This window comes from uncultured Nostoc sp. (genome assembly GCF_964247315.1).
Taxonomy (GTDB): domain Bacteria; phylum Cyanobacteriota; class Cyanobacteriia; order Cyanobacteriales; family Nostocaceae; genus Nostoc.
Genome location: NZ_CAXTTT010000054.1, coordinates 1 through 50613, shown reverse-complemented (window position 1 = coordinate 50613; position 50613 = coordinate 1). Strand labels below are relative to the sequence as shown.

Sequence of the window (50613 nt, the reverse complement as noted above, 5' to 3'; positions counted from 1 at the left end):
GTAATCAAGTTGTTGCTTTGCACAGAGAAGCCATTCATCCCCCAGATGGTATTCTCTCCGCTTGCCTTGTTGCGCCACAGTATATTGGGCAAGCTCTGGGTCACACTGGTATTGAGGGCAACGGTTGTAGCAGCGATCGCCGTTGTGCCACCATTGGTCATTGTGTTGACCATGACTCGTGTGCTGCCATTCGTAAACCCAGCATTATAGGAGTTATCAAGGGCGCGTACTGTTAAGCCAGAGGGAGTGCCCTTATAGCCAATTGCTGGGACAAAACGCACCAGTGTGCTAGCAGAGAGCGCCAGAGCGGTGCCATCATCGGCAACAGTACCGACGTTTGCCCAGGTAGTACCGTCAATTGAGTATTGCCATCGACCTTGTGTGTTGCTGTCGGCAGTGTTGCCAACAATCGCCAACCCACTCAGACTGGCACCTGTATCAATGTCACTAAATAGACTGCCAAATAAGCTAGTCAGGGTGCTACCGCTGGGGTTGGTGGCGTTTTGTGTTACGGCTGCCAGCATTGCATTGCCAGTCAAGCTGGGGGCATCGTTGACCGGGTTCACCGTGATGGTGAAGGTTTGGCTCGTTGAGGTGTTCTTGCCACCGTTATCAGTGCCGCCGTTGTCAGTTACGAGAATATCGAAGGTAGAGATACCAAAGGCGTTAGCGGCTGCTTGATAGGTGAGGATGCCATTGGCTGCAACAGTAGGAGCCATAGTAAACAAGCTAGCGTTGCTGAGGTTGCTGACGGTGTAGGTGGCAGTTTGTCCGGTTTCGGCAGTGTTACCGGGGTTAAAGGTAGCCCAGTTGTTCACGGTTTGTAGTCCACCATCCTCCAGAGTCGTCACCGGGTTGGTAGCGGTGAAACTGGGGGCATCGTTAACGGGGGTAATATTGATTGTGAGGTTAGCGTTGGCAGTTTTGGCGGGTTCGGGTGTGTTGCCGTTATCGTTAATGTTGATTCCCAGAGTGAGGCTGGTGTTGGAGTTCGGCGCCGTTAGATAGGTGAGTTTGTTGGCTACAATGAAGGTGTTGATATTAGCGATCGTGCCCATCAGGGTGAGGTTACTTGGTGTGCCGCCGACGGTGACTCCGCCGCTCTCCATAGCAGCCAGGGTTCCTGTTGGTACGCTGAAGGTGGCAGTGACGTTGCCATCACCGGCATCGACATCGGCAAAGCTGATGCCTGTGATGGCAGTGGCCATGTCTTCTACGACGGTGACGCTCATAGAGGGATCGATCGTCGGAGCCTGGTTGGATGGCTTAACGGTGACGGTGGCATTGCCAGTCAATTGCAGAGCTGGATCGCCTTCAAGCCCACCATATTCAACAACATAACCGGAAATGGAACCAGGGTTGTTCGATAGGTCATTCCACTTCCCGTCCGGCAGGAATTGACCATAATCTTCATTGTTTGAATCGTCTGGCTGTACAGAATTCCAGTTGTTATATCTTCCACCCACTGGAGAACCATTCTGGCTGAGTCCCTGCCAAAATTGCTGATCAGCTTCAGGACCCGTGACCCAGCGCCATTCGCCTTCTACCGCCGCGTCGCTGGCTCCCAACCAGCCCTGCCCTTGAAGCTTGCTAGAGACAAAGCTGCTTTCAGCCGCAGATGTAACAGTCACTAAATAGCCTTGGAGTCCAAAATAGTTGCGAGTTGCGGCGGCATCGCGAGCCGCTGTCCAGGAAATGGGGCTGCCAGCATTGACGAATTCGTAGAAGTGACCATTATCGGGGTTTGCCAGGTTTGCGCCCAATGCAAATTGGATGGCGCGATCGCCCACTGTGGGATTTTCACTGATATTGCTGTAGGTTACTTGTCGTAGTGCCCCCTGGTAAGTCGCAGCCGATGCGACACCCGTGAAGGTCAGAATGCCCGTAGTGGTGTTGTAACTCCAGGTCAAGCCGTTGATCGTGCCACTGGTGCCGTTTTGTCCTGCAATGCCAAGTCGATCGTTCGTATCAAAGTTAGTGCCAATCGAGACTCTAGCTCCGTCGAGACCTTCACTGTCAGAGTCAGTCACGGTCAAGTTAGGAGCAACCAAGCCAGCGGCAGCATTTGCTGTATAGCTGCTGGTGTCAGAAACAGTGAGAGTGTATCCCAGCGTTCCTTGATAGCTGTTTAGAACATCAGCACTGAAAATTGGGGAGCTTTCAATTGTTCCTGTTGCAACTTCCAAATTCCAGTCGCCGCCTAGAGAACTGTTACCTGTCAGGTTATTGGAGGCAGCAACATCGGCTCCAGTAACCTGACTGATATTTTGGACAAACGCCTGACCGAGTTGACCTTCAGCAACGTTACAGCCATAGAACAAAATATCTGCATCGTTGGTCAGCGCTTTGCTCCAGGTCTTTAACTGGGCTGCGTACTGAGGTAGATCAATCGAGTTAAGGGCGCTGCTGCCAAAATCCACTCCCCCAGCTTCCCCGTGAGAAACGATATGCAAACTGCCGATGTTTTGCCGCCCTAGCAGGGTATTAGTAATCTGGGTAACACCATCCTGCCCCGGGTCAAGTACATGGATCTCTGTGCCCGGAGTTACACCTGCCAGCAACTGCTGATAGTCTGTCACCGATTTATCGACAAACAAGAGAGATTGGTTGGATCGTCCCAGTCCCGTTAAAGAAGTTGTCAAACTGCCTTCGTCCAAGACAGGCGCAAGGCTGTTTTTAGACAGCACATCACTAAAAGACGTACCCAACTGGGGAAGCTCAAAAGACATTGTGTTTATCTCCAGGAAGAAAACAGAAGACAACATCATAACTACATCATACACAGATGATAACCGTGTAAAATTAAAATAATATTACCTCCATATAGCAGTGATTACGCTTAAAGTAATCATATTTAAATTTGTATTAATATATACGTATTATTTTAACTTTTATACTGAATATATGGAGTAATAATAATGATGTGTATTAAGATTATGCGTAGGCGTAGCCAGACTTAATACAGCAATAAAGTTCGGTTAAAGCAAAAACCAGATAAACTGAGGGTTATTACTCAAGTACACTAAGCTTGAATGCAACTACAAGAATTATCACTGATCTCACCTGTAGTTGAATCAGGTACGGTACTCAAAGCCTTAGAAACAGCTATCCCAAAAGAGGCAATTGAAGAAGCGATGCCTTCTCTACGAGACGCTACGCGAACGGCAAGCCGCTTCGCATCTATGCAGATACACACAGTAATAAAGAACGGAAACGAGCTTTACCGTCATATTTTCTCAAATAAAAGGAATAACAATGGGAATCTATCGTTTTTTGTTATCAATCTTTGTTGCCATAAGTCATGCAGGAGTGCTTATAAACGGCTTAAACCCCGGAGTGATAGCTGTAATATCATTCTTGATTATAAGTGGATATGTAATGACAGCCTTGATATATAAAAATTATTTTGAGCCAAAAAAAATTGCTTGGTTCTATCTTGATAGGATTTTTAGAATCTATCCGCAGTATTTATTTAACATCATAACAGTTTTAATTATTTATTATAATTTTGGATTAAACTCACATTATCTCAGTCAACCTTCACAAATTGGATTATTACAAAATCTTTTGATAATACCTATGGGATTTTATATGATTCCTTGGGTAGGAGAGAAATTTATGATTATTCCTCCAGCATGGTCGCTAGGTCTTGAAGGATGTTTTTATTTATTAATTCCATTTATATTAATATATAAGTTAGAAAAAATTTTTTTTTGGTTATCCTATATAATTTTCTTGATGGCTTATTTGGGAATTATTCACACAGATTATTTTGGTTATAGATTAATATTTGGAACAATATTTATCTTTATCTGCGGTAGCTTTTTATATAAAAATAATAATATTAATACAAATCAGCCAGTTAAGTTTACATTAATTTTTTCTTGCTTATTATTAGCAGCAACTTTTTTAAATTCCCGTTTGATATTAGCCTTTAATAGAGAAGTTTTAACAGGATTAATATTAGGAATTATATCTATACATCTGTTAATAAAAATTAAAAGAACATATTTAGATGATTTTTTTGGTAATCTCTCTTACGGATTATTTTTATCTCATTATTTAGTTATTTTTGAGTTTGAGCAATTAAAGATACACTGGAATTTTAAGTGGATACTGGTAATGCTATTAACTTCTATATTTCTTTCAGGAATAGGTTTTTTTTGTTTTGAGAAGCCAGTAATTGCTTTACGTAAAAAAATTAGAAAACAACACAATTAAAAAATGTTGATAGACGGAAAACTTCTTTTGATTATACCTATCTAGTAAAAGACAATTTTTTATTACTAATCAGGTTCACTCTCATCAGTTGATGCTGATTGGGATTGTACAGGATTATTAGAGTCAGTGGTAGTATCTTCTTGCTTGACAACACGCAAAATAGCTAGCTGAGTTGGCGCAGCTTCTTCTTGTGATGGTGAAGCATTCGTCTTCTGCGATTTACGTTTAGGCATAATAAATTCTTGGCAGCAATCCACTCTGGAACGTTGATTAAATCAGTAATTAACATTCAATAACTACACTTTCTCTATTAAATTAGCTCTCAGTAAGCTCAGTAGTATCTGATGCTGTGTTGGTTGATATATCTGAAGTAGATGATTGCTCATTAGCCTGTGATTTAATGCACTCCCCTGCTTGGTATATGATGAATTGCTGAGGTTGTTAATGCTTATTACCATACGTTTTCAGTAATTTAAAGAACTGATCTGTATGGAAAATATGCAAAATACAACTAGTCAGCAACAGTAAAAATACTGATTATCGAGCTAGTATGACAAGCAGGAATAAAAGAGTAAAATCCACCTTATCCCCCTTGCAGAAAAGCTTTACCAATAAGCATTAGCTTTACAAAAACAACTACAATTTACAGAAGCGATCGCCCAATATCCCCAATATGCTCCCGCTTGGTATCAGTTGGGGGTAATTATGGACAATCAAGGACAAACTAACCAAACTGTTCTGGCTTACAAACAGGCATTGACAATTAACCATAAATATGCTATTACACATAATATTTAGGTATTATCCAAGTAACTGAGAACAATTTAGAAAAAGCGATCGCTTGTTTTCAATCTGCAATTCTCAGCAATTCTAAAATCTCAAATCATCAAGTGCGACGTCTATGATGGGCTACGCCTATGCACTACTAACTATCCCATACCTTCCATAACTGGATGAAAGTAGAAGGCGAATCCCAACACTGTATAAGCAGCTAATAATAAAGTACCTTCCAGCCAATTAGACCTACCATCGGAACTAATACTGTTTGCAATCAACACTGACACAACTACAGCGACTAATTCAAAGGGTTTAAAATCCAAATCCATTGGTTGACCCAATACCCGCCCTGCTATTACCAACACGGGCGCGACAAATAAAGCAATCTGCATACTCGATCCCACAGCTACCGACAGGGAAAGATCCATCTTATCTTTCATCGCCACGGTGACTGCTGTGGCGTGTTCAGCCGCGTTACCGACGATGGGAACCAAAATTACGCCTGTAAACAGCGCCGTTAAACCTAGCTGAGATGTAGCCACTTCCAGAGAATCGACCAACATTTCTGACTCAATTGCCACTAGCAAGGTACATACTAGCAGCACGCCAACCCACAAAGCCATATTTGGTTTAGCATGAGATATTTCCTCAACTTCGGATTCTGCCTCCGCTACACCCACATCATAAAGATAAGAGTGAGTTTTCATTGAAAATAGCAGTGTTAAGGCATAAACCAAGATTAATACTACAGCAACAGCAATAGAAAGATTTTGCAGTGTTTGTTGGTTAATACCAACAGATGTGTAATTCATCGCCGTTGGCATCAAAATCGCAATCACCGCCAAATTCATCGAAGCAGCATTCACCCGCGCCACAATTGGCTGAAATGTCTGTTCTTTGTAGCGCAGTCCTCCCAAAAGCATGGAAAAACCCATTACCAGCAGTAAGTTGCTAATAATCGATCCCGTGATACTAGCTTTGACTATATCTATTAACCCAGCATTCAGCGCCACTAAGGCGATAATTAATTCTGTAGCATTGCCAAAGGTGGCGTTTAACAAGCCCCCCAATGATGGCCCGACTACGACAGCAATTTCTTCTGTGGCTGTACCCATCCAAGCTGCTAAGGGCAGAATTGCTAATCCAGCTGTAATGAAAACTATCAAATCTCCCCATTCCAGAAAGTGGGCTGCTACAGAAACCGGGATAAACAGTAGTAAAACGAAAAGAATAATGTTTTTGGTTGACATTTGTTGTTTTGGGTTGAGGGTATCATTCACAGCGAGCAATCCTAAATTTTAAATTTGGAGTGTTGAATTAACAATCACTTTCACTCAGCACTCCGACATAATACTCTCAACCGCTTGTACAGCAATTCAGAAATTTTACTGTTTTGAGTTCACTACTGTGTATGTGAAATTAGATTGCGATATAATGAGTTATTGTAATCTTTTGTTGCAAAACTATGAATTTGAGCCAAAATATTACATCAAAAATGGGGTTTAATATATTAAAAGACAATTAAATTTTGATTTGCGCCCAAGAAGAGAAAACCCCTAATCTGAGGCCCTATTCAATGGCTAATTACTTTGAGCCTTCAGGGAAAGGGCTGTCTTGCAAAGTTCCTTTAAGTCGGCAGAGCCGCCCAACGGACTTTGCACTGTGCGATAACGCAGATTTCCCACTACAATAAAACAGCTTTGTCAAAAATTTAGTTGGATTCCATAGTTGTTGTTTATACCGGATTTTGTGTGAAAACTATTGGAGAAAGGTTTACGCACAATAGTTTTGCTGCAACTGCAAGTTTTTTGTTTTGGATAAATATACATGACTTCTGCTGACCAAATACCAGCAAGCTCTGGCTCAACGTTAACATTACATTCAGATCCCAATAACACCAAACAAACTGATCCCCTGAGAAAGGCTAATGGTGTTTATGTGACGGTGCATGGTCATTTTTACCAGCCACCAAGGGAAAACCCTTATCTGGACGCAATTGAACGCCAACCGAGCGCTGCACCTTTCCATGATTGGAATGAGCGGATTCATTGGGAATGCTATCGTCCAAATGCCTTTGCCAGAGTCTTAAATGACCAAGGCGAAGTGGTGGGGATCGTCAATAATTACGAGTATTTCAGTTTTAATATTGGCCCAACGCTGATGTCGTGGCTAGAACGCTACGATGTGGAGGTTTATCAGCGGATTTTAGAGGCGGATGCCAAGAGTAGCCAACGTTTGCATGGTCACGGCAATGCGATCGCGCAAGTATACAATCACATCATCATGCCTCTGGCGAATGAGCGCGACAAATATACCCAAATTCGCTGGGGTAAACAAGACTTCCGCTCCCGCTTTGGACGCGATCCCGAAGGCATGTGGTTAGCAGAAACTGCTGTAGACTACGCCACCCTAGAAGCTCTTGTTGCTGAGGGTATTCGCTTCATTGTCCTTGCACCGTCTCAAGCGCTGCGTTGCCGTCCCCTCCCGACTCCAGATCGTCCCCATCCTGAATGGATCGAAGTCGGTGGTAGTCAGATTGATTCCACCCGTCCCTATCGTTGTTATTTGCAGCCCACACTAGATAGTTCATCTTCACCTTTAAGTGCGATCGCCACTAGCCCCAAGGATGGTAGTACAGAAGAATTACCCTACATTGATATCTTCTTTTACGATGGGCCGATATCGCGGGATATGGGTTTTAGTGATGTCGTTTATAATTCCAGTCACTTTGGCGGACGTATCGGTTCGGCGGTACGTGGGGATCATCGTCTGGCACAGTTAATCTCGGTGGCGACGGATGGGGAAACCTTTGGACACCACAAAAAGGGAACTGAGAAAACTTTAGCTTATGCGTTTACCAAAGAGTTTCCTCAACAGGGTTGGACGGTGACAAACTTCGCCCACTACCTAAGCTTAAATTCTCCCAGTTGGGAAGTGGAATTAAAGTCAGTCACAGCCTGGAGTTGCGCCCACGGTGTCGGTAGATGGGAGGATGACTGTGGTTGTGGTGGGGAAGGCTCAGTTTGGCATCAGAAATGGCGTCGTCCACTGCGGGATGCCCTAAATTGGCTGCGGGATCAGCTAACTGAAGTATATGCAGAACATGGGAGACAGTTATTTCGCGATCCCTGGCTAGCACGAGATGAATATATCCAAGTGATGCGCGATCGCTCTGCTAGCAATGTTAACCGTTTCCTCTCACGTCATCAAACCCACAAACTAACCGCAGCCGAACAAGTAGACGCCCTGCGCCTGTTAGAAATGCAGCGTCACGCTTTATTAATGTTTACTAGTTGCGGTTGGTTTTTTGAAGAAATTTCTCGTCCAGAAGGGACACAAATTCTGCGTTACGCCGCCCGTGCTTTGGAATTGGCAGGGGAAGTGGCCGGTGTGCAGTTGGAAAAGGGCTTCGTCAAACGTCTTGGTTTAGCCCCCAGTAATGTGGATGACTTCAAACACGGTGGGGAAATTTATCGGCAACTTGTGTTAACTGCCCAGCTGGGCTTTAAGCAAGTTGCAGCCCATTACGCTATTACTTCCCTGTTTACCAATCAGAAACCAGCAGAGACGCACAATTCCCTATCTAAAAAAGATGCTGCTGACAAACAGTCTCAGCGTTACCATAAGCGGGTTTATTGCTACACTGCTAATGAGCTAGATTACCAACTGCAACGTATGGGATCGCTAACTCTGGCTGTGGGAAATTTAAAGCTAGTATCAGAGATTACTTGGGAAAGTGAGCATTTGGTATTTGCGGTTCTGCATTTAGGAGGCTGGGATTTCCACTGTTGCATTCAACAATTTACTGGACGACGTGACTACAGCCAAATCAAAGAAAAGCTGTTTGGGGCACTCAAACAAGCTAGTGCGGCTCATACTATTTTGGCGATGACCCAGCTATTTGAAAAAGAAGCTTTCAGCTTGCAAAATCTATTTGCTGAAGAACGCCACCGGATTATGCGGTTGCTGAGTCAGGAAACACTGACACGTTTAGGACAGTTGTACACTCAAGCCTACCGTGATAATTATGGGGTGCTGATGGCGTTCCATCGTGATGAAATAGCAGTACCGCAAGAATTGCAGGTTGCAGCAGATATTGCTTTAGGGCATCGCTGTCTGATGACATTGCGATCGCTTGAGCAAGAGATTGCCGATCCTCAAAAGAGTTGGAGTCACATATTAGAATTGGAGGCGATCGCGACTGAAGCAAAACATCTGCGTTGTCGGCTGAATATTCCCGACGGTAAGCAGATGTTAGAACAGTTAATTGCGCGATCGCTTTGGCAATTGTTGCACGATGCCAATGGCAGCTTTAATGCAGATATCCAACTATTGGAGCGATTGATTGATGTCGGGGATCAACTGAATATTAATATTTCCCTACAGCGATCGCAGGAACTATATTTTAGTTGTCTGCAAAGTCAAATAGCGCCAGTGTGCATCACTAGCTTTGGTAATGAAGCAGATAATCAGTGTCTTCAGTTGCTCAAGCTGGGTAAAAAGTTAGCCGTTGATGTTAGCTCGATCTCAAATCAGTTGGGGTAGATGTAGGGACTTACAGCAGTACATTAGTATCAACTTAAGTCAAAACCTCGTTCCCAGTCTTTAGCTGGGAACGAGGTCAATTTTTGGATAAAAATTTCACACACAGAGAAGGGGATAATTATCACCTTTTCTTTTTACAGTAAATTTCAAGTTAGTGAAGTACACAACGATTCGTCTCAAGTCCAGGTAATGTAGCCTGTTTTATTTCAGAATTCTAACTCCTGAATTCTGAATTCTGCTCTAACTTACTTTACTTAAGGTGGGAGCGATCGCAATGATAGGGATAAAGCCACTCACACTTGAAGAGTCCGCGTGTATGTTTCTCAAAAAATGTTCCTGCATGGCGTCTAGGTAATATATCGATCCCAGCTTTAGTTTTAATCTCATATAACCAGGGAAAGGCTATTACTAAAATAGCTATAACTGTAAAGAGGTAGAGAATCGTAGTTTTAATGTTGGGAAATATTTGGGAATTGCTATTGTGATTTTGAGGCATAGAAATGAGGAGAAACTAATAGCTTATACCATCCTAACCTAAAGCTGAAAATATTGCCGGAAACGTGGATCGATATTATCTGTTTTCTGCTGATTGCAAGTAAAACAGAGAGTTTGAAGATTGCTGATATCATTTTGACCTCCACGAGTCAGGGGAATGATATGGTCGATGCTGAGGTTAGTTTCTACATTAGTTTTACCACAGCTTTGGCATTGGTATTGGTCGCGTTGAAAAACATATTTTTTAACTTCCGGTGGGATATGAATGCGGGGAGTTTTGCTCATTGTTTTCTAGTTACTAAGAAATCCTTCTAAACTGGGTACGTCTACCCAACTTGATTTTTGATGCGATTCATGAGATAAATCCATCAATAACTGAGAATAAATTCCTTCGCGTAGTGATGGTGTAATTTCCTGATTGCGGTCAATTCCTTGCACCCATTGGTCTACTACGCGGATAAATGCTGAAATGCGCCCATCAGCATAATTTTGGGGAAAAATTAACCGACTTGGTATTTCTATTTCTGTTAGAGGTTTACCTGGTTGGGAACCCCAAACACGAAAACCATGTATATAATCTTTTTGATTTTCACTGCCCACTATTAATGTACCGCGATCGCCATATACTTCTACCCAATGAGTTCTCGGTGCATGAACAACCGCACTGATAGAAAGTTGGCAAGGTGTACCATTCGCTAATTCCAGCGTTAATATACAGTTGTCATCTGAATTCACCGCTTTAGATTCCCCACTAACAGGGTCAACTCGTGTAGGAATAGCAGTAGTTAAATGGGCGTTTAATCTACGCACTGGCCCGAATAACCAGTGAATATAATCGAAGCTGTGAGAACCCAAAGATCCCAATGCACCACCTCCTTTATCTTTGTCAGAATACCAATTCCAAGGGCGTGAAGTATCAGCACGAGAAGAACCTAACCAATCAATTTTAATTAAGCGTAACTCACCCACATAATTTTCTGACAATAATTCTGCAAACAACTGCCATGCTGGTACAAAGCGAAATTCAAAATCTACAGTCGCAATCACGCTTTTTGCTTTAGCTAACTGATAAAGTTCTTTCGCCTCAACTGCATTTAAAGTTGTCGGTTTTTCTAATAATAAATGTTTTCCAGCTTGCAGTACAGTTTTTGCCATTTCATAGTGCAAAAATGGCGGTGTTGAAATGCTGACTGCTTGCACTTCTGGTAATGCCACAATATCTGCAAGGGAGTCGGAAGCGTGACGAATATTATGGGATTCTGCTATGGATTTGGCTTTATTTATATCTCGGTGATAAACAGCAACTACCTCAGTGTGAGGATGTGCTTGGAATCCTGGTATGTGGACTTTTTGACCAAATCCAGTGCCTGCGATCACAACTCCAATCATCTAATTTTTATCCCCATATTTATGCAATTTATTCTTTACATAATATTCTTTTTTAAATCATATCTAATATGTAGTTATATCAAACTTTTTAGCAAGAGGTTTTATTTGCCAGGTTATGTTTTCTCTTGGTAGTAGTGCAACTTCTAGACAAAGTTGTTATATAGCAGTTATAGCCGGATCTTCGTTATTGAGAAAGAGATGTAAATCTTCAGTAAGTAGTCGGAGTTTAAAACCAACAAAAATAGCTGCACCCACAATGAGGTTACGTAACTCAAAGGATCAAAGAGTTGTTTTGGTTCAGCTTGTGATAGAATCAGCAATTCTTCAATTTTACCTGCATAGGCATCGCCAGTTAATACCGTGTCTTCGCACAGATGCAGATGGGAGAGGTTTTTAGGCTTTTTGCTTCCCTCTTTTGGTAGAAAGTTTCGCAGATAGCACTGCTAAAGATGGCGTTGGCGTAGCTTTTTAAGGTAAAACCTTTGATAATTTCATCAACTTGGGCGATCGCATCTAAAAACAGTCTGAGTCTGAAAGTTTATATTAAATACTGGCGAAACTAGTAACTGTCTTATACCAATTTAATGTGAAGCTGCACTAAATGAGTAACTCTCTATTCTTGGCGTACTTGGCGGTTCGTTTAATATTCTGTGCATCTTCATAAAGAAATGGTATTATGGGATACCTAGTAGCAAGGTTTTTCTAAATATGCGATTAATCCAATAAGTCTGTTTGCGATCGCTTTCAGGAGAATATATGACTTAACGTATAAGTTATATCAGATGAATTTGCTTTAATTTGTACATCTATCCTACTTTTCCTACCTTTCCCACCTTTTAATTCGTATTTAAAATAATGAAATGCTAAAAAATGTTTTTTCAATAAAAAGATAAAATATAAGCCATAAGAGGGAAGAAAGCCTCGAAATAAATTAGTTAATTTTAAAAAGCAGTTATAAAAATAATCATATTAGATAATATTAACAATACTACATTAATGACATTACTTACATAATTGGATTCAGATATAATAAAAAAAGTTAATGTAATTCAAAGCTTAAAGTGACATCATTAATAATTAATTTATTAAATGCTTCTTGAAGTTAATAACTGGAGATTAAAAAACTAGTTTATGGCACGACGTTCGTTAAAAGCATCTATTGTAGGTATTGAGAAAGCAAAAAGAGCTTTTAAAATTAGAGAATGGACGCAAGAGTATTTAGCTAGTGAAGTAGGACTTGAGACTCGACAGCCAATCTGGAAATTTTTTACAGGTAAACCGATTGAGCGTCAGAACTTTATGGAGATATGCTTTCGACTTGGTTTAGATTGGCAAGACATAGCTGAACTACCCAATCAGAGGCTATTGACAGAAAACAACCAAGAATGGGAAAACTGCCAGGATGTGGAAAGCTTAGTGCAAATGTTGTGATCGCGTCTAAGTGATAAGATCAAATCTCAATATGCTACTACGCGGTTATTAGATATCGATCAACCAATTCAACTAGAAGAAATATATGTCGGCACCAATATTCTGAATAATATTACAAGTCGAAGATGGTTAGATATCCTCGATCTACAAACCTTCATTGCAGAAATTAAAAAAATGGTGGAATACTAACGGTCAAATTTGGGCTAATGAACTGAGATTGCTGATAATTCGGTCTCGCAACTTTGGTCATCAATGGCACTTTACCGAGCAGCAAAAAGAAATACTCAAGCAGTACTATACTGCTAGCCAGTTATTGGTAGATTGCCTTAATAGTCCTTGTAAAGCAACTCCTATCGTAGCAGAGAGTATTTTAGCAACGTTATTGTTACCTACTTCTAAAATATTGATGAGATATAGCAGATAGTGGGTTTATCAAGCTAAAACTACTCTTTTCCGAATAAGTATATGTAGTATTAACTTTGTTGCAAAATTTCGTCCAGTGGCTGAAATTGAACCCTGAATCTTATATATTCAGCTGCAAATTTTGGAGCTGACTCAGCAATTGACGTTGCTGAATTTGATTGACCGACTGCATACAAAAGTAGACTGAAACTATACGTTAATTCATACATTTCCGTAAACGCGATCGCAAACGCACTTCTAATATAGTATTAAGTATTACTAAATTGTTAATTGATAGCGATTGTGGTGGTACTAACGCCAAACTATGCTGCGAATGCATTAATGAGCTAAGTATATGTGTGTTTCTGTTTTTGAGCAAACTGACGTAGCGTTTCAGCAGCAAGGAAATAAATTTTCAGTGAATTGTCGGGGGTAATTTGCAAAACTTGACTTCAACACCTTTTGGCTTCTGTGCTGAACCACTTGTAAAAAGCGAGGTAGTCACAGTAAAAGGTAAGTTTTTCTTTATTAAAGATAAAAAGTTTTTTCTCAAAGGAGTGAGTTACCAGGGCGGCCGCATCATGTCAACAAAAGGATTGTATTTTCAATAAGCTCCCAAATAGTCGCATTAATTGTTGCTTATTGACACAGGTTGAAGCGATCACTTTGAGCTTGGGAAACTAAACCAAACGATAAATGCTGATTTTTTCGTTGGTTCTTAACCTTGGTTGTGATCAAGAGTAATTTAGATGCGTTTGCCCTGAGTGAGTTACGGCCCTTTCTCCATCGGTAGTCACGGTGAATCCTTTCCAGAAAAATCAGTTGTGGAGAAAGATTTCGCCATGATGGCAGAAATGGGAGTTAACTGCCTGCGTACCTATACTGTTCCACCTGATTGGTTATTGGATCTAGCTGCAATCTATGGTCTAAGGCTGCTAATTGGTATACCTTGGTCTCAGCATATTGCCTTCCTTAATTCTTCTGCTGTAAAAGCAGAAATCCGTAACTGCATTTTTCAAGGAGTTAAAGCTTGCCGGAATCATCCTGCTACCTTTGCCTATTTGGTAGGTAATGAGATTCCTCCAGATATTGTCCGATGGCATGGAGCAAAACCAGTTCGGGCTTTTATTAAAGAGTTAATGGTGGTAGCAAAAGACAGCGATCCTGAAGGTTTGGTGAGTTATGCCAATTACCCGTCTACAGAGTATTTAAATATTGATTTTACTGATTTCTCATGCTTTAACGTTTACCTGCATCGGGAAACAGATTTTCGTCGCTACCTCTCACGACTCCATAATCTAGCCGAGGATAAACCTTTAGTGCTGAGTGAGTTTGGCGTTGACTCAATGCGTGAAGGAACCCAAGCTCAAGCCGAAATTCTCTCTCAAAAGCTGTCATCTAGTTTTGAAATGGGAGCAGCCGGGACAATAATATTTTCTTGGACGGATGAATGGTTTACCGGTGGACATGCCATACAGGATTGGGCTTTTGGTCTAGTTGACGCCGAACGGCTCAAAAAGCCCGCCTTCTTGACAGTTCAGCAGTATTACACAGCGCCTTTACCGCCAGCGCTACCTGAGTATCCCAAAGTCTCAGTGATTGTATGCGCTTACAATGCTGAACGCACGATGGATAGTTGTCTAGCTTCTCTCAAAGAACTCAACTATCCCAACTATGAAGTCATTGTAGTTAATGATGGATCGAGCGATCGCACTCTCGAAATTACTCAGAGTTACGACTATGTACGCCTCATTAGCCAAGAAAATAAGGGATTAAGCGTCGCCCGCAACGTCGGGATCGCCGCCGCGACTGGCGAGATTGTGGCCTATACCGATTCTGATTGTATGGTAGATCCTGACTGGCTCACCTATCTGGTCGCCAAGTTTCTTTCCTCTGGTGTAGCTGCAGTAGGTGGGCCAAACTTATCTCCCCGGGAAGACTCTCTTGTTACCGCCTGCGTTGCTGTTTCTCCTGGCGTACCTACTCACATACTTTTGAGTGATGAGGTAGCCGAACATATTGCTGGCTGCAACATGGCTTTTCGTCGGGAGATTCTAGAAGAAATTAACGGCTTCAACCCGATATTTCGTACTGCTGGTGATGATGTCGATATCTGTTGGCGACTGCAAGATCGAGGTTACACCATTGGTTTTAGCCCAACGGCAATCGTATGGCATTTTCGCCGTAACACAGTAGCTGCCTATCTGAAGCAGCAGCAAGGCTATGGCAAGGCAGAAGCACTCGTTTATTTTAAGCATCCCTACCGCTTTAACCTTCTGGGGCAGCCCTCTTGGTTGGGGAGAATCTACGGAGATTTATCTACATTTCTTCGTATTGGTCAACCAATTATCTACTCTGGGGTGTTTGGTCGTGGTCTGTTTCAAACCTTGTACGAGCCTTCCTCCTCTGTGATTTCTTACCTCCCCCTGACACTGGAGTGGAATGTCGCAGCTTTAATCTTATTTATCTCTGCACTTTTGTCTGGCGATCGCCCGTGGTTGGGTGCAGCAATGTTCCTCATCTCTTTTAGCTGGTGTGTAGCTGGTGCTATACAAGCGCGAATTGACTCTCGTTTTGTCAAAAGAAGGGCGCGGTTGCTGGTGGCGCTGCTGATTTACCTGGGGCCACTTGTACGTAGTATATAGCGATACAAATGGCGCATCAAGGAACTTAATAAAGCGGAGCCGATAAAGTTTGATGAGCTGTAAAGAAAAATAAAAGCATCTAAAAAAATGACTCAAACACTAACTCAAGCAGATTTAATTCAATTTGATTCGCCAGCCAGCAAAGTAAATATTTCCTGGCGCGATCGCGCCTACGAGTTGTCCTATTGGACAGAAGCAGGAATAGAGAAAGAGAACCTGCTGCAAAAGGTAATGGATTTACTCCTGCCTTGCAAGTATTTCATTGCGATGGATCAAGGCTGGAGCGACTGGGATTTAGAGATTTACCAGGGGATTTGGTCAAAAGTTCAGCTCAAAGTATGTACTGAAAATCATGGAGGTAATAAAAGAGTTTTGAGGGTGCGGTGTGCCCTGAGAATGTCACAGTTAGCCACTATGGCTATGGTTGGCTATTGTCTGTTCACAATTGTGGCGATCGTTCTGGGAATGCCAGAAGTAGCAACAGTCACAATCGCAGTAGCTATGTTTAACATCAGTGTCATCTTATACCAAAACCTCCAGTTAGGACGTATTCTCTATCAAGTACTAGAGATTGTTGCCAAAAGAGTGTACTTGCTGCCAATACAACCCACCTGCAACAAGTCTGTCGCAGAAAGTGCAATATTACAGCCATGACGAACGTCTTCGTACTCCAGTAAGCAAATGACCAGACGAGAGGTAAATCTGTAAGTGAGGCAAGAGATCAAAGCAATAATGCATCGATACGGGCAGATGCTCCGATATCCGCTGCGCCAGTGGCGAACCTTAATCGCAATCCTCGGTCTCACGGCTGGCACTTCAGCCACCGCCACACTTCAACCTTGGCCAATGAAAATCCTGGTGGATTATGCTTTCGGTCAGGCAGTTATCCCCCCGCTGGTTCACTCATTCTTGGGGACTTTTCACTTGACGTTCACACCGCCGCTACTGGTTGTTGTCGCCGCTGTTTGTAGCCTTGGACTTTATGCTCTAAACGCTACCTTGGAAACTAGCCTCAGCTGGGCCTGGAGCGCTGCCGGACAAAGTATGGTCTACGAACTGGCCCAAAAACTGTTCTATCGTTTGCAACGCCTTTCACTGCTGTTCCATAACCAACGGACTGTGGGTGATTCCCTCAGCCGTCTGGCTGGAGATACCTATTGTGTTTACACCTTGAGCGGTGCTTTGCTGATTTCACCTGTGCAATACCTGCTGACGTTAGCAACTATTAGCATAGTCGCCTGGAATCTGAGTCCTTTACTAACGCTGCTTTCGCTTTTCGTAGCACCAATGATGGGTGGTTCAGCCCTTGTTTTTGGTTCTCGACTCAAGCGCCGGACAAAACTTAACCGCGAAGCTCAGTCGCGCCTAACCAGCTTTGTCCACCAAACGGTAACAGCAATCCCGATGATCCAGGCATTTGGTAGAGAGAGTTACAATACCCGGCAGTTTGAGCATTTAGCGGCAGACGCAGTTGTTTTATCACAACGCGAAACTCTGCTCAAGAGTGTTTATGGTGTGGCAAATGGTACTGTGACAACGATTGGTACTGCGATCGTTCTGTATGTGGGCGGGCAGGAGGTGTTATTGGGGGCTATGAGTATCGGCAGCCTGCTCGTCTTCCTCGCATACCTACAGTCTATACAAGGAGCATTTAAGGGTCTGTTTGGCATCTATGGGAGCCTAAAGTCTGTAGATGCCAATATAGATAGAGTGTTAGAGGTTTTGGATGCTAAAGATGGGGTGCAGGATGCCCCTGATGCCAGACCATTGCCAGTTCGTCCAGTAGGAGGACGCGGACACGTATGTTTAGAGAAAGTCAGCTTCGGTTACGAACCTAACTATCCCGTCCTCCAAGAAATTACCCTGGAAGCGCGACCGGGAGAAACGATCGCACTAGTAGGCGCGACAGGTGCTGGTAAGAGTACACTAGTTTCCCTGATTCCCCGCTTTTTTGACCCTTGGCAGGGACGAGTCCTCTTTGATGGGGTGGATGTCCGAGATGTACAACTGAAAAACCTGCGCGAGCAAATTGCCCTGGTGCTGCAAGAACCGTTTTTGCTGCCGCTCTCGGTGGCAGAGAACATTGCCTACGGGTGTCCAGAAGCAAGCCTAGAGAAGATTGTCGCAGCAGCCAAAGCGGCCAAGGCGGACGACTTCATCCAACAGTTACCCCAAGGGTATGACACCCCGATTGGCGAAAGAGGAGCGCTCCTGTCTGGGGGACAAAGACAGCGAATAGCGATCGCGCGCGCCCTGCTCAAGGATGCGCCAGTACTGATTCTCGATGAACCTACTTCTGCCCTGGATGCCCAGACTGAGACTTTACTGCTGGAAGCTTTAGATCGCCTGATCGAAGGACGGACTACGTTTATCATTGCCCATCGACTTTCCACAATTCAACGAGCAGATCGAATTGTGGTTCTGGAGCAAGGAAAGGTTGTGGAGATTGGAACGCACCAAGAGTTACTGGCTGTCGGTGGTTTCTATCATCGTTTGCACTCCTTGCAGTTTTCCAAACCGCCGCAGGAGGTCGTTTTATGAAACTGTGGTGGCTGCGACTGGCACGTTACGCCCTGGTTCGTTGGCACGGACTCACGTTTGTCATGCTGCTAATGCTGATTAATGTAGGGCTGAATGTACTCAAGCCCTGGCCTTTGAAGTTGATCGTTGATTGCGTCTTGAACAACCAATCGCTGCCAAATAGCGTTGTTTGGCTCAAAACCTTGCCTGGCAGTGAATCTAACATTCAGTTGCTCGGTTGGTTAGCAGGTGCCACAATCATTCTATTTTTATCCAGTGAGGGGGTTCGGCTGATACAGGAATATGTTGGAGCTGGTGTTGGCAACCAGATGGTTTATGACTTGGGAGCAGCACTGTTTGATCGCTTACAGCATCTTTCTTTGAGATTCCACAACCAACAGCGAGCTGGCGATCTGGTCAGACGAGTCATGACTGACAGCATCTGCATTCAGAATCTGGCGATGGGGGTTTTTCTGCCCGTGCTTACTTCCCTGGTGAATTTGGTAGCAATGTTCGCTGTCATGTGGCAGATTAATCACCTGCTTTCACTGCTCTCGCTGATGATTGCTCCTTTAATAATGTTACTAATTTGGGTCTTTAACCAGCCCATGACTGAACGAACCTATCAATATCAACAATTTGAAGGTGAGATCGTGGCGTTGAGTGAGCAGACCTTGACAGCGCTACCGATTATTCAAGCATTCGGACGTGAAGCACACGAAGATGAGCGCTTTCACTACCTGTGTCAAAAAGCCCTGCAAGCTTATGTACGCTCTATCCTTGCCCAAATGCAATTCAAAGTTGGGGTAGGAGGCGTAACCGCAGTCGGAACAGCAGCAATCATGGCTTATGGTGGCTTCCAGGTTTTGGATGGGTCACTCTCAATTGGTTCTTTGCTGGTCTTTCTCTCTTATCTCGCCTCCCTGTACGTGCCGATGGCGACTCTAGCTTATATATCATCCAGTTTTGCGGCAGCGGCTGCTAGTGCTCGTAGAGTGTTAGAAGTTTTAGATGCTAAAGATGGGGTGCAAGATGCCCCTGCTGCCAGACCATTGCCTGCTCATCCAGCAGGAGGACGCGGACACGTATGTTTAGAGAAAGTCACCTTTGGTTACGAACCTAACTATCCCGTTCTCCAAGAAATTACCTTAGAAGCGCGACCCGGAGAAACGATCGCACTAGTAGGTGCAACAGGTGCTGGCAAAACTACCCTAGTCTCGCTGATCCTGCGTTTTTTTGACCCCTGGCAGGGACGAGTTCTCTTTGATGGCGTGGATATCCAAAGTGTGCAACTGAAAAGCCTGCGCGAGCAGATTGCCCTAGTGCTGCAAGAGCCGTTTTTGCTGCCGATAACGATCGCAGAGAACATTGCCTATGGCTGCTATAATGCTAGCCGCGAAGCGATCATCAAAGCCGCCCAAGCTGCGAATGCTCACACCTTTATTCAACGATTACCTCAAGGTTATGACACGGTAATTGGTGAGCGCGGAGCCACACTTTCAGGAGGCGAAAAACAACGGTTAGCGATCGCCCGCGCCCTACTCAAAGATGCTCCAGTGCTAATTCTGGATGAACCCACCTCCGCCCTGGATGCTCAAACCGAGTTTCTGCTGCTGGAAGCATTAGAGCGACTGATGGCAGGACGGACTACGTTTATTATTGCCCATCGCCTTTCGACAATTCAACGAGCCAACCGAATCGTAGTTTTGGATCAGGGAAAAGTAGTAGAGATGGGAACTCACGAGGAGTTGCTAGCAGTTAGTGGTTATTACAACAGGCTATATAAATTACACTTCGGCTCAACACAACCAGCATCAGCCTAGAAATTTAAAGCATTTTAAAAGAGGTAATTACAGCAATTGTCAAAAATATCCGAGGATTAAAACACTGATATATTGATTAATTTTATGACGAAATTATACTCGTTTTTCACAATCTAACAGACCGTTTACCAACCCACCTTGATTCGCATTACAACATGCAGCGCTCCTCTGAATTTGTGAATGATTTACCTAGCCAGACAATAGCTCTTCCATCCAATGTCCAGGTGGGACTCAACAGTGTTATCAACCATGATGAGCGCTGTTTTGCTCGCTTCCAGAGCCGCATCAACCCCGCGTTGCTCGTTGGAGAAAACTGCACGTTGGATTATGTACACTTTGCGCTGGGCAAAACTGCTAGGGTTGAGATTGGAGACTATTGCTATTTTACTAGTGTCATCCTGCTTTGCGAACAGGAAATTTGCATCGGCAACTATGTGGTTTTGGGATGGAATACCACGATCGCTGACACTGACTTTCATCCGATCGCACCAGCAGAAAGAATTGCAGATGCGATCGCCTGCTCTCCTCTGGGAAAAGGACGGCTCCGCCCTCCTGTGATATGCCAGTCGGTGATCATTGAGGATGATGTTTGGGTTGGCCCTAATGTCACGATCCTCAAAGGAGTTCGCATCGGTGCCGGAGCTTGGATTGAGGCTGGGGCATTGGTGACACGGAATATACCACCACGTAGCAGGGTGATGGGCAATCCAGCCCAGGTGATTGGGGAGGTAGAAGCCTAATGGATGCCACACGAACATTGCCTTGGGACTGGTATCCGGGAACAATTCCCGACAATGTTGTTTTAGGAGACGACACTTATATTGAGACTAGCCTCAGCTTTAAACTTTACCGCAGCCAATTGCCAGTAGGGCTACGATTGGGTAAAGGTTCTGCTGTATACAAAGATACTATGTTTGACATAGGTTCCCGCGCTCAGGTAAAGGTGGGGGAATATGCATTGATTCACGGTGCCCGTATCGTCTGCGATGCCGAACTGAAGATTGGCAATTATGCTTTGATCTCCTGGCAAGTTGTCCTAATGGATACCTACCGTTTACCATTCGACATTGCCAAGCGACGAAAAATTTTAGAACGAGCATCGTCTCAACTTTCTCAATTCTCTAGCGCCGATGTCCCAGCCCAACCAATTTGGATTCAAGATAACGTCTGGATTGGATTTGATTCCTGTATTTTGCCGGGGGTGACAATCGGTGAAGGGGCGATCGTCGGTGCCCGATCTGTTGTTAGCGAGGATGTTCCACCGTACACCGTTGTGGCTGGCAATCCTGCCCGGATCGTTCGGCAGTTAGAGGCTGGAGGTAGCAAGCATGAACTGTAAACCCCCTACTAAGGGAAAAATTATTGTCTTCGGGATTTTGTTCTGGTATCCCCTAGCAGGAGTAACTTATCAATTTCTCCACTATATGCTTGGGCTGCGTCAACTCGGCTATGACCCCTACTACATCGAAGATTCAGGACGCTGGATTTACAACCCCCTAATCAACGATTTATCTCCAGACGCTACCGAGAACATTAAGCGAGTCGCACCAATTTTGGAGGCCTATGGCTTTAAAGAGCGTTGGGCATTTCGCGGCCACTATCCAGGGGGTGAGTGTTATGGGATGAGCGAAGCCCAAATCTTAAAGCTATATAGCGAAGCAGACGCATTCTTGAATGTAACTGGCGCTCAAGAAATCCGTGAGGAACATTTAGCTTGTCGTCGCCGCATCTATGTTGAGTCTGATCCAGTTGGATCTCAAATTCGGGTTGTTCAGGGAGACGAAACCTTAATTGCTGACCTAGAAGCCCATGATACACACTTTAGCTTTGGGGAAAATCTGGGTGCGCCTGATTGTGGAATACCAATTGCTCGCTTTGAGTGGTTGCCGACTCGTCAACCGATTGTGATGGACTTGTGGCACACGTCAGATAACACCCCAGGCATCGCTTACAACACCATTACTACCTGGGACAATAAGGGAGGTAAAGACATTACCTATCAGGGTGAAACCTATTACTGGCGAAAGGCACGCGAGTTTGAAAAATTTATCGATCTGCCGCACCAGCGCTCAGTGCAGTTTGAGATTGCGGCTGCTGATGTCAGTCAGGATGTCCGATACCTGCTGCAAAAACACGGTTGGAGCCAGGTAGATTCAATGGAACTCTCCCAAAATCTGAATTCTTACCGCAATTATATCCAGCGATCGCGCTCAGAATTCACTGTAGCTAAGGATCAATACACGCGATTGCATAGTGGCTGGTTTAGCGATCGCTCTGCCTGCTATCTGGCAGCAGGGCGTCCTGTAATCACCCAAGAAACAGGGTTTAGCAAGTTCTTGCCCACGGGGAAGGGATTATTTGCATTCAACACTATGGAAGATATTCTGGAGGCAGTGGACGCGATCGAAAGCGACTACAAAGGCAATTGCCAAGCAGCTCGTGAAATTGCCTCAGAGTACTTTGCCGCAGAGAAAGTGATTGGCAGTCTCATGGAGCGAGCGGGGTTATAAGCATGGCACGCATTGTTGTTTGCGGATATATGATTCGACATCCAGTAGCTGGCAATCTCTTAGCCTACTTTCACTATGTGTTAGGGCTACATAATCTGGGGCATGAAGTCTTATACCTGGAGGAAAGCGGCTGGTCTCAGTCCTGCTATAACCCGATCAACCACAATTTCAATGATGATCCCCACTTTGGTTTGCAGGCAGTCCAGACACTAATAAACACTTATGGGGTAAATGCGACAGTGTGCTATGTAAATCGTGACACAGGAACTGTCCACGGTGCAGATTGGCAAGAAATAAAGCAGATGCTCAAAACGGCGGATCTGCTATTAAATATCGGTGGAGTTTGCTGGTTATCTGAATTTCTTTTATGTAAACACCGAGTCTTAATCGATATGGACCCATTCTTTACCCAGATTGGGACATTCGCTGCCGAAGGTCGCAATGAGTATCACGCCTACTTTAGTTATGGCGTTAATATTGGGCAACCCAATTGCGGCATACCGAGTGATGGAATTAAATGGCTCTCCACTGTACCGCCTGTTGTGCCAGAGATATGGAAAACCCCGATACTTACTCCAGAAGATAGTGGCGAAGAACGCGCAAATTTACCATTCACGACAATTGCCAATTGGAATGCTTATGGAGGCGTGACTTACAAAGGTGAGCATTATGGACAAAAAGATCGGGAATTCATGCGCCTGCTGGAACTCCCTAGCTACTGTTCGCAGAAACTCGAACTCGCTCTTGCTGGCAAGGACGCAGAAATAGCAGAGATTGCGAAATCTCTACAGGCAGCAGGTTGGTTAGTTCGAGATGGTAAGGAAATTAGCGCTAGTTTGTCAACCTACATAACTTATCTGACTAGCTCTCGTGGAGAATTTAGCGTTGCCAAACAGGCTTATGTAAAAACCCGTAGCGGTTGGTTTAGCGATCGCAGCGTCTGCTATCTCGCTGCTGGTCGTCCCGTCATTTTACAAGATACCGGATTTAGCGATTGGCTCCCCACGGGGCACGGTGCGTTGGCGTTTTCATCCTTGGAAGAAGCGGTAGGTTGCATCGAGCGCGTCAATACAAATTATCTGGCTCACTGTCAGGCAGCAAGGGAATTAGCCGAGCAATTCTTCAGTTACAAAGTGGTGTTACCTCGACTACTGGAGACAGTTTTAACCACGAATATACCTTATATATCTTCATTTCCCTGACTGTTTATGGAGAAAGAGAAATCATCAGCTAATCAAAGCATTTAACAAATTTCAAATAAATATGAGAGATTAATAAAAAATGAACACTCAATCACCAAAGGTAAGTATTGGTCTTCCTGTTTATAACGGAGAAAATTTTATCAAAGAGGCGATTGATTCTATTCTGAATCAAACATTTGATGATTTTGAATTAATCATCTCGGATAACGCTTCGACCGATCGAACTGAAGCAATCTGTCAGGTCTATGTAGCTCAAGATCGGCGAGTTCGTTACTTTCGTAATTCAGAAAACCTTGGAGCTGCCGACAATTTCAATCGTGTGTTTCAAATGGCTACTGGCGAATATTTCAAATGGGCAGATCACGATGATGTGTGTGCGTCGACTTTTATAGCCGAATGTGTCAAAGTTCTCGATCGAGAACCAACAATTATCTTGTGTCATGCCAAGACAATCACTATTAATGCTCAAGGAAAACCTTTCAAACAATTAAAATCCAACGCAGAAATCAATTCAACAATTCCCTACAAAAGATTTCGGGAGTTTATTAGCGAGGAAATTTTTCAGTCTTCTAATCCCATATCAGGGTTAATTCGAGCAGATGTTTTGAACAAAACTCCTTTGCTGGGAAATTATCCAGCCCACGATCTGCCTTTACTTGCGGAATTAAGTCTTTATGGAAGATTTTATCAAATTCCTGAATATCTCTTCTACAGTCGAGACCACAGTCAGCGAGGCTCGCGGGCCTTTGATTATCGCCAACCTCATAAAGCTATTGTTTGGTTCGACCCAAAAATGGCTGGAAAGCTGATTTTTCCATCCTGGAGGATGTTTGCCGAATATATGGCAGGCATCAATCGAGCGCCTTTGAGTTGGCGCGATCGCTTACTTTGCTACAGTGAACTAGCCAAATGGGCGAAAAATCATCAACAAAATTTGGGGCGCGATTTGATTGTTGCGACTGAATACTTACCTGTTATTGGTTCAAAACTTGCCAAAGCTTATCGCAAAGGCTCTGAAGCACGCTGGCTAAAACAGGTTAGACAATCGACAAAACAATTGGAAACCATTATTTCCAAAGAAGAAACCTTTATTCTCGTTGATGAGGACAGACTCGGTAAAGAGACTTTTGCCAAGTGGAGAACTATACCTTTTCTGGAACGCGAAGGAAAATACTGGGGTTTACCTGCAGATGACAGCACTGCCATTCAGGAACTAGAGCGGTTGCGCCAATTAAGAGCCAACTTTATTGTTTTCGCTTGGTCTTCATTTTGGTGGTTCGATCACTATTCCCAGTTTTACGACTATCTAAGATCAAAGTTCGATTGCATCCTAGAAAACAATTATTTTGTTGTATTCAATCTCCAGCACGAACTGGAATTTACAGTTCAAAACGAGTTAGAAAGAGCTGAGGTACGATGATTATAATTTTTGCTAGTGCTATCGGTCGATTTCCCATAGGGGGCAACGCTTGGTCTGACCTACAATACCTTCTGGGTCTGCGTGCCCTTGGACATGATATTTTCTACTTGGAAGAATGCGGTTTAGAGTCGTGGGTTTATAACTGGCAGACTGAGGAATTCACAACCGAGTTAGACTATTCCACCAATTATGTAAGAAACTGCCTGGAACCGCTTGGCTTTGCAAACAAATGGATTTACCGCGCAGGCGATCGCTCTGTTGGCATGGAGGTTGATGAGTTTAAAGACATCTGTTCCCAAGCTGATTTGATGATTGTCCGTGGCTCACCAATTTCTCTCTGGAGAGAGGAATATGGTTTGCCGCAGCGCCGCATTTATATTGATGCCGATCCCGGTTTCACTCAGATTAACATTGCTTGCGGTCATGGGGAATTAATCAACACCATCGAACATTGCGATCGCCTGTTCACAATTGGGCAACGCATTGATGCTGAAGATTGTCTCATCCCTACAAAGGGTAGGCATTGGCTCAAAACATTACCTCCAGTAGCACTGCCTTACTGGCCAGTAATTGAAGACAATGACACCACCCACTTCAGTTCGATTATGCAATGGCACAGTTATCGGGAAGTAGTATACGAAGGAATCACCTACGGCAATAAGGATAAAGAGTTTTTAAAGTTTATAGATATACCGCAACTCACTAAACAGCAGTTTCGGATTGCCTTAAGCGGCGGCTTCCCTGATGAACTATCGCAGTATGGCTGGGAGGTGATTCCCGGATGGCTGGCGTCCTTTACAGCAGAGTCTTACCAGAAATTCGTTCAAGCATCACGCGCTGAGTTTGGAGTCGCAAAACAAGGTTATGTCGTTACCAAAGGTGGCTGGTTTAGCGATCGCAGCGTTTGTTACCTCGCCTCCGGTAAGCCAATTCTAGTTCAAGACACAGGCTTAAGCGATTGGCTGCCCATCGGAGAAGGAATTTTAACTTTTTGCGACCAACAGGAGGTAGTCAAAGGTGTAGAAGCCATCAACGCTGACTATGAGCGACATCAGTATGCAGCACGAAGGTTAGCAGAGGAATATTTTGACTCAGATAAAGTTCTGTCGTCTCTTTTAGAGGCGGCAATGAACTAACTGCCATTGAGTTTAGGAGATATTAATTATGGCAACAGTAACTATTGGCTTTTCTCCTCGCGAACAATTTTCCCTAGCTGCTGAATCTTTGCAGAGGATTTTTGATTACACCTCTATCCCCTTTAACCTGATTGTGGTGGACTGCAACACCCCAAAGGTATATTGGCAGCAGATAGAACAGGTGCTACAAGGGCGTAGCAATGTCAAAATCATTCACGCGAATGATTACCTAATGCCTAACCAGTCAAAAAACTTGGTGATTCAAGAAACCAAAGATGATTTTGTCTGCTTCATAGAAAATGATGTTCTGGTTGAGGATGACTGGTTATCCCATCTGATCGCCGCCTGTGAAGAGCATCCCGCAGATGTGGCAATACCACGTATTATTGAAGGGCCTCCAGGAGAAACAAAAGTTCACTGGGACTCTGGTCTGGGTCAAGTTCAGCCAGTGCAAACAACCAATGGAGTTAAATGGGAAATTCTGCCACCTACAGGCGATCTCCAACTCGATCGAGGTTGCGATCGCCGGACGATAAAATTGTCTGGAGAGGCTCACTGTCAGCTTTATCGCCGGAGTGTTTTTGACAAAGTTAATCCTTTCGATCGAGATGTTATTTATCTAGATTGGATTGATTCTAGTTTGGCTTTATATAATGCCAAAATTCCAGTTGTGTTTGAGCCAAAATCTGTTATTCATTTTTGGCATCCTTATCCTCCCCATCTAGATGAACTCGACTATTTTTGCCAAAGATGGGATCTTCAACAAGCTACCAACGAGATCGATCGCATTCAAGAAAAGTGGAATCTGGTTCGTGTAACCGCAGATTTAGATTTTGTCAGGGAGCGGAATCGCATCGGTCAGCTTCATGCAATTAGAGAAGAACTCAAAGCTCTGATATCACCGCAGGAATCCTTTATTTTGGTCGATGAGGACATCCTGAACGGTAACGAAATCATCAAGGGTTTCCAAACTATCCCCTTTACGGAACACAACGGGCAGTATTGGGGGCAACCAACAGACGACGAAACAGCTATCCAAGAATTCAACCGCCTGCATCAAACAGGTGCTAGTGCGATCGTTTTCCTTTGGCACACTTTTTGGTGGCTGGACTATTACGTTGAATTTTATGACTATTTACGTCAAACCTGTGTGTTGCGAAATGACTGTGTGATTATATTCGACCTCCGCTCATGCAAAAACCTCTAGCCAGTATTATTATCAATAACTACAACTACGGGCATTTTCTGCCTGAAGCGATTAGACAGTGCTTTAAATCAAGATTATCAGCCGACAGAAGTAATTGTGGTTGATGATGGGTCAACGGATAACTCACGGCAGATCGTTGCTGATTATGGAGAACGGATTATCCCTCTGTTAAAGGAGAATGGCGGCCAAGGCTCTGCATTCAATTCGGGGTTTGAGATTAGCCAAGGTAAAACGATCTGCTTCTTGGATGCGGATGATGTTTTACTGCCTACTGCTATTGGAAAAGCAGTTGAACTACTGCACGATCCAAATGTGGTTAAGGTACATTGGCCTCTGTCTGCCGTTGACGCTCATGGCAAGCTGTTAGGAAAGTTAATTCCCGAAGATCCTTTGTCAGAGGGAGATTTGCGTGATGCCCAGATTAAAGGTGGTATAGAAGGTCATATTTTCGCTCCTACCAGTGGCAATGCTTGGTCGCGCAGCTACTTAGAAAAGATTTTGCCCTTGCCGGAAAGCCGCTATCGATTCAATGCCGATTCCTACCTAGCAATTCTTGCTCCCTTCTCTGGCAGCATCAAGCGCATTCCTGAATATCAAGCTTTGTATCGCATTCATGCCTGCAATGGCACTAGCAAGCGCACTTACAATTGGCGACTTAACCACTATCACAATGAAGTGGCAGTTCTGCGCGAGTATTTACAAGAGCAGGGCATTGAAATCGATGATGCTTTTGAACACTGGAAAGGTTCTTATCATCAATCTCTGCAAAGTATGGTCGATTTGGGGCAAGAACTAGAACCTTTCATTCCAGGAGAACAAGAATATATTTTAGTTGACATGAATGAATTCGGGCAACATCAACTACTTGAAAATAGTCAGTCAATCCCCTTTCTAGAAAAAAATCGTCTCTATTGGGGCCCACCAGCAGATGATGCGATCGCGATTCAAGAATTCGAGCGATTGGACGGTGCAGGCGCAAGTTTCATCGTATTTGGATGGCCTGCCTTCTGGTGGCTTGACTACTATGTTGAATTTACTCGCTATTTGCGTACTAGGTTTCGTTGTGTTTTGGAAAATGAGCGCTTGGTTGTCTTTGATTTACGCATTTTAGCTTGATACCGCCTGTCCGTTATTACCGAACGATATGAAACCTGAAAGCAAAGTTACGATCGCAATCCCAACCTACAATCGCTCGGAGTTACTAAAAGCTAGCCTTGAGAGCGTATTAGCACAGGACTATCAAGATTACCAAGTTCTTGTATTAGATAATGCTTCTGATGATGATACAGAGGCGATTGTCCGCTCATTTACAGATTCGCGAATTATTTATGTACGCAACGAAGTCAATATTGGCATATTTGGCAATTGGCAGCGAAGTGTTGAGCTAAACACTAGCCCCTATCTCAGCATCTTATCGGATGATGATGTACTGCTGCCCAACTTCATCCACGAGTCTGTCCTAGCATTGGACAACCATCCTCATGCTGGTCTGTCGGCTGGCCTACCTGAATTTATTAACATTAACGGTGCTACACTGCATGTCACAGGTATAGAACTTTCAGATCATTTACCAGAAGGGCTAATCTCCGGTCTAGACTTCATCCATCAAATTGTTGATGGGCGAAAATGGATTTTGCGTACCAGTGCAGTGATGTTTCGCGCTTATGCACTCAGAGCGGTTGGGGGATTCGACATAACGCACTCTAAGTACTTGCTAGACTTGAATCTATACTTGCGGATGGCAGCGCAATTCGATTTCTTCTTTATTGCTAAAGAACTGGCTCAAGTCCGGTTCCATGTTGAACAGGATTCCCAAGTTAGCTTTCACTCCCCTGGAGGATTGGGATCGCTGGCTGTGGTGGCAGAACGTACTGATGCGATCGCTTATTTGTTAAAGTCGCCCCGTGCAGAGGATGCATCTTATCGTCAGTGGCTAGCAGAGCGTCTATTACATATAAATATGCGCCGCAGTCAGTTCACGTCTGAATTGATACCTAAACTTAATTTGAGTTGGTCAGAACGCCTACAGATTGCTATGCAGGAAATTGCATCTGTGATTCCAGCCGGGAAACGTTTGATTTTGGTCGATGAAAATCAATGGAGTTGTGAAATGCTGCCGGAATTCGATGCTCTGCCCTTTTTAGAACATGACAGTCAGTACTGGGGAGCGCCACTGGATGACGAGATCGCCATCCAAGAACTTGAAAGAATGCGCCAAGCGGGAGCAAGTTTCATGGTCATTGCATGGCCGGCCTTCTGGTGGCTTGATTATTACTCTGGTCTGCGAAATTATCTCAGTTCAAATTTCCGCCGCGTTTTGGACAACAGTCGCCTCGTCGTGTTCGCTCTCTGACTGTGAGATTCTCCAACATTAAATACGTCGCCAGAATAAAACTCTCTTTCCTGCTGCACCCTGCCTTATCCCAACCACAAATGTTTACACCCACCTACTTAATTACGTAGGCATAGCCCGTCGTAGACATCGCTTGTAATGAACTGCAAACTCACTGGATCGAGTTGTCATGAACTGGAAATATGAAAAAGGTAAATTTAATATCCCAAGTCGATGGCTAGCCTGGTCAGGAGTTTTAGCTTTAGCTAGCGCTGGCGGTTGGCTGACCTACTTCTTAGCTCTGAATCAACCTCCCGAACCAGTAGCAGTACGCTTGCTAACTGTGGAGCGAGGTAATATTGAAACCACAATCAATGAGAGCGGTACTGTTGAGTTACGCGAACAGCGAATCTTGAAGTCCCCAAAAGAGGGTGCAGTCGAACGAGTCATGGTAAAACCTGGTGAAAGGGTAAAACTTGGTCAAGTGCTGCTGACCCTGCGCTACCCTGAGCGAAAAATTGCTCTTACCAATCAGCAGTTGCAAATTCAACAAGAGCAAATCAACCTAGCACGTAGTCGCCAGAAAATTATGGAGGCTCAAGAACGATTAACAGCCGAGGAACGACAACTCCAGAGGCTTGCTCCCTTGGTGCGAGAAGGAGCTATCGCCCAAGAACAAGCCAAAACACAGGAAGATACTGTACGCGTTGCTCGTGCTAGTCTGCGAGATAGTCAAGCAGAGGCACGTACAACCGCCCTCAAAATTCAGACTTTGCAATTGGAGCGCCAACTTATTCAGCAGCAACTCCAGGATAATATTGTAACAGCACCATTGAATGGCGTAGTCTTGGGTGTGAATGTAGAAAACGGTGATGGGGTCGAGTTGCGTACCAATCTGCTCACTTTGGGCGATCCCAGAAAAGTCTTAGTGAAACTCCAGCTTTCTACCCTCAACGCGGCTCAAGTCCGCGTCAACCAACTTGCCCGCATTAATGCAATCGGGCCGAATGCCAAGAAATTCTCTGGACGGGTGCAAAGCTTGTATCCTCAAGCACTCAGCCCGGAAGCCCAAAAACAAGATGGTAGCAGTTCAAAACAATCAGAGCAATCAACAGTACCCGCAACGGTTGAGCTTGATAGCCCGACTCGCACACTGCTCCCTGGTAGCAGGGTAAATGTCGAGGTTGTGTTGCAGCAACGGCAGAACGTAGTAGTTTTGAAGACAGAGGCAATAGTGCGATCGCAAGCACATCCCTTTGTATGGGTTCTAGATAGCCAAAATCAAGCCCAAAAACGCCCTATTAATCTAGGATTGGAGGGGTTAATGAATGTAGAAGTAACCTCTGGTTTGCATCCCGGCGAACAAGTCATACTGCCGCCCGTTGAGTCGAAACTCAAGCCAGGGCTGCCAGTTAAGGCTCTTGAGCAGGAAAGAGGGAAAGCAGGGGAGAAGTTGCAGTAAGTTTTTCCCCTTTGCCCCTCTGCCCCTCTGCCCCTCTGTCCAATCCCCAAGCTAGAGCAAAGCGATTATTATGGCTCTTTCAACTTTTGACTTATTAAATATTACCTTTTACTCTTTAGGTAGAAACCCCTTGCGTTCTGCTCTAACTACTCTAGGGGTATTTATGGGTGTGGCTGCTGTCAGCGCTACACTTCAGGTTGGTAATATTAGCCGAGATGCGATCGCTTAACAATTAGCAAAACGAGGCGCGCCTCAAGTTTCAGTTTATCCAAATTGGGATTCTGGTGGTCAAGCTACCCAACTCAAGTTGGAAGATATGGAATTCTTACGACAGCGAATGGTGGGCTTACAGGCGATCAGTTCTTTTAATTGGGCTGGTTCTACGCCAACTGTATTTCGGGACAAGGAATTTACTCCAACTTTGTCACCTGTTTCCCAAGATTTTTTGCTGACTTCAGGGAAACCATTAGTGTTAGGACGGTTTTTCACGTCTGAAGATTTTGCCAACTACCGCCCGGTAATCGTAATCGATCAATTGCTGGCAGAACAACTTTTCCACGAGCAAGAACCTGTGGGGCAGCTGATTTATGCTGGGAACAGACCCTATATCGTCATCGGGGTGGTAAAAACTAGTCTAAATGAAAATGCACCTCCGACGGGTCAACTGTATGTGCCGATATCTATTTACAACGCTTCGACTGGTAGCCAGGACATTGGGAGCATCCAAATGCGCCCTTATGCACTTGCAGATGTGGAAGACTTAAGCCACCAAGCAGAGGAGTTACTGTTACAAAGATTTCCAGGTTACAAATTTAAATTTTGGAATAATGTATCAGATATTATACAGCAGCAGAAAACTCTAGAGATGGCTTCTCAAGGTCTAACAGCAGTAGGAGCGATCACGCTGTTAGTTGGCGGTGTTGGGATTGCCAATATTATGATTGCCTCGGTAAATGAACGAACTGCTGAAATAGGTTTGAGGCGGGCCGTGGGTGCAACCCAACGCGAAATCATGCTGCAATTTATTCTAGAGGCGGTGCTTTTAAGTCTAATAGGAGGAACAGCAGCTCTGGGAGTAGTGCATGGATTGACTGTTGTAATTACTGATACCTTTAACTTGCCCTATAAGTTTGATAGCAAAATTGCAGTGCTGGCAGTGGGTTCAGCGCTACTGGTGGGTGTGGGAGCTAGTTTGCTTCCCGCCGTGCGGGCTAGCCAAATCGATCCAGTAAAAGCCTTACGCTCATAAGTTTTCTTCTACATGAAATATGATGTGGTCAGAAATCCGGGTTTTTATCTGATGTATGCGTTGCTGTAGGCATCTCTGCCGTCAGTTAATTACAATTTGGGTTAATGGCGGCTATCGAGGCAAGAATTTTCAACATTAGGTAATGGATGTATACCGATAGATTGTGTCGGTTGTTATTTGCATCAACATTGTAATATTCTTCATTAACATTACAATATTTTTCATCAACATTGCAATGTTCTTCATCAACATTGCAATGCTCCTCATCAACATCGCAATGCTCCTCATCAACATTGCAATGCTCCTCATCAACATCGCAATGTTTCTCATCAAGATTAAAGCAATTGCAAATAAAAACTGATAAAAACTGCAAATCTAGAGAAATTACTTAAATTGGTTTAGATTTTTTTAACAAATATAATTATTCACTAATTTTACTGAACCCAAAAATAGCTTTAGTAAGGCAAAGTAGCTTTAGAAACCTCTCTAAGGAGTATATTGATGTCTCGTAAAAAACGTACATCCCGTGTTCTCGAAAAAGCTAAGTTGAGATCCGCTGGACTAAAAGCAATTGATTCAAACATGAGTTTTGGTGATGATTGCGATTTGCAAAACTTGAATCAAGCAATTGAGCAGTTAAGAACTATGCTTGATGCTTATAACACTGCTTTAACTGTAATTGATTCTTCCAAAACTAAAATTGATGCGATGGAAAAAACTTTAAGTAATCTTACAGACAAGATGGTAAGAGGGGTTGCTTTTAAATATGGCAAAGATAGCAGCGAATATGAAATGGCGGGTGGGGTTCGCGATAGCGAAAGGATTCGTAAAAGCAGATTGAGCCGCCTGAAAGCTGTTGCTGGAGAAGTATCAGATGAAAATCCTAAACCTATCTAATACAGCCCAGATAAAAGCATAAGACACAGCCAAAGCAATCTTCTTACAACGGATGTAGGGAATGAACAAAGGCTACTTTGCTGATTAAAATCATTTTCTCAACTACTGCAATTGTTTATGGTAAAGCATAACCTATTGCAATTTTTTATATTTACTCCCACTCTTTGATAAACAATAATTATATACAGCTACTATCATGCATCATCATACATATTAGAGCGGGGATTTTTTAGTCCTGTCTAATATTTTGCAATACTGAGAGTCATACTACATGGTGTTTTCAACCATTTTGCTTGTCTAAATACTAATTAGAGTTTATAGTGATACGGTGTTTTTCGTTCCTTGTCTCGGCAGATTCATAACATGATTTATTCTGGCAAATTACAAAAGTATTTTGCGGGCATTTCTTTGTCTGTAATTTTAGTAGGTGACTTAGTTTTCACACAAAAAACTGCTCCAGTTTTAGCCGAAACCATAAATACATCGATCGGTAATGCTGTGACATTCAGTTGCAATGATAGTGAAGCGACAATCAAAGCTAAAAATGGCCCCAAAGTAGTTAATGGAACAGCAAGAATTTACGTTGGCTATGAGCAACTCTCAAATAACAAAAACCCTGTAACTATCCGCTTCAATAATGGGATAAAAGCATGGTGTCGTAATGATTACGAGACAACAAATGACGATGGTACAGGTTACGGATTGTATTGGAATGGAAGGGATGTCTTATATGGCATTTACTCTGCCACAGGCACTCAGACAGGTAATGATTTTCGCCGCTTTGCCAGTGGTCGGTGGTTGTCTAGCTATGGTAGTGGAGGCGGGCCAAAAGCCGCAGTTATAGCCCGGATTAATCCAGATAATGGCCAGGTTTCTTATGCCACATTTTTCTCTTCTAAAAAGCCAGATAATGGACAAACTAACTCTTTACTTGTCCAGTCTCTATCATGGAATGGTGCAAATTTGATTGTGAAAGGTCAGTCATGGTGGACTCCCCGTAACACCTATACAAATTCCATGAATTGCTCTGGTTCATCACCTTATCAATACACAGCCGCATTTACAGGCGATTTAAGAACGATGACCTCAGTTTCAGCCAAGACTTGTAGGTAAAAGAAAAAATTCAGCTACCAAATTGAGGAAACATATTGTTTCCAGTTGTTTAAGAATTAACAACAACCCTGGCGAATCGAATTTGCAATCTTAAATCCCTAAGAAGTTGGGGATTTAAGGTTTTCTTGTTGTTCGCAAATGATTTAAAATTGGCTTTGTAGAGACGGCGATTCATCGCCTCTCTTACCTTAACCAAACAGTATTGGGATTGCTATAGCTAAAACATCATCTCTTTAGCAGCTAATTACCCAGAAATGATATGAGCTAATAGAAAATAAAGCTTTTTTAAACCCGCCTGCGCGGGTTTTGTCTGTGTAGACGCAGTTTCTAACTGTCGAATTAACTTCCGATTCCTAACTCTCGGATTCTGCTGTATCTGCCCCTAATTGTTTCCATCTGGACGCTGAATAATTGTCTCCACCACCCGCCGCTTGGCTTTAGGATCGATACCTACTAAGCGCACATACTCACCACTATATTCTGCCAGAGTTGCCTCCAAATTTGAAATTGCATCAGTATCAGCATCAATGTGGCTATGAACACAAGTTTGCCAAGAACCTGTGCGGAAGCGGCGCTCGTCTACGTGTTCAATACTAATTTTGTAACCTTGAGATAATAATTCCCTAATTTGAGCTTGTGTATCTAGAGTCAAATGTGGACTGTATGCTTCCTGTTTTTGGAATCCATTAGTTTTTGCTTCTTGAGTTGCGCCATTTGACGGCTGACTAATTGGTGTTACAACAGCAGGTGGTGCAGATTGAGAATTTCTACCTCGATTTAGTCGATTGTAATCATCAACCAAATGGGAATTTTCCACCCGTTTTTGTTCGCCAACCAGAAAGTTACCAGACTCGATTAAGTGAGACAGCCTGAAATCTGGCTTTTTAAATTCTGGTGGCCCTTTAACGCTGTTAACCACATTCAAGGATATCTGCTCAAAACCTACTTTATGAATGTAGTTGCGAATTTGTTCGTCATAAATGCGCGATCGCAAAGCGCTAAAAAAGTCAATGGACTGATTGACAAAAGTATCAACTAGCTGTTCAACTTCCTTTTGTGACAGTCCATCCTCTTCAAAAATCCCCTTGACAATTCCCACTTTGTCATCTCTATCTGGTTGCCAGTAGAATTTCTCCATCCGTCCATCTCGAATTAACGGTGCATAGAGGGTGGAAAAATCATTACCTGTGACAATAATCGGCACGCGATGTAAAGGTGTGGAATCATAGCTTCCTGGCAACTGCACATCTGTGGGATTATCAGCAATATTCATCAGTGTGGCATTCACCAACTGGGTGTTTACAGTATATTGAGTCCCTTCATCAAAGCGTCCAGCACCGGCATCTAAATCGTTAATCATCAGTACACACATTTTGCCGCGTACTTTGATCAGTTCTGCTGTTTCCCGATAGCGTAACCGAATCAACCGCGCTGGATCTCCGGCATCTGGACTTTCCAATTCGCCACCAGATATGTTAGTGACTTCGATACCCATTTTCTCGAAGACTAATTGACATTGAAATGTTTTGCCTTCTCCTTTGCGTCCATGAATACCCAATATCACAGGAACTCTCACGCCAGGAAGCTTCAGGAAGTTTTTAGTGATGTGGACAGCAAGTTTGTCCAAAAAGCGGGGAGCGATGTAGTAACCCATGAGTTTATATGATGAAAAATTAACACTTCTAAGGTTAATGTTAAGTTTTTTTTGGGGATAGCGATCGCTTTTCTTTCAGACAAGCTTGTACTTGTTCATTTGTTGGGTTGATTGTCTGTTGCCAAAGTTGAACACGCTCCCAAGCATGGAAGGAGTGAAAACTGCTGTTATTTGATAGTGTCAAAAATTTGATTGCAATATTAAATAACTTTGATAAGCCATTAGAATAATTCCAAGATTACTTAGATTAATCTATTTTTTTAAATACAGCGTGTTTGAAAACACGTCCTAGTATTGCATATCGCTACAGTTAATGGAAATCGTTTGTATCTACTACGTCTTATTACCCAAAATTTCTTTTAAAGCAGATAACGCCTCTTCTGTTAATATATTTGGGTTGTTAGGATCGTTAGTCAATATAATACCGCGCTTTTCAAGAGCAGCAATAATCTCAGGGCTGAGTCGTGAAACAGGAGGCGTTACGCCACCGTATACACTTTTTAATTCCTCATCATCTGTTACTTCCTTAATAAACATAACTGGAGCTTGATTTAAATCGACGTTATCTTTGATTTTGTTTTTAGTCATAAATCACGTCCTAATCAACCCATTCTTAACTAATCATTGAATACTTACTTAATGTATCACCTCGAAAAATGAGAAATCAAGGGTTTATACAAAATATCCTAGTTTGATGACTAATTTTGCTACTTTTTTAATTAATGCAATTAGGCAAGGGCTTGGGACGCGCTCGTACTTGCTGGCAGTGTGCCAGTTGGAAAATGTTAAGCCCACCGTTGATGGTGGCTTTTCGCGTTACAGCAAAATTGATTGTAAAAAACCTTGAGAGTTTAGTCTCAACGTTACAATTGGCCCAATACTTTATTTGCACTTGTTGTGGTTTAACATGACTTTTTATTTAATTTTACTTCTGTAATGCTGATTGATACTTATAATATAGGGATAAAAAATTTAACTATGGAAATACAACCGATACAAGTAATTGGAGGTGGGCTAGCTGGGACAGAAGCAGCTTGGCAAATAGCGCAAGCAGGAGTGCCAGTAATTCTGCATGAAATGCGTCCAAAGCGATTTAGTCCTGCTCATCATACAGAACATTTAGCAGAATTAGTGTGTAGTAATTCCTTTGGAGCAATGGCAAGCGATCGCGCGGCGGGATTATTGCACGAAGAGTTACGCCAACTAGGTTCTATCGTCATCTCAAAAGCTGATGAACACGCCGTTCCGGCCGGCGGGGCATTAGCCGTAGACAGGGGACAATTTGGCCAAGATTTAACTGAAACTTTAGCGAGTCATCCTTTAGTTGAATTCCGCCGGGGTGAAGTGTCTGCAATTCCCGAAGGGATTGTGGTTTTGGCAACCGGGCCTTTAACCAGTCCCGATTTGGCAGAAGATTTGCGCCGCTTTACAGGGATGGAATACCTCAGCTTTTTTGATGCAGCTAGTCCGATTATCGTGGGAGAATCGATTAATCGTGACATTGCTTTTATGGCATCACGTTATGACAAAGGTGAAGCTGCTTATCTCAACTGCCCAATGAATAAAGAGCAGTACTTGCAGTTTCGAGAAGAACTTTGTAAAGCGGAACAAACAGAACTCAAGGGTTTTGAACGGGAAACGGCGAAGTTTTTTGAAGCTTGTTTACCCATAGAAGAACTAGCACAGCGCCAAGAAGATACCATGCGCTACGGCCCTCTGAAGCCAGTGGGATTGTCAGATAGTCGCACAGGGGAACGTCCTTATGCTGTGGTGCAGTTACGACAAGAAGATAAAGCTGGTCAGCTGTGGAATATGGTAGGATTTCAAACAAATCTGCGTTGGGGTGAGCAAAAGCGAATCTTTCAGTTAATTCCCAGTTTGGAAAAAGCAGAGTTTGTCAGGCTGGGAGTAATGCACCGCAACACTTTTATTAATGCTCCCCAGTTAATGCATCCTACCTTACAATTTAAAGAGCGTCCGACATTGTTAGCCGCTGGACAATTGATTGGTACTGAAGGTTACACTGCTGCGGCTGCGGGTGGTTGCTTGGCGGGAATCAATGCAGCGCGATTAGCCTTGGGTAAAGAAGCTTTGGTTTTACCACCAACAACAATGATCGGTGCGTTATTAGAATTTATTAGTTCTGCTTCGCCCAAGCATTTCCAACCAATGCCGCCTAATTTTGGGATTTTTCCCGACTTAGGAATGAAAATCAAAAGCAAACCAGAGCGTTATGGACGTTACCGCGATCGCTCTTTAGCTGATTTGGCAAATTGGAAAGCTAATCATAATTAATGAGTGCTGAGTGCTGAGTGCTGAGTATTGCTATACGTGTGTTCATGCATCTCACCTACTCACATACCGGCTCAATGCTGACATAGCTGCAATCCTTGTGTCACAACTTGGCAGACCAATTTAATAATGTGTTGGTGTGGATGAATTAGATTTTGGGAATAATCCTCATAGTGTTTGAAAGTATCCTTTTAATTAGGTTCGCACTATGAGAGGGCGATTTCTAGAAAAAAAGCAGATTTATTGCTGTTTATCTATTGCATTTTGCTGTGTTTTGTGGATTTGTTTGGCATTAATTCCAGCCCACGCAACGTCTACAGGGTCTATTGATGCTTTGCGACAACAGCAGCAACAAATGAACCAGCAGCGTCAGGGTGTGGTTAACGATCGCGATCGCTTAACAAATCTCCAACAAGAGGCCCAAAAACACCTCACTGGTTTAAAGCAAAATCTGCAAACTACAGATAGCTATCTTCAAGAGAGCGAATCACGATTACAACTCGCTACCCAACGCCTCCAGCAGTTGGAAGCTGATTTAGATGTGGCAGAACGTTCGTATCAGGAGCGGCAAATAGCAACAGTAGCACGATTGCGTTACCTCCAGCGATCGCCTGCTTTTGCAGGATGGGCGGTTTTGCTTGAAAGTGAAAATATCAACGACTTTTTCAGCCGTCGTCATCAGTTGAAGTTGGTGTTTCAGGCAGACCAACAAATTTTAGCAAAACTCAACACCCAAGCAAACTCAATCGATAAACAAAAAACGGAAGTAGAACAGCAAAAAAACGAAATTGGCTTAATTCGTGAGCAACTGTTGGCACAAAAAGCTGATTATCAAACCCAAACGCAATCACAATCAGAATTGATTCAACGCCTGAATAGCGATCGCCTAGCCTTAGAAGCAGCGCAAAATCAGCTAGAAAGAGAATCGAAAAATCTGGAAGTCTTGATTCAACAAAAGGTAGCAGAAGCCCAAGCAAAAACCAACAGCCGAACAAGTATCATCATTCGGGGAACTGGTGTAATGGCATATCCTAGCGATGCTCCTACTAGCAGTCCCTTCGGCTGGCGGATACACCCTATTCTTGGCTATCGTCGCTTTCATGCCGGGTTAGATTTTGCTGCCAGCTATGGTAGTAAAATTCGGGCAGCCGATTCGGGAACAGTAATTTTTGCTGGGTGGTATGGTGGTTATGGCAGAGCGGTAATTATCGATCACGGTAATGGCATGACTACACTCTACGGGCATACCAGCGAGTTGTATGTTTCTGAGGGACAAGCAGTTGAACGCGGACAAGCGATCGCTGCTGTCGGTTCCACTGGTTTTTCAACTGGCCCCCACCTCCACTTTGAAGTTCGTCGGAATGGTACACCCGTAGACCCAGCTAATTATCTTTAAAGCTGCAAATTTTATCACAGACGTGCTATAATATTGAAGAATAAGGGCGCGTGGCTCAGTGGATAGAGCAACAGATTCCGGTTCTGTGGGTCGGGGGTTCAAATCCCTCCGCGCTCGTTACCTTTGCAAGACTAACCATAAAATCAATGTGTCATTTTCTCTCATGGGATAAACCCAATTTACACTCTGAGAAAGAATGGCAATGGATAGTCTGGAATACAAAAATTAGCCAAAAACCTTAAACTGTGTGGGTTGGGGAGCCACTGCGTTGGGCGGGTTTCCCGACTTGTTCGCGCAGCGTCTCCCCTTGGGAGAAGCAAGTGGCGTTTGAGGAACGAAACCCAACATTTCCGGGGCTTTATTGGGTTGCGCTTTGCTTAACCCAACCTACAACTTTTCTTAACTCATTCAGTCTCTCACCCCTATACCTACCCCGAACTTTTTTAAAAAATAAAACAACGTCGCATTTGTTAAGGGGAATTCCTAAAGTAGAGGTAGAGGCTAAATCTTCCCTATTTAGCAGCGTATGGGTTTGATGCAACTCGGATTTTTGTGGAGCGCAATTAATTATGACTGCTTTAACCTTACAATTACCTCCTAATCTGCAATTTAGTGATGAGGAATTTGCACAAATTGTAGCCGTGAATAAAGAATTACGACTAGAGTTAACTGCTGAAGGGGAATTAATTATCATGTCACCGACTGGGGGAGAAACGGGAAACCGTAATTTTGAACTATATCTTGATTTAGGAGTTTGGAACAGACAAACTAAGCTGGGAAAAGCTTTTGATTCTTCTACTGGGTTTAAATTACCAAATGGGGCAACTCGTTCACCTGATGCTTCTTGGGTAAGGATAGAAAGATGGGATGTTCTTACCCCAGAACAAAGAAAGAAATTTATCCCTTTGTGTCCTGATTTTGCAGTGGAATTAGTTTCTGAAACTGATGATGTGGAAGATACTAAAGCTAAAATGAAGGAATACTTAAGAAATGGCTTACAACTGGGTTGGTTAATTAATCCTAAAGATAAACAAGTAATAATTTATCGCCCAAATCTTGCACCAGAAGTTTTACAATCTCCCACAAGTTTATCGGGTGAAGATGTTCTCCCTGGTTTTGTTTTAAATTTACAGCAGATTTTTGCATAAATCGCTGATTATCTTGATTTATTTCTACAATCACTGAACGTTCTCAAATTCGCTTAAACCATCAACACTCTCTTTAAAGACAAAAAGCCCTGCGGCTGTGGGCTACTGGAACTATGCTTACAATTTAATAGCGATGCCTGCGGCGGGCTATGCCTACGCACGATCAGAAATCCCCTTCAAGGAACTTGTAGTAATAACTTCCGATCTTTAACACTACGGCTTTCTCGATGCTCAAATTTATGCTGGCTAAATTCCCATTATCTGTATTCACACTTTTATTAGGACTTGCCATAACTCAAACCTTTGAATGCACAACTCAAAAAGATAATTCAGCGATCGCTCAAACTTCACCAAAGCCAGCGCCCCAAGAAATTGTGCAACCAGGAGAAGTTCGAGCCTTACCTGGCAAGTTAGATAAAATACCCGTTTTTAACAGCAATAGCCCAGAATGGATTAAAACTGAAGGTATTTTACTTTCTACCTTTCCTCCAAACGGTAAAAAAGTTCCAGCAGCGCATCTTAATTTTCCCTTTCAGGGACGCTTTGACTTATTTGCCCACCACTACAGCCACACTCCCAAGGATTTACAAACGCTATACCTGGGTGTAATTGTATATAACCCTGGTAAAAAACCTGTAACAGTAGATGTGTTGCAAGCGGCAAGTTATTTGATGCAGGATGCGCCCTTTGTCACCTTACCCCCTTATATAGAAAATAATGATGGTAAGGCTTACTCAGGCCCAGGCGATCGCGCTGTTGGTGACGTACTCCGGGGTGTTCGACAAGCAGATTTTCCCGCAAAATTGATAATTCCTCCAGGAGAAAGCCGGATGTTGTTAAATCATCCGATTCCTGTACGAAATCTAGAAAAGCCAGTGAATGGTCGCTCTAGCTTTATGCGGCTGCGTAGTAGCGATCGAGTTTATGCAGCAAGTTTAGCAATGTTTGCCAAGAAAAATTCTGATAATACAGAACGCCCACCAACTCTTGCAGAATGGCAAGCTTTACTAAATACCGGCAACTTCGCTGGGCCGCGAGATAAAACCCCTACTCCTCCAGATGCTACCAGTGGTGCACTAATTTATGGGCGTGTAGCTGGTGTGTCTAGTGGCTCCCAATGGCAAGCAAAGTTGGTAGATAATCCCCAAGCTAAATATCTGACTATTCCCCAGCGTGGCAAAGCTATTTCTTATGCTTTAGACACATTGCTTAGTGGTCGATTGGGCACTCAACAAATCCAAACGGCCAAAATGCTGGTACGTTATGCAGATACGGCTTATGAAGCACATGGTAATTATGGGGTGGAATATAAACTCACTTTACCCTTAAGTAACAATACTAATCAAAACCAGACCGTGACTGTTACTTTAGAAACACCTTTGAAGGAAGATAAATTATCTCAAGGTAGTGTGCGTTTTCGCAAACCATCCCTAGATTTTCCTTTCTTCCGTGGTACAGTGCGGCTACGCTATTTCGATGACCAAGGTCAACAAAAGACGCGCTACATACATCTATGGCACAGAACTGGTCAGGTGTTAGAACCATTGGTGCAGCTTGTACTTCCACCTTCAACTCAGCGGATAGTACAGATAGATGTGATTTATCCACCAGATTCGACACCACCGCAAGTGCTGAGTGTAAGAACTTTAGAAAAATGAGAGTCTTAAAAAAATTAAATAACTTAAAGCTTATATGGTTTTTCAGTACACTAACGCATTTGTCACCATAGCATCGGTTAATTGTGAGAATTTAGTGAATTTCTATAGTAGATTGCTGGGGCAAAAGCCAGTGATTTTGATTCCGAATGTCTATGCTGAGTTTAATTTGGTTAGTATGCGATTAGGTATTTTTAAACCAAAGAACACAAACGAATCGGAATTTGAAGCGATGTCTGACGACAAGCCACTTTCTTTCTACCCTAAAAGTAAGATAAGTTTGTGTTTAGAGGTGAGTAACTTAGAAGATGCGATCGCTCATCTAACTGCTTTAGGCTATCCTCCACCAGGAGACATTTCCATTGCTGACCACGGCAGAGAAATCTATGCCTATGACCCTGATGGCAACCGTCTGATTTTACATCAAGCTCCTAAAGAGAGTCATTAGTCATTTGTCATTGGTCATTTGCAAAGGACAAAGGACAAAGGACAAATAACAAATAACAAAGGACAAAGGACAAATGGCTATAACTCAAAACTATAGATTAAACCTGATTCAATGGTATCCAGGTCACATTGCGAAAGCTGAAAAGAAGCTCAAAGAACAGCTAAAGCGCGTAGATGTGGTGTTTGAGGTACGAGATGCTCGGATTCCTTTAGCGACTCACCATCCCCAAATAGGTGAGTGGGTGGAAGGTAAAACACGGGTGTTGATACTTAACCGAGTAGATATGATTACGCCGCAAATGCGATCGCTGTGGATCGATTGGTTTAAACGTCAAGGAGAAGTCCCTTATTTTACCAACGCTCAACATGGTAAAGGTATAGCAGAAGTGGCGCGGGCAGCGCAAGCTGCTGGGGTAGAACTCAATCAAAGAAGAAGCGATCGCGGCATGTTACCCCGTCCAGTGCGGGCTGTGGTGATTGGTTTTCCTAATGTCGGTAAATCAGCTTTAATTAACCGCCTGTTGGGAAAGCGAGTCGTGGAAAGTGCAGCCCGTCCTGGAGTAACTCGCCAACTACGCTGGGTGCGAATTTCCGAACATTTGGAATTGCTAGATGCTCCTGGTGTCATCCCTTTAAGATTAGAAAACCAAGATGCAGCCTTGAAATTAGCTATTTGTGATGATATCGGTGAAGCATCTTACGATAACCAGCTAGTAGCAGCAGCTCTAGTGGATTTACTCAACTATTTAGAAGCTGTAGCCGCAGATTTATTACCAAAAAAACCATTACAGTCTCGCTACCAACTCGATTCGACATCAGAGACTGGGGATACTTATTTGCACGCCTTAGCAGAACATCGTTACAAAGGTGATATAGAGCGAGCTGCAAGGCAACTTTTAACAGATTTTCGCAAGGGATTGTTGGGTGAAATGAGTTTAGAATTACCACCCAATTAAATCTAAATTCAAAGAGTAAAAATTCTGTAAATTGTCTACATATATAGGAAACCTATTTGATTTGTGACAGGACTTACGTAACTGTCATAAATAATGGCGCAGCCACACCGCACTACGCTCCAAATAACTAGGCGATAAACATCATAATGTCTTGACGTTTTAATTACCGAACTAAATAATTTGACAATAATCTATGCTTAATTTGATAAATTGTTTGACCAGTTTTATCAGCTAAATCTTTGAGCTTAAAGGGACATCCAAGAATTAAATTACTCAATTCCTGCATCCAACACCAGTATCCAATTTCTTCTCCCCCTGCTTCCCCTGCTCAAGAACAGCTTACCTAAACGATTGATTATTTTTTTATTTAGAAGTCCCAAACCAGACTAAAATAGCGCAGGCAATATGATTTCTTCTAGTAGCACATAATTACTGTAAAAATGTGTTCCCCCTGATACCAGAGCAACTTGGGACGACTTAATACAGCACGGCGTAAATAAACATACCATTTCAAATGGTGTAAAAGCCTGAAATACAATTCTTTTGACTTTTGCCTTGCGGTACTAGTGTCCCATACTCAATGCAACTTTTCTAACGGTTGTTAACCAAGATATGGTAGTGGGAATTATAACACTAGTATAAAGAAATTTTCGTCAAAATTTATGAGCGCAAAAGTTGATGGAACTTTAAAGATTGCTGGCTACCAAATCATCAAGCAACTTTATTCAGGTTCTCGTACTCAAGTGTATCGGGCAATTCGAGAATGCGATCGCCTACCAGTTGTCATCAAGCTCTTAAAACGAGAATACCCAACTTTTAGCGAATTAGTACAGTTTCGCAACCAATATGCGATCACTAAAAACTTAGATATTCCTGGCATTATCAAACCCTACAGCCTGGAAGCCTATCACAATGGTTATGCCCTAGTCATGGAAGACTTTGGTGGTGTTTCCCTGCGGCAATTTAGTCTAGGAAAAACACTGACATTAGAGCAATTCCTACCCATTGCTCTGCAACTGCTAGACACTTTACACCAGTTACATCAACAGCGCGTCATTCACAAAGATATCAAGCCAGCCAACATCTTGATTCACCCTGACACCAAACAAATCAAGCTGATTGACTTTAGTATTGCTTCCCTCTTACCACGAGAAACCCAGGAAATCCAAAGCCTCAATGGATTGGAGGGAACGCTAACCTATTTGTCGCCAGAGCAAACCGGACGGATGAACAGAGGCATTGACTACCGCAGCGATTTCTATTCTTTAGGTGTGACTTTCTTTGAACTACTGAGTGGAAAATTGCCCTTTGAGTCCCAGGAACCGATGGAGTTAGTGCATTACCATATTGCGAAACTTCCACCCTGCGTCTGCGATTTCAACCCCAAATTGCCGTTGATGCTGGGCGAGATTATCCGCAAACTGATGGCGAAGAACGCCGAAGACCGCTATCAAAGTGTGCTAGGACTTAAACACGACCTTGTTACCTGCTTAGAACAGTGGCGAGAAACAGGCAAACATACCTGGTTTGATTTGGGACAGCGAGATATTAGCGATCGCTTTCTCATCAGAGAAAAACTCTACGGACGTAAATCAGAAGTACAGACGTTACTGGAAGCATTTGGTCATGCTGCTAATGGTGACTCCCAACTGATGCTAGTAGCAGGTTTCTCTGGCATTGGCAAAACCGCAGTTGTCAATGAAGTGCATAAGCCAATCGTCCAGTGGAACGGCTACTTCATCAAAGGCAAATACGACCAATTTAATCGAAATATTCCTCTATCTGCTTTTGTCCAAGCCTTTCGCGATCTGATGGGACAGTTGCTTAGTGAAAGCGATACTCAACTAAAGCAATGGCAAAACAAGATTTTAGCGGCAGTTGGTAAGAACGGGCAACTTCTGATCGAGGTGATTCCTGAACTGGAGCAGATGATCGGCAAACAGCCTGCGATCGCTGAACTTTCAAGCAGTGCGGCCCAGAACCGTTTCAATCTGCTGTTCCAACAGTTCATTCAGGTGTTCGCGACAACAGAGCATCCGTTGGTAATATTTCTGGATGATTTGCAGTGGGCAGATTCGGCATCGCTGAATTTGCTGAAGTTGTTAATGTCTCAGAGCAATTGCGGCTATCTATTCATTATTGGCGCATACCGCGATAATGAGGTGTTTGCGGCTCATCCACTGATGTTAACGGTAGATGAAATCAAAAAGGCATCTTCTGCGATCAAAACCTTGAGCCTAGCTCCCTTAAGTCAAGCAGATATCAACCATTTAATCGCCGACTCCCTCAGTTGTACAACGGCACAGGCATTACCGTTAACAGAGTTAGTTCATCAAAAAGCCAAAGGCAATCCCTTTTTCACAACTCAGTTTTTGAAAGCGCTCCATGAGGATGGGCTGATTACCTTTGATTGGGAGTTAGGTTTTTGGCAGTGTGATGTAGGGCAAGTGCGATCGCTTGCTCTCACCGATGATGTGGTGGAATTTATGGCACAACAGCTTCAGAAATTGCCCAACATCACTCAAAATATTTTGAAACTGGCAGCCTGTATTGGCAATCAGTTCGATTTAACGACGTTAGCGATCGTCTCTGAAAAGTCGCAGATGGAAACTGCCTCAGACTCGTGGAAAGCATTGCAAGAAGGATTGATCGTTCCCATCAATGAGGTTTACAAGTTTTATCAAGATTTGTCATTGGTCATCGATCATTTGCAAATGACAAATGCCAAAGGACAAATGACAGTTTACAAATTCTTGCACGATCGCGTACAGCAAGCAGCCTACTCTCTAATTCCCAACCAGCAAAAACAGGTCACTCATCTGAAAATTGGGCAACTTTTGCTGAATCATACGCCAGCTGCAGAACAGGATAAAAAACTATTTGAGATTGTTAATCAACTGAATATAGGAAATAGCTTAATTGTCGATCCATCTCAGAAAATAGAACTCGCTCAACTCAATTTACAAGCTGCACAAAAAGCAATAGCTGCAACAGCATACGCCGCCGCATTTGAGTATACCACTATAGGTATTGCAATGCTTGCACAAGATCGGTGGCAAATAGAATATGAACTAACCCTGACACTTTATGAAGCTGCCACCGAAGCAGCTTATCTAAGTGGCAATTTTGAGCAGATGGCACAATTTGCAGCAGTCATTTTGTCAAATGCTAGAACCTTATTAGATACTGTTAAAGTCTATGAAATCCAAATTCAAGCCGCTCAAGCCCAACATCAATTTCTACAGGGCGTGGAGCTAGCTCTCAAGATTTTAGAGCAGTTAGGAATTCATTTTCCCAAGCAACCAAATGAATCAGATATTGCATCGGCTCTCAAAGCAACCAAATCCATCTTAGCTGGAAGGCAAGCGGTAGATTTAATGGCTCTACATCAGATGACAGAGTTAGACAAATTAGCCGCTATCCGGATTCTCGTAAGTGTCTCTTCTTCTGCCTTTGTTGCCGCTCCAACACTCTTACCATCTATTGTCCTTGAGCAAGTAAATTTATCTGTTCAGTACGGCAATACCTCAGACTCTACAAATGGTTATGCCTACTATGGACTGCTGCTTTGTGGGGCGGTAGGAGATATTGAATGTGGCTATCAGTTTGGACAACTTGCACTCAAATTACTCGAACATTTTAATGCCAAAAAGTTGAAAGCCAGAACTTATGTCGGAGTATGCTGTAGTGTATTGCATTGGAAGGAGCCGCTTAGGAACACCTTAGCGCTTTTTTGGGAAGGCTATCAAGTTGGGCTAGAAACGGGAGATTTAGAATCAGCTACCATTTGTGCAGTCGTTTACGTCATGCACTCTTTGTTTGTTGGTAAAGAACTGGGAGAGTTAAGCCGAGAGAGTGATGCTTTCCGTCTTCAACTTACTCAACTAAAACAAGAAGGACTTCTCAACCAGCTGAAGATTTTTCAGCAATCGATTTTGAATTTAAACGGTGATTGTGCCCAAGTATGGCAATTGGTTGGTAAGGCTTTCAATCAAGAGCAAATGCTGCCAGTTCTCCAGCAATCAGGCGATCAAACTGCGCTGTGCTATTTCTATGTGAGTAAACTTTTTCTTGGTTATCTGTTTGGGAAGTTTGAACTTGCAGTGGAAGCTGCGATCGCAACTGAAAATTATCTCGGCGGTGTCATCGGATTATTTGTGGTTCCAATCTTCCACACCTATGATTCTCTGGCTCATCTGGCAATTTATTCCCAAGTTTCCGCAACAGAACAACAACACATTCTTGAGCGGGTGAGCAAAAATCAGGAAAAGATCAAAACTTGGGCTAACTATATTCCAGCCAATCATTTACACAAGTTTTATTTGGTTGAAGCAGAACGATATCGGGTTCTGGGACATAAATCAGAGGCAATAGAATTATACGATCGCGCCATTGCTCTTGCTAAAGAACACGGCTACACCCAAGAAGAAGCACTTGCTAACGAACTAGCCGCCAAATTTTACCTCGACTGGAGCAAACAGCGCATAGCTGGGGAATACATAATTGAAGCCTACTATGGCTATGCTCGTTGGGGCGCTAAAGCCAAAGTCGCCGACTTGGAACGATGCTATCCGCAACTCCTCGCCTCCATCCTTGAGCAAACCCGTTCTCCCCTCTCCACTCACGAAACTATCTTCACATTGGAAAGTGTCACCTCCACCAGTTTTGCCACTTCCAGCAGTAGCAGCGTCTCTGTTGCTTTAGATTTAGCTGCCATTCTCAAAGCTTATCAAACTATCTCAGGGGAAATCGAACTCGAAAAACTGCTCTCAGCATTACTGCATATCGTCATTGAAAATGCGGGAGCCAATAAGTGTGTGTTCATGCTTTTGGAGTCAGATCGTTTGCTAATTCAGGCGTTAGCACAGCTTTCCTTAGACGGTGTACAGAACCAGGCTGCCAAAATCGATTTTTACCCAATGTTGCTCAACCCACAGTCTGTTGAAGACTCATCTGATGTGCCAGTTGGTTTAATTAATACCGTCAAACGCAGCTTACAACCAACAGTGATTATTGATGCTAGGGTGCATGTTCAATTAATTAATGACTCATATATTCAACGACAGCAGCCCAAAAGTATCTTGTGTAGCCCGATTTTGCATCAGGGTAAGTTGCTGGGCATTTTGTATCTGGAAAATAACTTAGTAACCAAAGCCTTTACAAGCGATCGCGTCGAACTACTAAATTTACTTTGCGCTCAAGCTGCAATTTCTCTGGAAAATGCCCGACTTTATCGAAATTCCCAGAACTATGCTCAACAGTTAACACAATCTCTAGCAAAATTGCAGGCTAGTGAAACCCGCTTCCAAAATTTGGCGAATAATATTCCTGGTATGGTGTACCAATTCCGTCTGGCGGCTGACGGTTCAACTTCAACACCTTATGTTAGCTCTGGCTGTTTCGATTTATATGGGTTAGAGCCAGAGTTGGTGATGGCAGGGACGCATACCCTTTACGACATGAATCATCCTGACGATCGCCCAGCTATTGCCCAAGCGATCGCCTACTCTGCCCAATATCTCACACCCTTTGAGCAAGAATGGCGGATTATCCTGCCTTCAGGAACCGTGAAATGGATTCAATCTGCTTCTCGGCCAGAGCGACAAGCCGATGGCTCAATCATCTGGGATGGGGTGGTGATTGATATTAGCGATCGCAAACAGGCACAAGCATCTCTAGCTAAAGAACGAGAGTTCTTGAATGCCATCATTCACAATATTACCGATGGGATTGTTGTTTGTGATGGTACTGGCAAATTGACTCTATTTAACAAAGCAACTCGTGAATTTCATGGTCTACCAGTAGAATCATTACCAGCAGAACAATGGGCAGAACACTTCTCACTCTATCAACCAGATGGTCAAACACCCCTATCAAAAACGGAAATTCCTTTGTTTCGCGCCTTGCAAGGGGAAATTGTCGAAAATGCCGAAATGGTAATTGCGCCGAAGCATGGTTTTACGAGAATTTTGTTAGCTAGCGGACAAGCGATCTTCGATGCTTCGGGTGATAAACTCGGTGCAGTAGTTGTGATGCGAGATATTAGCGAACGCAAACAAGCTGAACTTGCCTTGCAGCAAAAATCACTTGACTTAGAAATCGCGCTAACCGATTTGCAAAACGCCCAATTACAAATGGTGCAAAGTGAGAAAATGTCTGCACTAGGCAACTTAGTTGCTGGTGTCGCTCACGAAATGAATAATCCTCTTGGTTTTATTGCTGCCAGTCTCAAACGGGAGCATCCCACTTTTTATTATTTAAAAAAAGGTAAATAAAGCATGAGAAGGTA

The 50613-nt window shown here is 43.4% G+C and carries 39 protein-coding genes, 1 tRNA gene and 1 pseudogene; 32 read left to right on the top strand and 9 right to left on the bottom strand.

Features of this window, described 5'->3' with window-relative positions:
* On the bottom strand, positions 1–2729 hold a 2729-nt coding region (locus tag ACFE93_RS17450; RefSeq protein WP_375474580.1), incomplete at its 3' end, for a DUF4347 domain-containing protein.
* A 526-nt stretch (positions 2730–3255) separates the two neighbouring features.
* Between ACFE93_RS17450 and ACFE93_RS17445 the strand changes: the two genes are divergently transcribed.
* Positions 3256–4221, top strand: a complete 966-nt coding sequence (locus tag ACFE93_RS17445; protein WP_375474579.1) for an acyltransferase family protein — start codon at positions 3256–3258, stop codon at positions 4219–4221.
* Between the two features lie 65 nt (positions 4222–4286).
* Here ACFE93_RS17445 and ACFE93_RS17440 read toward each other — a convergent pair whose 3' ends face one another.
* Positions 4287–4454 carry a hypothetical protein gene (locus ACFE93_RS17440; RefSeq protein WP_375474577.1) on the bottom strand — a complete coding sequence of 56 codons (168 nt, stop codon included), beginning with the start codon at positions 4452–4454 and terminating at the stop codon, positions 4287–4289.
* A gap of 421 nt (positions 4455–4875) precedes the next feature.
* On the opposite strand from ACFE93_RS17440, the gene ACFE93_RS17435 reads away from it, so the two are divergent.
* The gene (locus ACFE93_RS17435) at positions 4876–5019 is read left to right on the top strand and encodes a tetratricopeptide repeat protein (protein WP_375474584.1); all 144 of its coding nucleotides are present in this window, start codon (positions 4876–4878) and stop codon (positions 5017–5019) included.
* Positions 5020–5150: 131 nt separating this feature from the next.
* Here ACFE93_RS17435 and cax read toward each other — a convergent pair whose 3' ends face one another.
* On the bottom strand, positions 5151–6248 hold the full coding sequence (gene cax, locus ACFE93_RS17430; protein WP_375474575.1) for a calcium/proton exchanger: 1098 nt from the start codon (positions 6246–6248) through the stop codon (positions 5151–5153).
* 577 nt (positions 6249–6825) lie between these two features.
* Here cax and ACFE93_RS17425 point away from each other — a divergent pair.
* Complete coding sequence (locus ACFE93_RS17425; protein ID WP_375474573.1) at positions 6826–9543, top strand: DUF3536 domain-containing protein; 2718 nt, start codon at positions 6826–6828, stop codon at positions 9541–9543.
* Positions 9544–9793: 250 nt separating this feature from the next.
* Here ACFE93_RS17425 and ACFE93_RS17420 read toward each other — a convergent pair whose 3' ends face one another.
* The 3 genes from ACFE93_RS17420 to ACFE93_RS17410 are packed head-to-tail and all read right to left on the bottom strand — an operon-like array spanning position 9794 to position 11427.
* Entirely contained in the window at positions 9794–10039 is a 246-nt protein-coding gene (locus ACFE93_RS17420) for a hypothetical protein (RefSeq protein ID WP_375474571.1), read from the bottom strand.
* Between the two features lie 38 nt (positions 10040–10077).
* The gene (locus ACFE93_RS17415) at positions 10078–10323 is read right to left on the bottom strand and encodes an HNH endonuclease (protein WP_375474569.1); all 246 of its coding nucleotides are present in this window, start codon (positions 10321–10323) and stop codon (positions 10078–10080) included.
* A gap of 6 nt (positions 10324–10329) precedes the next feature.
* A complete protein-coding gene (locus ACFE93_RS17410) occupies positions 10330–11427 on the bottom strand; it encodes a Gfo/Idh/MocA family protein (protein ID WP_375474567.1) in 1098 nt (365 codons plus the stop codon).
* A 1131-nt stretch (positions 11428–12558) separates the two neighbouring features.
* Between ACFE93_RS17410 and ACFE93_RS17405 the strand changes: the two genes are divergently transcribed.
* The 21 genes and pseudogenes from ACFE93_RS17405 to ACFE93_RS17305 all read left to right on the top strand — a co-directional run bounded on the left by ACFE93_RS17405 (position 12559) and on the right by ACFE93_RS17305 (position 34776).
* Entirely contained in the window at positions 12559–12858 is a 300-nt protein-coding gene (locus ACFE93_RS17405) for a hypothetical protein (protein ID WP_375474565.1), read from the top strand.
* Between the two features lie 157 nt (positions 12859–13015).
* Positions 13016–13282, top strand: a complete 267-nt coding sequence (locus ACFE93_RS17400) for a hypothetical protein (RefSeq protein ID WP_375474563.1) — start codon at positions 13016–13018, stop codon at positions 13280–13282.
* Between the two features lie 742 nt (positions 13283–14024).
* Entirely contained in the window at positions 14025–15905 is a 1881-nt protein-coding gene (locus ACFE93_RS17395) for a glycosyltransferase (RefSeq protein WP_375474561.1), read from the top strand.
* Positions 15906–15992: 87 nt separating this feature from the next.
* Entirely contained in the window at positions 15993–16559 is a 567-nt protein-coding gene (locus ACFE93_RS17390; protein ID WP_375474559.1) for a hypothetical protein, read from the top strand.
* Positions 16560–16637: 78 nt separating this feature from the next.
* Entirely contained in the window at positions 16638–18446 is a 1809-nt protein-coding gene (locus tag ACFE93_RS17385; protein WP_375474557.1) for an ABC transporter ATP-binding protein, read from the top strand.
* Positions 18443–20248: an ABC transporter ATP-binding protein gene (locus tag ACFE93_RS17380; protein WP_375474555.1), complete on the top strand. Its 1806-nt coding sequence runs from the start codon at positions 18443–18445 to the stop codon at positions 20246–20248. Before ACFE93_RS17385 ends, ACFE93_RS17380 begins: the two co-directional genes overlap by 4 nt.
* Before the next feature lie 155 nt (positions 20249–20403).
* On the top strand, positions 20404–20988 hold the full coding sequence (locus ACFE93_RS17375; RefSeq protein WP_375474553.1) for an acyltransferase: 585 nt from the start codon (positions 20404–20406) through the stop codon (positions 20986–20988).
* The gene (locus tag ACFE93_RS17370) at positions 20988–21587 is read left to right on the top strand and encodes an acyltransferase (RefSeq protein WP_375474551.1); all 600 of its coding nucleotides are present in this window, start codon (positions 20988–20990) and stop codon (positions 21585–21587) included. Before ACFE93_RS17375 ends, ACFE93_RS17370 begins: the two co-directional genes overlap by 1 nt.
* On the top strand, positions 21577–22758 hold the full coding sequence (locus ACFE93_RS17365; protein ID WP_375474549.1) for a glycosyltransferase: 1182 nt from the start codon (positions 21577–21579) through the stop codon (positions 22756–22758). Before ACFE93_RS17370 ends, ACFE93_RS17365 begins: the two co-directional genes overlap by 11 nt.
* 2 nt (positions 22759–22760) lie before the next feature.
* On the top strand, positions 22761–23960 hold the full coding sequence (locus tag ACFE93_RS17360; RefSeq protein WP_375474547.1) for a hypothetical protein: 1200 nt from the start codon (positions 22761–22763) through the stop codon (positions 23958–23960).
* Positions 23961–24039: 79 nt separating this feature from the next.
* Complete coding sequence (locus ACFE93_RS17355) at positions 24040–25380, top strand: glycosyltransferase family 2 protein (protein WP_375474545.1); 1341 nt, start codon at positions 24040–24042, stop codon at positions 25378–25380.
* The gene (locus tag ACFE93_RS17350) at positions 25377–26516 is read left to right on the top strand and encodes a glycosyltransferase (protein WP_375474543.1); all 1140 of its coding nucleotides are present in this window, start codon (positions 25377–25379) and stop codon (positions 26514–26516) included. Before ACFE93_RS17355 ends, ACFE93_RS17350 begins: the two co-directional genes overlap by 4 nt.
* Positions 26517–26544: 28 nt before the next feature.
* Positions 26545–27723, top strand: coding sequence for a glycosyltransferase family 2 protein (locus ACFE93_RS17345; RefSeq protein ID WP_375474541.1), 1179 nt, complete (start codon positions 26545–26547; stop codon positions 27721–27723).
* 96 nt (positions 27724–27819) lie between these two features.
* A complete protein-coding gene (locus ACFE93_RS17340) occupies positions 27820–28839 on the top strand; it encodes a glycosyltransferase family 2 protein (protein WP_375474539.1) in 1020 nt (339 codons plus the stop codon).
* A 28-nt stretch (positions 28840–28867) separates the two neighbouring features.
* A complete protein-coding gene (locus ACFE93_RS17335; protein WP_375474537.1) occupies positions 28868–30076 on the top strand; it encodes a glycosyltransferase family 2 protein in 1209 nt (402 codons plus the stop codon).
* Between the two features lie 169 nt (positions 30077–30245).
* Positions 30246–31517: an efflux RND transporter periplasmic adaptor subunit gene (locus tag ACFE93_RS17330; protein WP_375474535.1), complete on the top strand. Its 1272-nt coding sequence runs from the start codon at positions 30246–30248 to the stop codon at positions 31515–31517.
* 70 nt (positions 31518–31587) lie between these two features.
* On the top strand, positions 31588–31746 hold the full coding sequence (locus ACFE93_RS17325; RefSeq protein WP_375474533.1) for a hypothetical protein: 159 nt from the start codon (positions 31588–31590) through the stop codon (positions 31744–31746).
* 39 nt (positions 31747–31785) lie between these two features.
* Positions 31786–32286, top strand: a pseudogene (locus ACFE93_RS17320) (ABC transporter permease); the annotation flags it as partial.
* Between the two features lie 96 nt (positions 32287–32382).
* A complete protein-coding gene (locus ACFE93_RS17315) occupies positions 32383–32766 on the top strand; it encodes an ABC transporter permease (protein WP_375474582.1) in 384 nt (127 codons plus the stop codon).
* 501 nt (positions 32767–33267) lie between these two features.
* On the top strand, positions 33268–33663 hold the full coding sequence (locus ACFE93_RS17310; RefSeq protein ID WP_375474531.1) for a hypothetical protein: 396 nt from the start codon (positions 33268–33270) through the stop codon (positions 33661–33663).
* A 363-nt stretch (positions 33664–34026) separates the two neighbouring features.
* Positions 34027–34776 (top strand): hypothetical protein, encoded by a 750-nt coding sequence (locus tag ACFE93_RS17305; protein WP_375474529.1) that lies wholly within the window; start codon positions 34027–34029, stop codon positions 34774–34776.
* Between the two features lie 382 nt (positions 34777–35158).
* Here the strand turns inward: ACFE93_RS17305 and ACFE93_RS17300 are convergent, their stop codons facing one another.
* The 3 genes from ACFE93_RS17300 to ACFE93_RS17290 all read right to left on the bottom strand — a co-directional run bounded on the left by ACFE93_RS17300 (position 35159) and on the right by ACFE93_RS17290 (position 37018).
* A complete protein-coding gene (locus tag ACFE93_RS17300; protein WP_375474527.1) occupies positions 35159–36430 on the bottom strand; it encodes a ribulose bisphosphate carboxylase small subunit in 1272 nt (423 codons plus the stop codon).
* A gap of 40 nt (positions 36431–36470) precedes the next feature.
* Positions 36471–36614, bottom strand: a complete 144-nt coding sequence (locus ACFE93_RS17295; protein WP_375474525.1) for a hypothetical protein — start codon at positions 36612–36614, stop codon at positions 36471–36473.
* 149 nt (positions 36615–36763) lie between these two features.
* A complete protein-coding gene (locus tag ACFE93_RS17290) occupies positions 36764–37018 on the bottom strand; it encodes a hypothetical protein (RefSeq protein ID WP_375474523.1) in 255 nt (84 codons plus the stop codon).
* A 390-nt stretch (positions 37019–37408) separates the two neighbouring features.
* On the opposite strand from ACFE93_RS17290, the gene trmFO reads away from it, so the two are divergent.
* From trmFO to ACFE93_RS17250, 8 genes are all read left to right on the top strand, one after another.
* On the top strand, positions 37409–38725 hold the full coding sequence (trmFO, locus tag ACFE93_RS17285) for an FADH(2)-oxidizing methylenetetrahydrofolate--tRNA-(uracil(54)-C(5))-methyltransferase TrmFO (protein ID WP_375474521.1): 1317 nt from the start codon (positions 37409–37411) through the stop codon (positions 38723–38725).
* Between the two features lie 205 nt (positions 38726–38930).
* Positions 38931–40118 carry a murein hydrolase activator EnvC family protein gene (locus tag ACFE93_RS17280; protein WP_375474519.1) on the top strand — a complete coding sequence of 396 codons (1188 nt, stop codon included), beginning with the start codon at positions 38931–38933 and terminating at the stop codon, positions 40116–40118.
* A 44-nt stretch (positions 40119–40162) separates the two neighbouring features.
* Positions 40163–40235, top strand: a tRNA-Arg gene (locus ACFE93_RS17275).
* Between the two features lie 452 nt (positions 40236–40687).
* A complete protein-coding gene (locus tag ACFE93_RS17270) occupies positions 40688–41266 on the top strand; it encodes a Uma2 family endonuclease (RefSeq protein WP_292863324.1) in 579 nt (192 codons plus the stop codon).
* 239 nt (positions 41267–41505) lie between these two features.
* Positions 41506–42924: a DUF3370 domain-containing protein gene (locus tag ACFE93_RS17265; protein ID WP_375474517.1), complete on the top strand. Its 1419-nt coding sequence runs from the start codon at positions 41506–41508 to the stop codon at positions 42922–42924.
* A 34-nt stretch (positions 42925–42958) separates the two neighbouring features.
* Positions 42959–43369 carry a VOC family protein gene (locus ACFE93_RS17260; RefSeq protein WP_375474515.1) on the top strand — a complete coding sequence of 137 codons (411 nt, stop codon included), beginning with the start codon at positions 42959–42961 and terminating at the stop codon, positions 43367–43369.
* A gap of 73 nt (positions 43370–43442) precedes the next feature.
* Positions 43443–44324 (top strand): ribosome biogenesis GTPase YlqF, encoded by an 882-nt coding sequence (gene ylqF / locus ACFE93_RS17255; RefSeq protein WP_375474513.1) that lies wholly within the window; start codon positions 43443–43445, stop codon positions 44322–44324.
* 662 nt (positions 44325–44986) lie between these two features.
* Positions 44987–50599 (top strand): AAA family ATPase, encoded by a 5613-nt coding sequence (locus ACFE93_RS17250; RefSeq protein ID WP_375474511.1) that lies wholly within the window; start codon positions 44987–44989, stop codon positions 50597–50599.
* Positions 50600–50613: the final 14 nt, after the last annotated feature.

Coding starts and splice junctions, on each gene's coding strand:
- ACFE93_RS17445 (WP_375474579.1), top strand. CDS start 3,256: ATGGGAATCTATCGTTTTTTGTTATCAATCTTTGTTGCCATAAGTCAT.
- ACFE93_RS17440 (WP_375474577.1), bottom strand. CDS start 4,454: ATGCCTAAACGTAAATCGCAGAAGACGAATGCTTCACCATCACAAGAA.
- cax (WP_375474575.1), bottom strand. CDS start 6,248: ATGTCAACCAAAAACATTATTCTTTTCGTTTTACTACTGTTTATCCCG.
- ACFE93_RS17425 (WP_375474573.1), top strand. CDS start 6,826: ATGACTTCTGCTGACCAAATACCAGCAAGCTCTGGCTCAACGTTAACA.
- ACFE93_RS17420 (WP_375474571.1), bottom strand. CDS start 10,039: ATGCCTCAAAATCACAATAGCAATTCCCAAATATTTCCCAACATTAAA.
- ACFE93_RS17415 (WP_375474569.1), bottom strand. CDS start 10,323: ATGAGCAAAACTCCCCGCATTCATATCCCACCGGAAGTTAAAAAATAT.
- ACFE93_RS17410 (WP_375474567.1), bottom strand. CDS start 11,427: ATGATTGGAGTTGTGATCGCAGGCACTGGATTTGGTCAAAAAGTCCAC.
- ACFE93_RS17405 (WP_375474565.1), top strand. CDS start 12,559: ATGGCACGACGTTCGTTAAAAGCATCTATTGTAGGTATTGAGAAAGCA.
- ACFE93_RS17390 (WP_375474559.1), top strand. CDS start 15,993: ATGACTCAAACACTAACTCAAGCAGATTTAATTCAATTTGATTCGCCA.
- ACFE93_RS17385 (WP_375474557.1), top strand. CDS start 16,638: ATGCATCGATACGGGCAGATGCTCCGATATCCGCTGCGCCAGTGGCGA.
- ACFE93_RS17380 (WP_375474555.1), top strand. CDS start 18,443: ATGAAACTGTGGTGGCTGCGACTGGCACGTTACGCCCTGGTTCGTTGG.
- ACFE93_RS17375 (WP_375474553.1), top strand. CDS start 20,404: ATGCAGCGCTCCTCTGAATTTGTGAATGATTTACCTAGCCAGACAATA.
- ACFE93_RS17370 (WP_375474551.1), top strand. CDS start 20,988: ATGGATGCCACACGAACATTGCCTTGGGACTGGTATCCGGGAACAATT.
- ACFE93_RS17365 (WP_375474549.1), top strand. CDS start 21,577: ATGAACTGTAAACCCCCTACTAAGGGAAAAATTATTGTCTTCGGGATT.
- ACFE93_RS17360 (WP_375474547.1), top strand. CDS start 22,761: ATGGCACGCATTGTTGTTTGCGGATATATGATTCGACATCCAGTAGCT.
- ACFE93_RS17355 (WP_375474545.1), top strand. CDS start 24,040: ATGAACACTCAATCACCAAAGGTAAGTATTGGTCTTCCTGTTTATAAC.
- ACFE93_RS17350 (WP_375474543.1), top strand. CDS start 25,377: ATGATTATAATTTTTGCTAGTGCTATCGGTCGATTTCCCATAGGGGGC.
- ACFE93_RS17345 (WP_375474541.1), top strand. CDS start 26,545: ATGGCAACAGTAACTATTGGCTTTTCTCCTCGCGAACAATTTTCCCTA.
- ACFE93_RS17335 (WP_375474537.1), top strand. CDS start 28,868: ATGAAACCTGAAAGCAAAGTTACGATCGCAATCCCAACCTACAATCGC.
- ACFE93_RS17330 (WP_375474535.1), top strand. CDS start 30,246: ATGAACTGGAAATATGAAAAAGGTAAATTTAATATCCCAAGTCGATGG.
- ACFE93_RS17325 (WP_375474533.1), top strand. CDS start 31,588: ATGGCTCTTTCAACTTTTGACTTATTAAATATTACCTTTTACTCTTTA.
- ACFE93_RS17315 (WP_375474582.1), top strand. CDS start 32,383: ATGGCTTCTCAAGGTCTAACAGCAGTAGGAGCGATCACGCTGTTAGTT.
- ACFE93_RS17310 (WP_375474531.1), top strand. CDS start 33,268: ATGTCTCGTAAAAAACGTACATCCCGTGTTCTCGAAAAAGCTAAGTTG.
- ACFE93_RS17305 (WP_375474529.1), top strand. CDS start 34,027: ATGATTTATTCTGGCAAATTACAAAAGTATTTTGCGGGCATTTCTTTG.
- ACFE93_RS17300 (WP_375474527.1), bottom strand. CDS start 36,430: ATGGGTTACTACATCGCTCCCCGCTTTTTGGACAAACTTGCTGTCCAC.
- ACFE93_RS17290 (WP_375474523.1), bottom strand. CDS start 37,018: ATGACTAAAAACAAAATCAAAGATAACGTCGATTTAAATCAAGCTCCA.
- trmFO (WP_375474521.1), top strand. CDS start 37,409: ATGGAAATACAACCGATACAAGTAATTGGAGGTGGGCTAGCTGGGACA.
- ACFE93_RS17280 (WP_375474519.1), top strand. CDS start 38,931: ATGAGAGGGCGATTTCTAGAAAAAAAGCAGATTTATTGCTGTTTATCT.
- ACFE93_RS17270 (WP_292863324.1), top strand. CDS start 40,688: ATGACTGCTTTAACCTTACAATTACCTCCTAATCTGCAATTTAGTGAT.
- ACFE93_RS17265 (WP_375474517.1), top strand. CDS start 41,506: ATGCTGGCTAAATTCCCATTATCTGTATTCACACTTTTATTAGGACTT.
- ACFE93_RS17260 (WP_375474515.1), top strand. CDS start 42,959: ATGGTTTTTCAGTACACTAACGCATTTGTCACCATAGCATCGGTTAAT.
- ylqF (WP_375474513.1), top strand. CDS start 43,443: ATGGCTATAACTCAAAACTATAGATTAAACCTGATTCAATGGTATCCA.
- ACFE93_RS17250 (WP_375474511.1), top strand. CDS start 44,987: ATGAGCGCAAAAGTTGATGGAACTTTAAAGATTGCTGGCTACCAAATC.